General features: G+C 40.3%; 39 protein-coding genes, 1 pseudogene and 3 riboswitches (1 of these 43 running past the window's edge). Of the genes and pseudogenes, 31 read left to right on the top strand and 9 right to left on the bottom strand.

Annotated features, from left to right (window positions below; all coding sequences use genetic code 11):
* On the top strand, positions 1-1,276 hold the 3' portion of the coding sequence (gene groL, locus ACFX4I_RS20100; RefSeq protein ID WP_192207543.1) for a chaperonin GroEL. It extends 362 nt beyond the left edge of the window; 1,276 of the gene's 1,638 nt are visible here — the last part of the coding sequence; its start codon lies beyond the left edge, outside the window; its stop codon occupies positions 1,274-1,276.
* 346 nt (positions 1,277-1,622) lie between these two features.
* Here the strand turns inward: groL and ACFX4I_RS20095 are convergent.
* Positions 1,623-1,747, bottom strand: a pseudogene (locus tag ACFX4I_RS20095) (IS6 family transposase); the annotation flags it as partial.
* Between the two features lie 190 nt (positions 1,748-1,937).
* On the opposite strand from ACFX4I_RS20095, the gene ACFX4I_RS20090 reads away from it, so the two are divergent.
* The 5 genes from ACFX4I_RS20090 (at position 1,938) to ACFX4I_RS20070 (ending at position 7,669) form a co-directional block, all read left to right on the top strand.
* Positions 1,938-3,278 carry a sensor histidine kinase gene (locus tag ACFX4I_RS20090; protein WP_377422612.1) on the top strand — a complete coding sequence of 447 codons (1,341 nt, stop codon included), beginning with the start codon at positions 1,938-1,940 and terminating at the stop codon, positions 3,276-3,278.
* Positions 3,275-3,910: a response regulator gene (locus tag ACFX4I_RS20085; protein ID WP_230301814.1), complete on the top strand. Its 636-nt coding sequence runs from the start codon at positions 3,275-3,277 to the stop codon at positions 3,908-3,910. The genes ACFX4I_RS20090 and ACFX4I_RS20085 overlap by 4 nt, the downstream gene beginning before the upstream one ends.
* A gap of 436 nt (positions 3,911-4,346) precedes the next feature.
* On the top strand, positions 4,347-5,678 hold the full coding sequence (locus ACFX4I_RS20080; RefSeq protein WP_377422610.1) for a peptide MFS transporter: 1,332 nt from the start codon (positions 4,347-4,349) through the stop codon (positions 5,676-5,678).
* Positions 5,679-6,178: 500 nt separating this feature from the next.
* On the top strand, positions 6,179-6,886 hold the full coding sequence (locus tag ACFX4I_RS20075; RefSeq protein ID WP_377422608.1) for an SH3 domain-containing protein: 708 nt from the start codon (positions 6,179-6,181) through the stop codon (positions 6,884-6,886).
* Positions 6,887-7,294: 408 nt separating this feature from the next.
* Complete coding sequence (locus ACFX4I_RS20070) at positions 7,295-7,669, top strand: hypothetical protein (RefSeq protein ID WP_377422606.1); 375 nt, start codon at positions 7,295-7,297, stop codon at positions 7,667-7,669.
* A 966-nt stretch (positions 7,670-8,635) separates the two neighbouring features.
* Here ACFX4I_RS20070 and ACFX4I_RS20065 read toward each other — a convergent pair.
* Positions 8,636-8,887, bottom strand: coding sequence for a hypothetical protein (locus ACFX4I_RS20065; RefSeq protein WP_377422604.1), 252 nt, complete (start codon positions 8,885-8,887; stop codon positions 8,636-8,638).
* 673 nt (positions 8,888-9,560) lie between these two features.
* Here ACFX4I_RS20065 and ACFX4I_RS20060 point away from each other — a divergent pair.
* The 4 genes from ACFX4I_RS20060 (at position 9,561) to gnd (ending at position 14,675) form a co-directional block, all read left to right on the top strand.
* Positions 9,561-10,292, top strand: coding sequence for a GntR family transcriptional regulator (locus ACFX4I_RS20060; protein WP_230301819.1), 732 nt, complete (start codon positions 9,561-9,563; stop codon positions 10,290-10,292).
* On the top strand, positions 10,285-11,829 hold the full coding sequence (gene gntK / locus ACFX4I_RS20055; protein WP_377422602.1) for a gluconokinase: 1,545 nt from the start codon (positions 10,285-10,287) through the stop codon (positions 11,827-11,829). The genes ACFX4I_RS20060 and gntK overlap by 8 nt, the downstream gene beginning before the upstream one ends.
* Positions 11,830-11,847: 18 nt before the next feature.
* On the top strand, positions 11,848-13,194 hold the full coding sequence (locus ACFX4I_RS20050; protein WP_377422600.1) for a GntP family permease: 1,347 nt from the start codon (positions 11,848-11,850) through the stop codon (positions 13,192-13,194).
* 77 nt (positions 13,195-13,271) lie between these two features.
* Positions 13,272-14,675 carry a decarboxylating NADP(+)-dependent phosphogluconate dehydrogenase gene (gene gnd, locus ACFX4I_RS20045; RefSeq protein ID WP_377422598.1) on the top strand — a complete coding sequence of 468 codons (1,404 nt, stop codon included), beginning with the start codon at positions 13,272-13,274 and terminating at the stop codon, positions 14,673-14,675.
* A gap of 229 nt (positions 14,676-14,904) precedes the next feature.
* On the opposite strand, the gene ACFX4I_RS20040 is transcribed toward gnd, so the two are convergent.
* Positions 14,905-15,252, bottom strand: coding sequence for a hypothetical protein (locus ACFX4I_RS20040; protein ID WP_377422596.1), 348 nt, complete (start codon positions 15,250-15,252; stop codon positions 14,905-14,907).
* A gap of 1,742 nt (positions 15,253-16,994) precedes the next feature.
* Between ACFX4I_RS20040 and ACFX4I_RS20035 the strand changes: the two genes are divergently transcribed.
* Positions 16,995-17,300 carry a hypothetical protein gene (locus ACFX4I_RS20035; protein ID WP_377422594.1) on the top strand — a complete coding sequence of 102 codons (306 nt, stop codon included), beginning with the start codon at positions 16,995-16,997 and terminating at the stop codon, positions 17,298-17,300.
* Between the two features lie 274 nt (positions 17,301-17,574).
* On the opposite strand, the gene ACFX4I_RS20030 is transcribed toward ACFX4I_RS20035, so the two are convergent.
* From ACFX4I_RS20030 to ACFX4I_RS20020, 3 genes are read right to left on the bottom strand one after another with little or no spacing between them, the layout of a single operon-like run.
* Positions 17,575-18,789, bottom strand: coding sequence for a Ger(x)C family spore germination protein (locus ACFX4I_RS20030; protein ID WP_377422592.1), 1,215 nt, complete (start codon positions 18,787-18,789; stop codon positions 17,575-17,577).
* Entirely contained in the window at positions 18,773-19,876 is a 1,104-nt protein-coding gene (locus ACFX4I_RS20025; protein WP_377422590.1) for a spore germination protein, read from the bottom strand. The genes ACFX4I_RS20030 and ACFX4I_RS20025 overlap by 17 nt, the downstream gene beginning before the upstream one ends.
* Positions 19,877-19,902: 26 nt before the next feature.
* Positions 19,903-21,471, bottom strand: coding sequence for a spore germination protein (locus tag ACFX4I_RS20020; RefSeq protein WP_377422623.1), 1,569 nt, complete (start codon positions 21,469-21,471; stop codon positions 19,903-19,905).
* Between the two features lie 809 nt (positions 21,472-22,280).
* Here ACFX4I_RS20020 and pbp4b point away from each other — a divergent pair.
* From pbp4b to ACFX4I_RS19990, 6 genes are all read left to right on the top strand, one after another.
* Entirely contained in the window at positions 22,281-23,636 is a 1,356-nt protein-coding gene (gene pbp4b, locus ACFX4I_RS20015; RefSeq protein ID WP_377422621.1) for a penicillin binding protein PBP4B, read from the top strand.
* A gap of 413 nt (positions 23,637-24,049) precedes the next feature.
* Positions 24,050-24,499: a histidine utilization transcription antiterminator HutP gene (gene hutP / locus ACFX4I_RS20010; protein ID WP_377422589.1), complete on the top strand. Its 450-nt coding sequence runs from the start codon at positions 24,050-24,052 to the stop codon at positions 24,497-24,499.
* 116 nt (positions 24,500-24,615) lie between these two features.
* Positions 24,616-26,133, top strand: a complete 1,518-nt coding sequence (gene hutH, locus ACFX4I_RS20005) for a histidine ammonia-lyase (RefSeq protein WP_230301830.1) — start codon at positions 24,616-24,618, stop codon at positions 26,131-26,133.
* Positions 26,134-26,457: 324 nt separating this feature from the next.
* On the top strand, positions 26,458-27,855 hold the full coding sequence (locus ACFX4I_RS20000) for an amino acid permease (RefSeq protein ID WP_377422619.1): 1,398 nt from the start codon (positions 26,458-26,460) through the stop codon (positions 27,853-27,855).
* Between the two features lie 1,024 nt (positions 27,856-28,879).
* Positions 28,880-30,085, top strand: coding sequence for a quaternary amine ABC transporter ATP-binding protein (locus ACFX4I_RS19995; RefSeq protein ID WP_230301831.1), 1,206 nt, complete (start codon positions 28,880-28,882; stop codon positions 30,083-30,085).
* 4 nt (positions 30,086-30,089) lie between these two features.
* Positions 30,090-31,817, top strand: a complete 1,728-nt coding sequence (locus tag ACFX4I_RS19990; RefSeq protein WP_290369670.1) for a glycine betaine ABC transporter substrate-binding protein — start codon at positions 30,090-30,092, stop codon at positions 31,815-31,817.
* 79 nt (positions 31,818-31,896) lie between these two features.
* Here ACFX4I_RS19990 and ACFX4I_RS19985 read toward each other — a convergent pair whose 3' ends face one another.
* Positions 31,897-32,079 (bottom strand): hypothetical protein, encoded by a 183-nt coding sequence (locus tag ACFX4I_RS19985; RefSeq protein WP_230301832.1) that lies wholly within the window; start codon positions 32,077-32,079, stop codon positions 31,897-31,899.
* A gap of 361 nt (positions 32,080-32,440) precedes the next feature.
* Between ACFX4I_RS19985 and ACFX4I_RS19980 the strand changes: the two genes are divergently transcribed.
* From ACFX4I_RS19980 to essA, 7 genes are all read left to right on the top strand, one after another.
* Entirely contained in the window at positions 32,441-33,355 is a 915-nt protein-coding gene (locus ACFX4I_RS19980) for a nucleoside hydrolase (protein WP_377422586.1), read from the top strand.
* Between the two features lie 399 nt (positions 33,356-33,754).
* Entirely contained in the window at positions 33,755-34,045 is a 291-nt protein-coding gene (locus ACFX4I_RS19975; protein WP_034306171.1) for a WXG100 family type VII secretion target, read from the top strand.
* Positions 34,046-34,141: 96 nt separating this feature from the next.
* The gene (gene yukD, locus ACFX4I_RS19970) at positions 34,142-34,381 is read left to right on the top strand and encodes an ESX secretion system protein YukD (RefSeq protein WP_053537134.1); all 240 of its coding nucleotides are present in this window, start codon (positions 34,142-34,144) and stop codon (positions 34,379-34,381) included.
* Positions 34,382-34,452: 71 nt separating this feature from the next.
* Positions 34,453-35,802 (top strand): type VII secretion protein EssB, encoded by a 1,350-nt coding sequence (gene essB / locus ACFX4I_RS19965; protein ID WP_377422584.1) that lies wholly within the window; start codon positions 34,453-34,455, stop codon positions 35,800-35,802.
* 30 nt (positions 35,803-35,832) lie between these two features.
* Positions 35,833-40,314 carry a type VII secretion protein EssC gene (gene essC, locus ACFX4I_RS19960; RefSeq protein WP_377422582.1) on the top strand — a complete coding sequence of 1,494 codons (4,482 nt, stop codon included), beginning with the start codon at positions 35,833-35,835 and terminating at the stop codon, positions 40,312-40,314.
* The gene (esaA, locus tag ACFX4I_RS19955) at positions 40,307-43,234 is read left to right on the top strand and encodes a type VII secretion protein EsaA (protein WP_377422580.1); all 2,928 of its coding nucleotides are present in this window, start codon (positions 40,307-40,309) and stop codon (positions 43,232-43,234) included. The genes essC and esaA overlap by 8 nt, the downstream gene beginning before the upstream one ends.
* Positions 43,221-43,703 carry a type VII secretion protein EssA gene (gene essA, locus ACFX4I_RS19950; protein WP_377422578.1) on the top strand — a complete coding sequence of 161 codons (483 nt, stop codon included), beginning with the start codon at positions 43,221-43,223 and terminating at the stop codon, positions 43,701-43,703. Before esaA ends, essA begins: the two co-directional genes overlap by 14 nt.
* Positions 43,704-43,997: 294 nt before the next feature.
* Here the strand turns inward: essA and ACFX4I_RS19945 are convergent, their stop codons facing one another.
* Positions 43,998-44,948: an ABC transporter substrate-binding protein gene (locus ACFX4I_RS19945; RefSeq protein WP_377422576.1), complete on the bottom strand. Its 951-nt coding sequence runs from the start codon at positions 44,946-44,948 to the stop codon at positions 43,998-44,000.
* A 3-nt stretch (positions 44,949-44,951) separates the two neighbouring features.
* The gene (locus ACFX4I_RS19940; RefSeq protein ID WP_377422574.1) at positions 44,952-45,329 is read right to left on the bottom strand and encodes a hypothetical protein; all 378 of its coding nucleotides are present in this window, start codon (positions 45,327-45,329) and stop codon (positions 44,952-44,954) included.
* A 327-nt stretch (positions 45,330-45,656) separates the two neighbouring features.
* A riboswitch (cobalamin riboswitch) is annotated at positions 45,657-45,875 on the bottom strand.
* A 199-nt stretch (positions 45,876-46,074) separates the two neighbouring features.
* Here ACFX4I_RS19940 and ACFX4I_RS19935 point away from each other — a divergent pair.
* The 7 genes from ACFX4I_RS19935 to ptsG all read left to right on the top strand — a co-directional run bounded on the left by ACFX4I_RS19935 (position 46,075) and on the right by ptsG (position 57,303).
* Positions 46,075-47,031, top strand: coding sequence for an AAA family ATPase (locus ACFX4I_RS19935; RefSeq protein ID WP_377422572.1), 957 nt, complete (start codon positions 46,075-46,077; stop codon positions 47,029-47,031).
* A 32-nt stretch (positions 47,032-47,063) separates the two neighbouring features.
* Complete coding sequence (locus ACFX4I_RS19930) at positions 47,064-48,224, top strand: DUF58 domain-containing protein (protein WP_377422570.1); 1,161 nt, start codon at positions 47,064-47,066, stop codon at positions 48,222-48,224.
* Complete coding sequence (locus ACFX4I_RS19925; protein WP_377422568.1) at positions 48,221-50,419, top strand: DUF4129 domain-containing transglutaminase family protein; 2,199 nt, start codon at positions 48,221-48,223, stop codon at positions 50,417-50,419. Before ACFX4I_RS19930 ends, ACFX4I_RS19925 begins: the two co-directional genes overlap by 4 nt.
* A gap of 36 nt (positions 50,420-50,455) precedes the next feature.
* Positions 50,456-50,557: riboswitch (purine riboswitch) on the top strand.
* Between the two features lie 142 nt (positions 50,558-50,699).
* The gene (gene guaA, locus ACFX4I_RS19920; RefSeq protein ID WP_377422566.1) at positions 50,700-52,256 is read left to right on the top strand and encodes a glutamine-hydrolyzing GMP synthase; all 1,557 of its coding nucleotides are present in this window, start codon (positions 50,700-50,702) and stop codon (positions 52,254-52,256) included.
* A gap of 227 nt (positions 52,257-52,483) precedes the next feature.
* Positions 52,484-52,585, top strand: a riboswitch (purine riboswitch).
* 106 nt (positions 52,586-52,691) lie between these two features.
* Entirely contained in the window at positions 52,692-54,023 is a 1,332-nt protein-coding gene (locus tag ACFX4I_RS19915) for an NCS2 family permease (protein WP_230301842.1), read from the top strand.
* 153 nt (positions 54,024-54,176) lie between these two features.
* Complete coding sequence (gene glcT / locus ACFX4I_RS19910) at positions 54,177-55,019, top strand: glucose PTS transporter transcription antiterminator GlcT (RefSeq protein WP_283932491.1); 843 nt, start codon at positions 54,177-54,179, stop codon at positions 55,017-55,019.
* Between the two features lie 214 nt (positions 55,020-55,233).
* Entirely contained in the window at positions 55,234-57,303 is a 2,070-nt protein-coding gene (gene ptsG / locus ACFX4I_RS19905; RefSeq protein ID WP_309519547.1) for a glucose-specific PTS transporter subunit IIBC, read from the top strand.
* Positions 57,304-57,671 lie beyond the last annotated feature (368 nt).

Raw genomic sequence — 57,671 nt, 5'->3', positions numbered from 1 at the left:
AGCGGTCAATACTGCAATCGCAGAATTGAAAGCCATTTCCCAACCTGTTGAAAACAAAGAATCAATCGCACAAGTTGCTGCCATCTCTTCAGCTGATGAAGAAGTGGGCCAACTGATTGCAGAAGCAATGGAGCGCGTTGGTAACGACGGCGTCATCACAATCGAAGAGTCTAAAGGTTTCACAACTGAATTGGACGTAGTAGAAGGTATGCAGTTCGATCGTGGATATGCATCTCCATACATGGTTACTGATTCAGATAAAATGGAAGCTGTCCTTGAGAATCCATATATCTTGATCACAGATAAAAAAATCACGAATATCCAAGAAATCCTTCCTGTTCTTGAGCAAGTTGTTCAACAAGGAAAACCGCTATTATTGATTGCTGAAGATGTAGAAGGCGAAGCGCTTGCAACTCTTGTTGTGAACAAACTTCGTGGAACATTCAACGCTGTTGCGGTTAAAGCTCCTGGATTCGGTGACCGTCGTAAAGCAATGCTTGAAGACATCGCAGCTCTTACAGGCGGCGAAGTGATCACTGAAGAAATCGGACTTGATCTTAAATCTGCAACAATCGATTCATTAGGCCGTGCGTCTAAAGTGGTTGTTACAAAAGAAAATACAACGATCGTTGAAGGATCTGGAGATACAGCTCAAATCCAAGCTCGTGTAAACCAAATCCGTGTTCAATTAGAAGAAACAACTTCTGAATTCGACCGTGAAAAATTACAAGAACGCCTTGCTAAATTAGCTGGTGGTGTAGCGGTAATCAAAGTTGGTGCAGCTACTGAAACAGAATTGAAAGAACGTAAACTTCGTATTGAAGATGCATTGAACTCCACTCGTGCCGCTGTTGAAGAAGGTATCGTAGCTGGTGGTGGTACAGCACTTCTTAACGTATATAATAAAATCGCTGAAATCCAAGCGGAAGGCGACGTAGCAACAGGCGTGAAAATCGTTCTTCGTGCCATCGAAGAGCCTGTTCGTCAAATCGCTCACAATGCTGGACTTGAAGGCTCTGTAATCGTAGAGCGCCTTAAAGGCGAAGCAGTAGGCACTGGCTTCAACGCAGCTACTGGACAATGGGTGAACATGATCGAATCAGGTATCGTCGATCCTACTAAAGTAACTCGTTCAGCTCTACAAAACGCTGGTTCTGTAGCAGCTATGTTCTTAACTACAGAAGCTGTCGTTGCTGACAAACCAGAACCGGCAGGCAGCGGCGGCATGGGCATGCCTGACATGGGCGGCATGGGCGGAATGGGCGGCATGATGTAATCATCGCTTAAATCCCTTAATATAGGGGTTTTACGAGGATTCAGAATGAATGCTCACCAAACATGTGAATATCTTTAAAGTTGAAGGCCTCCCACAGTTTACTGTGGGAGGCCCTTTCTTTGATATTTGAATTCGTTATGTCCTAATCATTGTTGGATTTTAATTCCTGTACCTGCTTGATAAGTAACGATGTATGCGTATGCCTGAATGGATGCAACGTAAATTTCTTGTTATGCGGTGGCTTCTTAAGAAGACGTTGTAAACGTATTGCAGGCAGTTTTTACACTAATAGAGCCCTGCCATAGAACGGACTCACTTTCCGGACTCCCTTATCCAACTAAGAAACATATTGATGGACCCAACACATAATGGTTGTGTGAGCTATGGATAAGCCTCGTTCCTCCAATATTTCCATAAAATCACGAAAACGCAAGTTGTACGTAGGCACCACCTTACTGTGAGAATAATAATTTTTAGAGGTTGCTTGCAAGATGTTCAAGCATTAGAATCCGTTTTTTAATAATTTTCATAATGACGATGAATTACGTATAATGAGATTATGGAATATGGAAGGGAATACATAACATTAAATAAATACGAAATAAAAGAATGGTTATCATTCTATTCTATAAGCAAATAATCTATTAAAGGTGAAATGATTATGATGGCTGGTCTTATGAAGTCTTGGACAATATGGTTGAAAATTGGAGTAATGTTATTCGGGGTATTCTTACTATCGTGGTTGGGTCCTGATGAAATTGGTCTTACTGATTTGCTTATTTCATTAAGAGAAGGTGAAGAAACAGGAAATAAGTTAATGCTTGCCGTTTTTTTGTTAATTTCTTTAAATACAGTTTTAGCTTTGTTTCATTATATTGGTGCACTGCTGTTGGGGGACGAAATCGGTGCTCGTTTAAACCGTCCATGGTTAAAAATTGTCATTCCTCTTATTGTTATTCCTCTCGACTATATCGTGATAAATGCTTATTATTCTTTAACATACTCATTTAGCGCATATGCGTTGTTATTGTTGTTAGCAATCTTATTATTGCAAGCCTTTGAAAAGGATAGGCTAAAGCCAATTATTAAAACGATTATTTGTTCTCAATTAATCTTTGGGATTGAATGGCTGAATGAGATTCCTTCTTTATCCCAATATGGATTTGGCCAAGGGTCGATTTCAAAGGAATTAAAAGATATAGCGGTTCAAATTGGATTTGAGCAATCTTTAACATTGTACAGTTTAACTTTGTGTTTAATTTTTGTTATTAATGCTGTTATTTTAGCTGTGTATTTTTCATTAGCTGAACAAAAGTGGCGGATAAAGCAAGAGCTTCATTATGCGCAGTTAGAGGCAATGCAGTCAAGATCAGGACGAGAAGCACTATATCTTGTCCATGATTTAAAAACTCCTCTCACAGCAATTGAGGGGCTAAATTCTTTAATTAGTTTGAAAGTGGACGATTCTAAAATTAAAGAATATTGTCAAAGGATTTCATCATCGATTCATTCCGTTAGCGACATGATTTCCGAGATTTTATATGATGATAAAAAACATTGGTGCCGTATAAAAGATTTAATTGAATACGTCGAAGCAAGCAGACCGAGCGGGACAAATCTTAATCTGAAGGTAGACTTTCAAACAGATCCTGAAATTAAAATCTTAATTAATAAAATCCGAATGACAAGGGCATTAGTGAATTTAATTGACAATGCTTACGATGCAGTGAATGGAATAGAAGATGGCAAGGTTTTGCTTAAGGTAAAAACCTATGAAAATGAACTTTGGTTGGGCGTATCAGATAATGGGGAAGGGATTTCACCTAAAGAGCAGGTGAAAATATGGAAAGCTGGGTTTAGTACGAAATCTCATCCAGGGATGGGATTAGCTTTCGTACGACAAGTTGCTAAAGGACATGGTGCATCTTTAGAAATTGACAGCAAGCTTGGGCACGGGACAATAATTTGGATTAAACTAGCTGAGGGGAGTGTGTCAAGATGAACATATTAGTCATTGATGATGATGCATCAATTCAATATATGCTAAGTGAAATTTGTGAATTTGCCGGCTGGAATGTAGATACGGCTAACAACGGAAAAGAAGGGTTAAATGTGTTTGCAGAAAAAGGAGCAGATGTTGTTTTAGTTGATTATCATATGCCGGAAATGGACGGAATAAAAACAGTGGGTGAGCTTCGTAAACTTAATGCTGATGTTCCGATTCTTGTATTAACAGTCGATGAACGACAGGAAATTGCTGACCGCTTTCTTGAAGCAGGCGCAACAGATTTTGCATTAAAGCCTGTAAAAGCCCCTGATTTGATTTCAAGAATTCAACTGCATGCTCGCCTTGCAAAATTAACTCAATCAGCTCCGCAGCAAAAATCCAGTGAAGAAAAGGATGTATTTGTAACAAAGGGAATTAGTAAGAGAACACTTTGCCACGTTAGTGATTTTCTACATTCTAATCGTGAACCTTGTTCTGTTGATACAATTTCTAAAGAAGTTGGATTAGCTTATCCGACCGTCTATCGCTATATTATGCATTTACTTGATGAAGGAAAAGTGGAAACTATTGTAAGTTATCAAAAAATAGGAAGACCGAAAAATTTATATCAATGGATTGTTGACTAAGAAACTGCCTTAATACAAGGCAGTTTTTTTATTATGATGGGGACCTCTGTTGCTGCACAGACCATTAATGCAATAAGACTTTTTTTCTTTTTTTTCTGTATTTTTATATTTTCTGATAATATAAAATTATTTTACAACACTAAAGATTCTTTAAAATTCTAATGTCTTCATTGAACGTCTTCGAATAAAATGAGTGAATTTATTAGTTAATGTTCATTTAGATTTTGCTATCTGATTCCTTTTGCACCAGAGTCAAGATTAAAAAATGTAAACGCTTACTAATAATGATTGGATGGCATGCGTCGCCATCATCGTATTAGGCGTAGGTGGAAGAATCAATAATTTGTCTATTAAAATAAAAACCATGCAATTATTTTGTGAATGTAAACGATTGGTGAAAGGTTTAATATTTAACCATATTTAGGGGGACTTTATTATGCAAGCACTATTAAAAGAAGAAGTTCAGCAGCCAGACCAGTCCAGGAAAAAGCATCCTCTAGGACTGTATATGCTGTTCGCTACTGAGGCGTGGGAGCGCTTCAGCTATTACGGAATGAGAGCAATTCTTGTTCTTTACTTAACAGCAACTGTTGTAAACGGCGGGCTTGGAGTCGACAAATCTACGGCTATGGGCATATACGGATTCTTTACTGGTGCCGTTTATATTACGCCAATGATTGGCGGATACTTGACTGACCGTTTCATAGGCAGAAGATTGGCGATCACGATTGGCGGTATTTTAATGGCGCTTGGTAACTTTTCGCTATTCGCAAGTCAGAGTTTGACAGCGCTTTACATTGGTCTTGGTTTATTGATTATCGGTAATGGTTTCTTCAAGCCAAACATCTCGACAATTGTTGGTGATCTTTATGAAGACAACGATCCGCGTCGTGATGGAGCTTTCACCATCTTCTATATGGGTATTAACGTTGGGGCTTTCTTCGCACCATTAGTAGTTGGACTTATGAGCTATAAATATGGGTTCTTGACAGCAGCAATTGGCATGATTGTAGGGCAGTTAGTTTTCAACTTATTAGGAAATCGCTATTTAGGTGATATCGGTAAAGAACCTACTGGCAAACCGGAAGTTACAGCTGGTCAAAAATCAGCTGCACCGTTAACGAAAAGAGAACAAAAACGTACAGCGGCTATCGTTATTTTGGCAGTATTCGTTATTGCGTTCTGGGCCGCTTTCGAGCAGGCAGGAAGTTCATTGACATTGTATGCTAATGACCAAATTGATCGGAATGTATTTGGGTTTGAGGTTCCAACTGCTTGGTTCCAATCGTTGAACCCATTATTCATCGTGATTTTAGCGCCAATTATGTCTGCTTTATGGTACAAGCTTGGCAGCTCGAAACGCGGTGATTTAAAAACTCCAACGAAGATGGCTCTTGGTTTAGTCACTGTTGGTTTAGGTTTCTTAGTACTGCTTCCTGCTGTTATGTATACAGGAAACGATACAGCGCTGAAAGTAAACATCCTGTTCATGATTGTAACGTATTTTCTTCATACATTAGCCGAATTAATGATTTCACCAGTTGGTTTATCAATGGTGAGTAAAATTGCTCCAATCAAGCTTGCCTCTCTTCTTATGGGAGTATGGCTGGCAAGTTCCGCGGTAGCTAATATGGTAGCCGGCCAACTAGCTGCATATACGCAGTCTTTAGGTTACCTGGAAATCTTCAGTGTAATTGGTTTTGTAACAATTGGTTTAGGTATTGTTTTATTGCTTCTTTCGAAGCCAGTAGCAAAGCTGATGAAATAATGAGAAAAGGAGCTGACTCAAAAGGCATATAATGTGCCATTTGGGTCAGCCCTTTTTTAGTGTAAAAAAATAATAGAATCGGTCCAAACTGGTATAAGAGGAGTCTCCACAACGACACAAACCAGAAAGGAACGATTCTCTGAAGTTTTATTTCTGTTTGCTTAATCTTATTGTGTTTCAGCATTTTCACGAGTCTTTCATCAATTTGAATGACGGAATGCTAATATAAGTAAAAAAAACAAATCAATGGGAAGTTCTTATAGAACAAGTTAAAGCTATATTAGATGAGAAACAATAATAAACACTTAGGTGGAATAATGGACTTGGTTTGAGAAGAAAGGTAAGCGAATAGATGATCTAATCATATATGGAAACAGAGGAAGCAAAAGGAAACCTCATCGCTATCCCTAACGACTTCTGGATAGGCTATACTTATCTAGACAGAAAATTTAAGGTCAGGTAGACTACAGATACAACTAGTTATAGAAAAGAGGTCCGATATGCGACGTGATATACAATTGAATGAAAGAGCTTTCTCTTCCAAGGAAGTGGCAGAAGAAGTGGGGATTGCAACTCCCACTGTTCGAAAGTATGGTCAAATCTTAGAGCGGAATGGATATGAGTTTTTGAAAGATGGAGATCGACGTATCTTTGTTAAATCTGACATCGGAGCGCTTATAGCGCTACGCGATACGGACAAGCCCTTAGACGATACAGCTAAAGACCTTGTATATCAACAAAAAGAGAGATTAGAAGGATCCAATGAAACAGAGATAGCGATACCCGATACATATGAAAATTTACCCCACGACCCCAATCAATTAAACGAGGTCTTAATGTTTTTAGTCAATGAACTCGCAGCCACACGTGAAATGAATGTCCAACTGACAAACGATATGTCACAGCTTAAAACAAAGGTTTCACGGCTTCAGCAAGATCATCATGTTATAAGTTCTAGTATTGGAAATTCAGCGCAAAGAACTAATTCTAAAATTGAACAATTAACTGAACAACAAAATACCCATTACGAAACATTGCTGGAACAAGAAAAACAAAAAAGTGAACTCTTACAAAAAGAAATACAAAATATGCGGGACGAACAGAAAAAAGAATGGAGTTCACAAAATGAATTTAATAAACGTTTAGAAGAGGCTATACAAAAACGTTCCGAAAAATGGCGGGGGCTTTTGTCCATATTCAGAAAATAAGGTGACTGTTAAGGTTTTTTGCCTAGCTGAAAAACAGAATTAAAAAAGAATATTTCAACTTTACAGGATTTGGTACCTGTTATGTAAGAGCTCGGCGATACCAATGTATCGGACGTTCTACCAAAGGCGAGCGATGGCTCAATTGAAATTCATTGGAGATTTGTTTAAGCGATATGCATCTAAAAAAAAATACACAATTTGAAGCAAGCAAAAAAGGCATGTTTGATAAAAAGGGAGTTGAGGAGGTTGAAAACTTGCATTCAAAAACAAGAGTCATCCTTACTAGAAGTGCTCCAGACAGGGATTGATCGGCTCCTTTTTTGTGTGTTTCGTATCGCTGGGCGATATAACTTGCAAATAAATTCGAACCTTTAGGTTTAATAGAAAAGCGGCGTTTGATATTGAAACATGATATACATCCGAATGAACGAGTATTCTTTTCTAAGGAAGTGGAAGAAGAAGTGGGGATGCACACCCACTGTTCAAAAGTATGGTCAAAACTTAGAACGAAACGGATATGAGTTTTTAAGATGGTGGTTGCCAATCTTTATTCAAACTGACATCGAATCGCACATAGCGTTACGCGATACGGACAAGTACCTAGAGTGTACAGATAAAGACCTTCTGTATCTACAAAAAGATAGATTAGAAGGAACCACTGAAAGAGAGATAGCGATACCCGATATATATGACAACTTAACCCATAATTCCAAACAAATAAATGAGATTTTAATTGTTTTAACCAATGAACTCGCAGCTACGCTTGAAATGAACGTCCACTGACAAATGATATGTCTCAGCTTAAACCAACGGTTTCCCAGCTCCAGCAAGATCTATGTCCTCAATAGTGTTCCTCAAAAAAGGGGCTTATCGGTTCTTTTTTGTGTATCGTATCGCTGGGCGATATAACAGAAAATAAATCCACAGAACCTTCATCTTTAATAGAAAGGAAGGTCCGATATGCGACAGAATTTACATCCTAATGAATGAGCATCCTCTTCCAAGGGAGTGGGAAAGAAGTGGAGATGCAATATCAATGTTCGAAAGTATGCTTAAAACTTAGAGCGAAACGGATAACTATTGTTGAAATATGTAAATGCGCATACCTTCGTTCAATCCGACATCGAAACGCTTAAAGTGTTACGCGATACGGGCAGCCGCCTAAACGATAGAGCTAAAGACCCTTGTATCAAGAAAAAGAAAGATTAGAAGGCACCAATGAAACAGAGATAGCGATACCCGATACATATGATAATGTAACCCATATTCTTACTCAATTAAAAGAGAGCTTAATTTTTTAACCAATGAACTCACAGCTACACGTTAAATGAACATCCAACTGACAAACGATATGTCACAGCTTAAAACTGAACAACAAAAAATCCATTACGAAACATTATGTTTCATTACCTTTATTTTAGTCTCCTTTACGATATTCAGGTGTTAATTTCCGTTAAAAACTATTTAAACCTAAGGCAATCAAATCAAAAGTAGAAATTCCCTTTGTTCCTACTATTCGGAATCACTATTTTTAAATTTCAACAATTTCCCGAGAAATATCTACAAATTCTGAGTAGATATCGACAAAATAATACTCCTTATCGGACTTTTGAAAAAAGCTTGTTTAAGCAATAATTACTGCATTTAGCTTCTATATTATTTAGCCTTACCAAGAGACAGGCCTCTAGAGTAGTAAGAAGTTTTCTTTCCTGCTCCTTTGTTGTTTGTAGATATTCTGCGCATTCATAATTAGCTCGATAACTTCTTACCATTCCGTAAATCAAAATCAGCAAAATCCTGCACCCTTTCGATTTTACCAACCAAGAAAATGTAGGACATTGCTCCTGCGAAGGTTATACAAGCAATAAGGGTAAGTGCAGGAGTAAAGTCACCGCCCTTGGCCAGGAAGCCAATCACAATCGGTATAATAATTGATGCTGTACCACCAATGAAATTGAATGTACCTCCAGCAATTCCAATCAGCCGTTTTGGGGCAAGCAATGAAACAAACACCCAGGTGATTGAAGCGAAACCTTTTCCAAAAAAGGCGATAATGAAAGCGTATGTGTTTGAGAAGAACACATCTTTCAGGACTAAAGAAATATACAGGGGTGAATGAGGGACAACCTACGATAGTACTGAAGTCAGCTAAATGCCGCGAGTAGCGACCTGTGCTCGCTCGAACATCACAACAAGACCTAGAAGCAAGTCAAAGAGAACAAGGCAAGGCCGAAGACAAAAGGAGGTCTCAAAGCCAGGGATACATGTCTCGTGGCGAAGACAAACCCAAGCAGGTTTATCAATGATAGCTTTTTTTATAGATGAATGAGGGCTATCTGGAAGGCAGCTAGATCCCCGCGAGTAGCAACCTATACTAGCCGACCAGTAACGTGCAATCTCTAATAGGGTACTTACCTCATCAACGGGCAAAGTCTGCCCAAAATGACGTTGGATTCATTCATAAGTTGTTCAGAGTAGCTGCTTAATTCCTTGGTTAACAGATATTACCACCCTGTGTTTCTTCATTATTTTTGTCCCAGAACCTTCTAAACTCCCAATAAACTTGACTATATTAACGAGAATCTAGTTACATTCAAAATGCTTGCATTATTCATTATCTTTATTATAAAATACTTGTATACAAGTGTACTTGAACTCTAATAGAGGTGAATATATGGCTGAATCAAAGGAATTTCTTTATCCTGTAAAATGGCTTTCAAAAGCTTCAGCTGGTGATCGTGTTACATCCGAGCTTAGAATGCGTATTATTTCGGGGATGATTGAAAGCGGTGCCATCCTATCTGAAAATAAATTAGCTGCTGATTTCGGTGTAAGCCGCTCACCAGTTCGGGAAGCGTTAAAAATATTGGCCTCTGAAAATATCATCCGATTGGAAAGAATGGGTGCGGTTGTCATTGGTTTAACAGAAAAAAAATATGCAGAAATTTATGATGTACGTATACTCATCGAAACGTTTGTATTTGAACGTCTAGTAAGGATGGAAACGAATGAATTAGTGATGGAACTTAGTAAAATACTGGAAATGATGAAAGTTTCCATAAAATACCGAGATGCTGATGAGTTTTCCTATCAGGATGTCCTATTCCACGAAACGATCATTCGGTCCATCGATCATTCCTACATCCTGATGATCTGGGATAATTTAAAACCTGTGATGGAAAGTTTGATTCTTCTATCCATGCGCAGTCGTTTTAAAGAAAAGTATGAAGACTTTACACGGATCATAAGTAATCATCAACTTTATATTGATGCGATCAGAACAAAAGATCGGGACCTCATGATTAAGTCGTTACATGAAAACTTTGATGATGTTCAAGGGAAAGTTGAAGACTTATGGATGGCCCAACAGATGCTTTCAAAAGGAGTCGAACAAGAAAATGACTAGTTATATGTTAGGTGTAGACATCGGTACAACAAGTACAAAAGCTGTATTATTCACGAATAAAGGCGATGTCATCCAGCAAGAGAATATTGGTTACCCTCTTTACACACCGGATATGACAACAGCGGAACAAGACCCTGAAGAGATTTTCCAGGCCGTTTTGAAAGCCTTTACAAATATAACGAAACAGCATTCAGATAAACAGATATCGTTTATTTCATTTAGCAGTGCGATGCATAGTGTTATAGCCATGGATGAAAATGACCAGCCGCTGACCCGTTGTATCACTTGGGCAGATAATCGCAGTGAAGCTTGGGCCCATAAAATAAAAGATGAATTAGATGGGCATGAAGTTTACAAACGGACCGGCACGCCGATACACCCGATGTCACCATTATCCAAAATCACCTGGATCGTGAATGATCACCCAGAGATCGCAACCAATGTTAAAAAGTATATCGGGATTAAAGAATATATCTTTAAAAAGTTCTTTGATCAATATGTTGTCGATTATTCCCTTGCTTCATCCATGGGCATGATGAATCTCAAAAATTTGGATTGGGATGAGGAAGCCCTAAGAATTGCCGGAATAACGCGTGGACAATTATCTGAACTCGTACCAACAACAAAGGTCTTTAACAACTGTGACCCGGATTTAGCCAAACAGATTGGGATTGATCCACAAACCCCTTTTGTCATTGGGGCAAGTGATGGTGTTCTTTCAAACCTAGGTGTAAACGCTATCCGGAAAGGCGAAATCGCTGTCACGATTGGGACAAGCGGTGCGATTCGGACGATTATTGATGAGCCGAAAACAGACGAAAAAGGAAGAATCTTTTGCTATGCCTTAACGGAAAAGCATTGGGTGATTGGCGGGCCGGTAAACAATGGCGGGATGGTCCTTCGCTGGATTCGCGATGAGTTTGCTTCTTCCGAGGTAGAAACGGCTAAAAGACTCGGAATCGACGCTTATGAAGTCTTGACCAAGATTGCCGAACGTGTAAGACCAGGCGCTGATGGATTGTTATTCCATCCATATCTTGCAGGTGAACGTGCACCATTATGGAATCCGGACGTAAGGGGTTCATTTTTCGGATTAACACTCTCGCATAAGAAAGAACATATGATTCGAGCGGCTCTAGAAGGAGTCATTTACAATTTATATACAGTATTTTTAGCCTTAACCGAATGTATGGACGGTCCCGTGACCCGAATTCAAGCTACGGGAGGCTTCGCAAGGTCGGCTGTTTGGCGGCAAATGATGTCCGATATTTTCGAATCGGAAGTCGTGGTTCCAGAAAGCTATGAAAGTTCGTGCCTGGGTGCTTGTATATTGGGGTTATATGCCACCGGGGAAATTGATTCATTCGAAGTCGTTTCTGAAATGATAGGCAATACCCACAAGCACACACCGAAAGATGATTCTGTAAAAGAATATAGGCAACTACTGCCGATTTTCATTAACCTATCAAGGGTATTGGAAAACGAATATACACAGATTGCGAATTATCAAAGAAACTTAATAAATGCTACAAAGTAAAGACATGGAGGAATTACAATGCCATTAGTTATTGTCGCTTTAGGAATTGTCGCTTTATTAGTTTTAATAATGGGCTTAAAATTAAACACCTTTATTTCCTTGATCATTGTATCGTTTGGAGTGGCTTTAGCGCTTGGGATGCCACTTGATGGAATTGTCAAGACCATTGAAGCTGGATTAGGCGGAACACTTGGTCATTTAGCGTTAATCTTTGGACTTGGAGCGATGTTGGGTAAGTTGATCGCAGATTCAGGCGGCGCGCAGCGCATTGCCATGACCCTTGTTAAAAAATTCGGTGAAAAGAATATTCAATGGGCTGTCGTGGCAGCATCATTTATTATCGGTGTCGCATTGTTTTTTGAAGTGGGATTAGTATTATTAATTCCAATCGTATTTGCAATTTCAAGGGAATTGAAAGTTTCGATATTGTATCTTGGTATTCCAATGGTAGCGGCATTATCGGTAACACACGGTTTCTTACCGCCGCATCCAGGGCCAACCGTTATCGCTGGTGAATATGGTGCAGACATTGGTCAGGTTTTACTTTACGGCTTCATTATTGCGGTGCCGACCGTTATTTTAGCTGGACCAATATTTACGAAGATAGCTAAAAGATTAGTACCTGAATCATTTACGAAAACAGGCAGCATTGCCTCTTTAGGAGAACAAAAATCATTTAAACTTGAAGAAACACCTGGATTTGGGATCAGTGTATTTACTGCTTTACTTCCGGTTATATTAATGTCAATTGCTACGATTATCACTTTGATGCAAAAAACAATGGGATTTGAAGATAATGGTCTACTAGCAGCTATCCGTTTTATTGGTGAGGCCGGTACTTCCATGTTGCTTTCCTTATTATTTGCGGTCTATTCGATGGGATTGGCAAGAAAGATTCCAATGAAAGATATTATGGAATCTTGTACATCAGCAATCTTGAATATCGGAATGATGCTTTTAATCATTGGGGGCGGAGGAGCCTTCAAGCAAGTATTGATCGACGGCGGTGTAGGTGACTATGTAGCTGAATTATTCAAAGGAACATCATTATCACCAATCTTGCTTGCCTGGATCATCGCGGCAATCCTGCGTATTTCCTTAGGATCTGCTACCGTTGCTGCCTTAACGACAGCTGGTTTAGTAATTCCGATGTTAGGTCAGACGGACGTTAACCTTGCTCTGGTTGTGCTTGCTACAGGAGCGGGAAGTTTAATCGCTTCACACGTTAACGATGCTGGTTTCTGGATGTTTAAAGAGTATTTTGGTTTAAGCATGAAAGAAACATTTGCAACGTGGACCTTGCTTGAGACGATCATTTCAGTAGCTGGATTAGGATTTATTCTATTACTAAGCTTATTTGTATAAGCCTTTCCCGGCAGTAAATCCCCCACTATGGCAGGGATTTACTGCCTATTATTCTTACATAGAAGGAGCAGAAATAAATGTACAATACAATTGGTGTCATTGGTTTAGGGGTAATGGGCAGTAATATCGCGTTAAATATGGCTAGTAAAGGGGAACAAGTAGCTGTCTATAACTACACAAGAGATTTAACGGATCAGCTTGTTGCTAAATTGGACAGTCAGTCGCTCCATCCGTATTACGAAATCCAAGACTTTGTTCAGTCTCTGGAAACTCCAAGAAAGATTTTTCTAATGGTGACTGCGGGTAAGCCGATCGACTCGGTGATCAATTCATTACTTCCTCATCTTGAATCAGGCGATATTATCATGGACGGCGGAAACTCCCATTACGAAGATACTGAACGCAGATATGATGAATTGCTATCTAAAGGAATCAGTTATTTGGGAATCGGTATTTCTGGTGGAGAAGTCGGGGCGTTAAAAGGACCTTCAATCATGCCGGGCGGAGATAAAAAAGCCTATGAAAAAGTCGCTCCGATTCTGACAAAAATCGCAGCACAAGTAAATGATGACCCTTGCTGTACCTATATCGGTCCAAAGGGAGCAGGTCATTTTGTCAAAATGGTTCATAACGGGATTGAGTATGCAGATATGCAATTAATCGCCGAAGCCTATACGTTTTTAAGAGAAAAGTTGCATTTGCAAGTTCATGAAATTGCTGACATCTTTGAAACATGGAATCAAGGTGAACTGAAAAGTTATTTAATCGAAATCACTGCTGAAATTCTAAGGAAAAAAGATGAAGTAACGGGTTTGCCCTTGATCGATGTGATTCTTGATAAAGCAGGACAAAAAGGCACAGGCAAATGGACCAGCATGCAAGCTATTGATAACGGAATACCAGCATCGATTATTACAGAGTCTTTGTTTGCTCGTTACATTTCAGCTTTAAAAGAAGAACGGGTTAATGCAGAAAATATTTTAACAGGCCCTGAGAACGATCAGCAAAAATTAGATAAAAATGAGTGGATTGACTATATTAGACAAGCATTGTATATGGGGAAAGTTTGTGCATACGCGCAAGGTTTTACTCAATATAAAATGACTTCCGAACTTTACGGCTGGGATTTGCCTTTAAAGGATATTGCGCTGATTTTCCGCGGTGGTTGCATCATTCGTGCAGAATTTTTAAACGTCATTAGCGAAGCCTATCAAGAGCAGCCGAATCTGGCTAATTTATTAATCTCACCATATTTTGCAAAAAAGGTTACAGATTATCAGGTAGGATTGCGAAGGGTTGTCTGTGAGGGAATAAACTCCGGTATCTCGTTTCCATGTTTAAGCGCTTCACTCACTTATTACGATAGTTATCGAAAAGGCATCTCTAATGCTAACCTTTTGCAAGCACAACGTGATTATTTTGGTGCACATACCTATGAACGACGTGATATGGCAGGTGTCTTTCACACAAACTGGCAGTGATGGAAAATGATAAAGACACAGTCATTTTTCAATAACCGTTCATGAATTTGAGACAGGTACTTTACATCAATAAGAGAGTTGCTTTGGCAGCTCTTTTTTGTATGTAACAAAAGTGGGTCTATCTGAATTTTAAAACAAAGTTATTGGAGGGGGTGTGCGAGACTCCTGCGGGAAAAGCGTGTCGAAGGGAGACCCCGCAGGCTGTAATTAAAGAGGCTGGAAATTTTAGTTATGGCATTTTAATTGGTGCATTCAATTGATAATAATCCCTATATGATCGATAAGATACCATTTTTTTATCCTGATAATGTACGTCCAACTGCAAAATTTTAGATTTATTGGTTTCTAAATAATAATTATACCCTTCTGTTTCTAAACTATAGAAGGCATAGGAAATGCCAAGCATTTGTTTCTTGGTGACTTTTGCATCAGGGTGACGTTGTATAAAATCGGCCAATTGTTGTACAGATGTTGATGGAATGTCTGCGATATTAAATAATGTTTCCTTAATATTAGTCTTTACTTTATTCAAAGTAGTTTTTGCTTTATGTTTGATTTTGTTGGAACGCCTTGTCATAAATATCACTCCTACTCTGATTATAGTTAAAAGATTTATTATGTTATTTCCAATCAGCAAACGGTGTAAACACAAATTTGAACCCTGGGAGAACTTCTACCAAAATAGAAAAATTCTCGGTGGAAAAGATAATGTTATTTGGGAGGTTTAAAACTCAGTTTAAGTGGTATATAAAGGATATAGTTTTATAGCAGTTTATACCCACTGCTGCCTTAATTATGTTAGGGTTTTTTACGAAATAGTATCGTTTCATGAATAATGTCGATAAGTACTTCTTTTGATTATTGCTGATTATTTCCAAATAATAAAGGAGTGATATATCATGAGGCAAATGTGTATTTACTGTTTTAAATGGGCAGACATAGATGCGATGACACCAATTTTTGAACAAGGTAGGGAGTTCGTCAATTATTATTGCGAAGATTGTGTTACTGCTGTTATGAATAATTTGTTTAAGCTCCCATACAAACATGGTCGTTCCTATTTCGATGTTTGCGAACAATCAAGAACCCACTAGCATCATGCAAAGCCTTTTAATAGTTAAGCGATTGCTCATAGGCCATCTCAAAAGAGAAGGGCTTTTTTTGTTAGGGTTTGTCCTCTTCCTAATAATATTGCATGTACTTACTTTATTTAAATATGAATGGGCGCATGGTGTATTCATCGCTCAAGTCCCTTAATATAGGGGGGGAGAAGGCCTCCAACAGTTTATTGATGGGTGGCCTTTTGTTGGATTTCTTTCAATCCTACTCCTACATTAAAGAACTGCTTGGGTGAAAAGAAATGTTACCGTCACTATTAAAAACAATGTAACTGCAAGTAATTATCTTCACCTAATTTGTATCCAGTAAGCAGGAGGTTTAACGAATTATTTTAACCCACTTAAACAATATGATCATACCGAATATTATTAAGTAGTACTTAAGAGGTAGTATATCGGAGTGAGGAAAAATTAAATTTGATGCATGATTTAATTAATGAATTTGTATTAGATATTAACAAATAGATTTTGTATACAACAGATGGGTAACTAAATAAAATTATAGTAATTTGTCTTTAGCTTTAACGATATTGCTCTTTATTTCTTGTGTATCGATTTTTATCAAAATAAAAACAGTTAAAGAAATTAAAGCATTTAAGGGGAAGATTAACCTGTTAAAGGAATTCCATGTTTGTTATACTCTTGACGCTGATGTTAAGTGGGAGAAAATAAAAAAAGGATTGAGTAGTAAAAAAGAGGATGTTTTACAAGAAGTCTTAAAAAAGATGGAACACTGTGAGTATTTTATTGTAAAAAGTGAAAGTAAGCATCATATTATCAATACATCCTTAATACGTTATATACGTATCTTTGATGGAAAAAAGTAATCTCACTACTGCTTTCTTATAATATAAGTTATGGTTGTATTCTCCTAACAGTCTATCTGTGAGGGGATTTTTCTATGGCCAAAAAAGGCAAACCTTTCAAACATATACAGAAGAATTAAATCGGAAAGTTACTAAAAGTGATGCGCGCAAATAGCGAATTGGGTAAAGAAAGTCCAAAATAATGAGCCATTAGAAGACCAGCGTGGTATATGGAACCGTAAGAATTTTACTATCTAAAGCACAGGTGGACTATTAGAAAAAGCGTAATCCATATCTACTTGTGCAAAGAAGGTATATTTGGTACGCCCAAAAACAGCAGAGCAAGCTTATGTAGCTATTCAGGGTTGGGTTAGCACTTTGAAAGGAGTGTAAAGATGAATAAAGAATTAGATGATGGTTTTATTGGGGCATTAATGGTTTCCCTTCAAGACGAAAGGGTTATTGAAAAGATAAAAGAACTAGCAGAAGCGGGCTCGTTTAGTCAATGGGGGGGACCTAATGAGCTGCTGAGAGAAAAAGAAAAAGAAATTGAAAAGCGCCAACAAGAGATTGATTCGAAAAAAGAGGGAATTATTGAGTACCAAATAATGATCCACCAACTAATGAGAAAATGGAATCCTATTTTAATGAATTGCAAAAGAGAAGAGCAGATTATCGGGAAGAAGAAGAACTTTACTTAGCTGTTCAACAATTATCCGAAACCACTAAAGGTTCTTTAAAAGGATTCTTCAAGGGAGGTTCGGTTCAGGAATTTATTGTCTGTGGTGAGTGAAAACAACTAACTTTAAAGTTGAAGACCTCCCACAATATACTGTGGAGGCCTTATTTCATGCTCATCGTATTTATATTCCCATGGTCACCGTTTAATCATCCCGTGGTACTTTATAATGTTTAAGAAAAAGTTTTCATTTTCAACATTTAATGCTAGAAGCTCTATGTGTTTATCCTGAGGGCTCACTTCTTTGATCCATCTGATGCTCCATAATCATTAATAGTTAGTTTTACATCGTAGTTGATCGGAGTTTCACTAAATGTTTGGTCCCAATCCTTTTTGACCTTCTTCCATACTTTTGGGTGCACAATTCTCAATTGATTTCCGAAGCCAGCAACGTCCACTTGGTATTCTTTTTGCATTTTTTCTAATACATTCCCCACCAAGCGTTTCACTTCTTTTTCAGATGATTTTTCTGCTTTTTTTAAAAATTCATTTTTAAAAGTATTTCCTGAAGTCACCCAATTTTCAGACAGTCTACCCACTGATTCAATGTTTACATCAAAAGAGATGTTGTCTCCTTTAACTCGAGGTACGATACTGCTTTTCATGGATTCTATCTCATACACAATCAGCTGACCGGTTTCTTTATCAAAGCTTTTCACTACACCGCCTTTCCCCTTACCTGTTATCCATGTGACGCCCTCCAGTTCTTCCTCATTCAAAAAACCAGTCATTTTGTGTGTCCTTCCATCGATCACGGCAGCACCCGCAAATTTGACTTGCCCATCCGCTGATAGAACTTTTTGGATTAGAAAACTAGATCCTGATTTGATCTTGCTTTCTACTTTAATATGCGACATGGGAGGTAAAATCCTCGTTGTTCGATAGGCATTTTCTACAATGCCAGCCAGACGAAACGCTGGAATTTCTCCATCTTTCTTTGTTTCCAGTGTCTTGCTTGCTCTTCCTTTACTGATGAGCACAAGACAGCTTGGTCTAACCTCACTTTCTCGAAAATTTTGATTAAGTAATTGTTCCAACTTATACGATTTTGCAAGATCTTCACCTATAACAACCACTTTCAGATGGTGAGCGGTTACGGGTTGTTCACTTCTCAATGATATTTCACGAACCATTTGGTGGAAGGAATCACCAGTTTCGGAAACGTTAAGATAAGATTTTTGTTCTGGTCCTGATTGTTTCGTTGTTGAACTTGCTACTTGTGGAGTGATAAATTGATAGGTTGCAGTAATCCGGTCCTTTTTTGAATAACCACCCCCTTGTTCGTTTAATTTTTTCTCGATGGAGGACGGCTTGGCTTTATCGAATGCCAAACCTATACCTAGACTTTGCTCTTCGATTTCATGACTGCTCCAACATCCTGTAAGGGATAAGAACAAAAGAACGGAGAGGGAAATGAAGAGGGGGCGTATATTGTTATGTGATTGTTTCATATTTTCCTCCCTTTATTCTTGAGATAATAAGCAGAAGAAGCGGAAGTAAACCAAATAAAAACAGTGCGATATTGCCGACGAAATCTCCTTGTTTAAATAGGTCATTCATATTTTTCGGAATCATGGCAATGATGTATAGAATCGGAAGCAAGCCAAACATAAATGGGTGAATGCTCTTTTTCGTAAGTTGAGCCAGCCCTAAAGCGGCTGCAAAGTAGGTGATGGTAAATGTAGCAAATATCTGCATGATCCAAACCACGAGCAATAAAGATTCAAACCGTTCAAAGATCAAACCGGAGATTTCAAAACTGCGTATAAGATCCAGAGTCGGCCATGTTCTCGTGACCACTCCATCAACAGATAATGCCCCGATAACCATTACGACCGTTATTACATAAAAAATCAATGGAATGGAAACTCCAACAAGCATGGCTTTTACTGCTTTTTTTGGCTGATTCATAAACGGAAGAAGCAGTAACATGATTTCAGGCCCTGAAAAAGCGAGAGCCGTTGTTTTTACTCCTTTTAGTACAGGAATGATTCCTTCTCCTAATACCGGACGCAGATTATCGATCTCAAATATTTTGATGCTCATAAAGGTAACTACCAAAAAAAGGATAACTGTCAAAGGTAATATAATTTCAAAAAGACGGGCTATCGGGTTAATGCCACCGATGATGAGATAAAGACCTACCCACATGAAAATCATAATAATTGCCCATGTAGGGGTACCCTCCAGAAGTAAATACCTTATAACTTCAGCCATTGAACGGAGCTGAAATCCGGAAGTCATAAGAAAATAACATATAATAACTAAACTAAGAAAACTCCCCACCCATTTTCCTACAATTTCATTGATGTACTGATAAAAGGTCTTATCGGGAAACTGTTGGCTTAATTTGACCATGATCACCCCTGCGATTATCGCGATAATCCCGCCTATTATAACGCTTATCCATACATCTGGTGTATGTACCTTCTCCGTCGATGATCTGGGTAGGGTGAGTAATCCTGTACCGAGTATGAAGTTTATGACAATGACAGCTGCTTGAGGAGTTGTAATTTTGTCTTTCGGACTGAGAATCATTCTTTAACCACCCTTTCACCGATAGGTTATCCTTTACGTATGGGGTCTTTAGTATGCAACATCTTTGGACGGCGTTTCATCATCATAAGTGGCATGCGAACCATCAGGTCTTTCCACTCACTTAAGCGATAAGGAACGGCTGGACTCAAATAAGGCACACCAAAGCTTTTTAATTTCACTAAATGGCTGGTCATTAAAAGAAAAAAGAGAATGACCCCGTACAATCCAAATGTGGCAGCACAAATCATAGCTGGAAAACGCAGAATCCGTAATGTAATCCCAATACTATAGTGCGGAATGGAAAATGATGAAATAGCAGTTAACGCTACTACAATGACCAAAACGGGGCTAACAATCCCTGCCTGTACAGCAGCTTCCCCTATGATTAAACCGCCGACAATTCCCATTGCGGGACCGATTGGCTTAGGCAATCGCAGTCCTGCTTCCCTCAAAATTTCGATGGATATTTCCATGAATAATGCTTCGATAAGTGCCGGAAAGGGTACCCCGGACCTGGTTCCTATAATGGAGATGGCCAGTTTGGTCGGAATCAACCCTGAATGAAATGAGATGAAAGCAATATACAAAGACGGTGTAAAAAGAGCCAGAATAGCTGCGAGGTAACGAAGCATACGGATGAATGTACCAGGAATCCACCTTTCATAATAATCTTCCGGTGATTGTAACATCATGCTTAAGGTAACCGGAACGATCAAAGCGAAGGGCGTCCCATCCAATAAGATGGCCACTCGACCTTCCATTAAAGCAGCGATCACGCGATCCGGACGCTCTGTATTCTGTACTTGCGGAAAAGGACTAAGGTAATTATCTTCGATAAGTTGCTCTACATAACCTGATTCCGGCACACTATCAATATCGATTTTCTTAATTCGGTTTTCTACCTCTTGAACTAATTCGGGCTCAACAATATCATTGATGTAAGCAACAACCAAGTCTTTTTTTGAACGCTTTCCTACTTGGAATTTTACTAATGATAAACTCTCAATTTCACCACTACCCCTTAAAAAAGAGGTATTATCACTCAATGATTCAGTGAAACCGACCCGTGGGCCTCTGACTAATGCCTCTGATACCGGTTCTTCGATCGTCCTTGTTTTAAGTTTTGTAGTTCCAAGGATCAGCGCATCCAATGATCCATCAATTAAAAGAGCGGTAGAACCTGTTAGTACTTTAGATGCTAATTCTTTAATGGATCGAACTTCTTCTATTCCACTAATGGATAACACTTCATTTTTTATGAATTCTTTTGAAATGCTCTCTTTGAGGTAGGGAAGGTTCTGTTTATATTCTGCTGAAAAATCAACCATCAATGATGGCATAATATGCATATCTATGAGGTCTTTATCCGAAAGTCCATCCACAAATATGATAACTGACCGTATACCGGTACGCCCTAGATTAAATTCCCGAAAATGGACATCCCAATTATGGCCAATTTCTTGCTTAACACATTCAAGGTTAAATTCAAAATCATCTGTAAACTGACGTGTTGTATCTTGGGAGGTATTTGCTTCTTGTTTGTCTTTATCGGTACCTTTTCCTTTTTTACCAATCTTAGATAGCCACTCCTTCATCATCATCACTCATCCTTTGGGGTGCGAAGCAAATTAAACAATTTGCTGATTAGATATGGAATAACAAACACAATAAAAGCTTGTATAAAAACCTGCCATTCTGGAAGGTAGGAAACAATCGTTTTCCACATTTTCATCACCCTATACTTGTCTCAGATAACAGCTAAAATTCCTTTATTTCTCAAATAGTATTAATATCTTCTGCGTTTCTTATGCAATGAAGTTAAAAGCAATTAGCCATATTTACATAATTTATACTTCGTATTAGCTATGTGAAAAAATTGATTTTGAATATATTGAAGGAGAGAAGGAGGAGAAATTGATTCTGGGACTTATCCGAATGATCATGGTGAGATTTAATGAACATGAATCGTGAACAATTTATTGGGATGTATTAGTGAAGTTTTTAGAAAGTAAAAAAGAGGGTGTTTTTTTATCGGTGCTTTTAATGGGTATTTTAATTAATGATTTTAATAATCGACTTTTCCTCTTTGAAATGGAGAAGACTAATGCTCAAAATTTGAAATGTAATTTTAAAAATATAAATATCAAATTGAAATGATGTTCAAATTCATATATACTGAAAATTGAGAATTATTGTTAAATATTAGCTTAATTTGGGAGATATCTGCATTTATCAACTTAAGAATAAGATACCCAATCGCTAACCGGAACGGAAAAGGATACACGATGATCGCTTTATAGGATTGTGATGCCTGGTGAAAAAATAGAACGGAATGAATGAGAAGATTATCTTTCGATATGGGTCAAAAGGCAAAGTTGTTCCTTATTTAAAGGGGTGGAAAATGATGAATATATGGACAAGCTGCACACTTAGTTCAATTCTGGCTCTTTCCTTACTATCACCATCCGTGTCTTTCGCTAATGAAAATTCAAATCAGGAAACTGCCAGCCAGTATCCCATGTTAAAGAAAGCAAAAAAACCTGAAGAAGCGGGCTTTTCGTCTGAAAAGCTGGAAAAGGTGGATCAGCTTATTGAAATGGAAGTGGCTGCCGGTTTCCCTGGTGCTGCCCTGATTGTCATAAAGGACGGAAAAATCGTTAAAAATGAAAGCTACGGGTACAAACAGAAATATAATGAACATACACCTCTTAAGAAGTTTCAGAAAATGGAAAATGACACGTTATTTGACCTTGCTTCAAACACGAAGATGTATGCAACCAATTTTGCCATTCAGAAATTGGTCAGCGAAGGCAAGCTAAATATCCAGGCAAGAGTCCGACAATACATTCCTGAATTCAAAGACACGGAGGAGGATGTGATCAAAGGAAAGGACAATCTGAGGATTATTGATGTTCTCCATCATACAGCAGGGTTTAGACCTGATCCGCAATATCATAATCCAAAGGTTTCTAAAGAACTCTACTCCCAGGAACGGGATAAAACCATCGAGTTCATTTCCAAAACACCGCTCACATATGTACCCGGAACACAGAATGTATACAGTGATGTCGATTATATGCTGCTTGGCGCCATTGTTGAAGAAATAACGGGTAAGCGGCTTGACACCTATGTTGAAAATGAATTGTACAAGCCACTTGGTTTGAAAAATACAAAGTTCAACCCTCTTCAAAAGGGCTCTAAGCCAATGGATTTTGCCGCAACTGAATTGCTTGGTAACACCCGGGACGGCGTGATGGATTTCCCTAACATTCGCACATACACACTTCAAGGGGAAGTACATGATGAAAAAGCCTTTTATTCGATGGGAGGCGTTTCAGGGCATGCAGGTCTTTTCTCCAATACGGAAGATATGGCCGTCCTCCTGCAGGTGATGCTGAATGGCGGGGGATACGGTAAACATTTGTTGTTTGATCAAAAAACCATCGATGAATTCGTCGCACCGTCCGCGATGAATCCTACATATGGACTTGGGTGGAGACGAAATGGCGATGCTAGCATGGAGTGGATGTTCAGCCCTTATGCGAGCGACAGTGCCTACGGTCATACTGGATGGACTGGGACGGTCACGATCATTGATCCGGAGATGGATTTAGGGATTGTGCTACTAACTAATAAAAAGCACTCTCCTCTCGTTAACCCTGTAGCCAATTCCAATCAGTTTTTTGGCGACCTCTTCAAAACAGGAAGCTATGGAAGTGTTGTAACTGCGATTTATGAAGCATTGGAAACGAATGAATGAATGTATGAATGTATATCTCCATAAAGTAAAAGGCCTCCGATTAAAGTCGGGAGGCCTTTTACGGAATCAACTTCGATTGCATCCTCGACATCATGGATATCCGGGAACATATCAACCAATTCCAGGTATCTTTTAAACCCTGCATATCCCTAGGGCAAGGTCTCCAAAATCGAGCTGATTTGTATGATTGGTGCTATGAAAATATTGGATAGCATGATGAATGCCGAGCTCCCCATAGGTCATTTTTCCATGGATGACATACCAAGCTCCGCAGCCTAACACGGTTAAGGGGAGTGAAGAATCATCCCCTAAAAGATTTATTTTAAAAAAATATATTGACTGAACAGCTTGTATCCGCTTACAATAATACTTAGTTATTAGTGTATTTAGAAAATTGTAAAAGAGGTACCTGCATGACAAAGGAATTCGACAAAAGAATCGGGCGCCATGCAATCATGTACGCGTTTGCGGACGAAGAGGAAGAAGTCATATTGACGAATGATCTAAAGCGGATGGATTGGCTTTATGGAAAAGGTAAAGTCGGTTCAATGGAGCTGCAGAAAATAGTTGCGGCCATTGAGACATCAGCGAAAAGACTTGGATTAGTCAATCCCGATATGTATCGTGAAATGCATGCGCTGTATCATGCGATCATCGAAGCACTCCAAGGAGTGACACGCGGCCAAGTCGAGCTTGGCGGCCTTTTGAGGACTGCGGGCCTTCGGTTTGCAATCGTTCGGGGCAGGCCGTTTAAAAACGGGGACGAAGGTGAATGGATTGCTGTCGCCGTGTATGGAACGATTGGAGCACCGGTTCGGGGATTTGAACATGAAGCCGTTGGCTTGGGAATTAACCACATTTAAATAATTAAAAGCCTATAGTTATTTTAGTGAAATAGGGGGCTGTATTGAAAGACTGGATAAGTCTGTCAATATGGCCTCCTTTTGTGTGTTTTAAAAAAAGAATAGGGGTGCAGGAAATGATTATGTTAACGGGTCAAACTTTAACGATTGAAGAAGCGAAAAAAGTATTGTATGAAGAGGCATTTGTCACTGCTTCTGCCGAGAGTGTTAAGAAAGTGGAAAAAAGCCGGGAAGCGGTTGAAAATATCGTGAAACAAAAGAAGGTCGTCTATGGCATCACAACAGGTTTTGGAAAGTTCAGCGATGTTTTGATTGATGCAGAGGACGCAGAGCAGCTACAGTGGAATTTGATTCACTCCCATGCGTGCGGAGTCGGCGAACCATTTCCAGAGGTGGTTTCGAGAGCTATGGTCCTTCTCCGTGCCAATGCGCTATTAAAAGGGTTTTCAGGCGTCCGTCCTGTCGTCATAGAACGTTTGATCGATCTTTTGAATGCTCATATCCACCCGGTCATCCCTCAGCAAGGTTCTCTTGGAGCAAGTGGGGACTTGGCGCCGCTTTCCCATTTAGCGCTAGTATTGATGGGAGAAGGGGAAGTGTTTTATAAAGGAGAGCGAATGGAGGCCATCGTAGCTTTATCGAAGGAAGGCATTCTTCCAGTGACACTTAAAGCAAAAGAAGGTCTTGCATTAATTAACGGAACACAGGCCATGACGGGGATGGGACTCGTCAATTACATTGAAGCTGAACAGCTGGCCCATCAAACTGAAGCGATTGCTTCACTGACTTTAGAGGGATTACGCGGCATTGAAGATGCCTTTGATCCGGATGTTCATCTAGCACGCGGTTACCGCCAGCAAACAGAGGTCGCGGAACGGATCCTTCGCATGATCAGCGGCAGCCAGCTCATCACCAAGCAAGGAGAACTGCGGGTACAGGATGCTTATTCGCTCCGCTGCATCCCGCAAGTGCATGGTGCATCATGGCAAACTCTTGATTATGTAAAAGAGAAATTGGAGATCGAAATGAATGCTGCGACGGATAATCCGCTTATTTTTGACGATGGGGAAAAGGTTATTTCAGGGGGGAACTTCCATGGCCAGCCGATAGCATTTGCGATGGACTTCATGAAAATCGCTGTTGCCGAGCTTGCGAACATTTCAGAGCGCCGCATTGAGCGACTCGTCAATCCTCAGCTGAATGATTTACCGCCATTCTTAAGTCCGTCACCTGGCTTGCAATCTGGAGCGATGATCATGCAATATTGTGCAGCTTCACTCGTCTCTGAGAATAAAACACTCGCACATCCTGCAAGTGTTGATTCCATTCCATCTTCAGCGAACCAGGAAGATCATGTAAGCATGGGAACGATTGGGTCCCGACACGCACATCAAATCATTCAAAATGTTCGCCGCGTTTTGGCGATAGAGCTCATTTGTGCCTTACAGGCGGTGGAATACCGTGGAATAGAAAAGATGGCTCCGTTTACAAAAGAGTTTTATACGGAAGCAAGAAAGCTCATTCCAAGCATTACGCAAGATCGTATCTTTTCAAAAGATATCGAAGCAACGGCAAGCTGGTTACATCAAATCGATTGGAATTCATTTATTAATAGGAGTTTACCTACAACATAATATGAAGTGCGGAATATCCGAATAAACGTTAGGCTTATAGCCCTTTGACTTGGGTTTTAAGCCTAACATCGTTATGTAAATGCAACATAGATCCCAAAAATCCAAAAAGGTCCCGGCATTAGAGAAAATGACCTTGAAATAGTAATAAATGCAGGAAATGACTATTGATGGAATGATCGGCTTTACCTATTCGTGCTAGATTAAATATGCATTTTTGGAGGGGAACCCAATTTGGAAAATAGGCAATTGCAGCCGTTTGTTAAAAATGAACAAAACCAGCCGTCAAATACTTTACAAAGAAAGCTAAAAGCGCGCCACCTTACGATGATTTCGTTGGGCGGTGCAATAGGGACAGGGCTTTTTCTCGGCAGCGGGCCGGCCATTCACTCTGCAGGACCTGGCGGGGCTTTGGTAGCTTATACCGTTATCGGTATCATGGTTTATTTTATTATGACAAGTCTCGGAGAACTTGCATCATTTATGCCAGTCAGCGGAGCTTTCAGTACCTATGCTACGCGTTTCATCGATCCGGCACTAGGGTTTGCACTTGGTTGGAACTATTGGTTCACCTGGGCGATGACGCTTGCAGCGGAACTATCTGCCGCAACGATGGTTATGAAGTTTTGGTTTCCTCACAGCCCGTCATTCTTATGGAGTTCTTTGTTTTTAGTTTTGATATTCTTATTGAATTACGTATCTGTTAAAGGATATGGAGAAGGGGAATATTGGTTTTCGCTCATTAAAGTGGCGACCATCATCATTTTTATCGTTGTCGGAATATTGATGATATTCGGGATCATGAACGGAGAAGCGATTGGTTTTAAAAACTTCACAGTTGGTGACGCCCCGTTTGCCGGTGGCTTTTTGGCAACATTGGGTATTTTCATTGCTGCTGGTTTTTCTTTTCAAGGGACAGAAATAGTCGGTGTGGCAGCCGGTGAAAGTGAAGACCCGGCAAAAAATGTACCTCGTGCAGTTCGCAGCATCTTTTGGAGGATCTTCCTTTTTTACATCCTAGCGATACTTGTTATTGGACTGATCGTTCCTTATACGAATGGCAGCCTGCAGGGACACACGATCATGGTTAGCCCGTTTACGATGGTGTTTGAAAAAGTGGGACTGGCATTTGCTGCTTCCGTGATGAATGCCATCATTTTGACAGCCGTATTATCTGCTGGTAATTCAAGTCTTTACGTGACAAGCCGAATGTTGTACTCAATGGCAAACGAAGGGCTGGCACCGCGTATTTTTGGGAAGCTCAACAAGAGCGGCGTTCCCATTTGGGGACTGATTGTGACCTCGCTTGTTGGGATGCTGGCATTTTTCGCTTCCATTTTCGGTGATGGAGTTATCTATATTTGGCTGATGAATGCAGTTGGGGTCACTGGATTTATATTCTGGCTGGGTATAGCGGCGAGCCATTACCGGTTTAGAAAAGCATACATTGCTCAAGGGTATTCACTGGACGATCTTCCCTATCTATCAAAATGGTTTCCTTTCGGACCGATATTTTCCTTTGCCCTTTGTTTTTTCGTTTTAATGGCGCAAAACTATCAAGCCTTTCTTGGAGATACCATTAATTGGGCAAGTGTGATTGCTACCTATATTGGCATCCCATTTTTTCTGGTAATGTGGCTTGGGTATAAGTTCATTAAGAAAACAAAAGTAATTCCGCTAGAGGAATGCCAGATTGATTTTGATGAACATAGGAATGCCAATTAGTATGTATTGATAATATGCATTAACCTTGAAATGAAATTGTTGTTTCAAGGTTTTTTTCTGTATATTTGACACATTCCCATGTGTGTCTGCATTAAAATATAACCTATAAAAAAAGTATTAAATTCCAATCTTGCCAGATCCGGAACCGCTTAAATTTGCCCGTGATTTGTGACTGAAAATCGCTTTTTCCGTTTTTTGGATCATTTTAGATTTTAAAAAAACTGAAAAAATTTGTGGTGGATGATGGGCGTTTATGATTATAGGAAGCCAAAGTGTTGGTATATCAAGGTTTTTAGAGTCTTTCGGAACCTTTAGAATCGATGTCGTAAATGGGCTTTTTAGGCAAGAATTCCGTCCCGCATCATTTGAACTTATATTCATTTTTTGTTAAGGTAATGAAGTACTTTAGGGTTACAGGTTCATTCCGTGTGCTGGGACTGAACAAAACTCTAAAATAAAAATCCATTAAATTTCAGTTGGTATATGCTGTGCCTGTTAGTTTCCTCAGTTGTATTGCACCTCTTTTCCCTGCAAAGCTCAAATTAGACACATTGGGAATCCCATAATCATATTTCTATGCGTTTTGGTGTTATACTGCACTGCAAGTACCATTCCATCTGGTTAAGGAAATGAAGTACTTTAGAGGGTAGTCGTAAGTCCATCATCCGGACCTAACTCTAAGTGGAAATCGTTTATATTACAGTTGGTATATGTTGTGCCTGCTAGTTTCCTCAGTTGTGATTGCACCTCTTTTTTCCTACTTGAAATGCTCAATTTATCACACATAATATAATCCAAGTAAAGAATTATTTCTTGGGAATAATAAATTTAGATTATTTTTTTATCCACTTTATGCCCTGTGTCACTTAATAAGTGTCACTTCCGCTTTTTCGAAGAAAAAGTAATGGGGTGGAATTTCGGTAATTTGAAGGTACTTGTGCATTAATAATCATCACTCGCATAAACCGGGGGAATTCAGCAAAACTGAATATCATATGGGCAACTATTAGAATGAGGTGACTTGATGAAGCCGTATGTAGAAGTCAGAAATGTTTCGAAAATTTTTGGCAAATCTCCAAAAGCAGCAACAGACTTATTGAAGCAAGGCAAATCGAAAAAAGAAATCTTGAAGGAAACGGGACAAACGGTCGGAGTGAATAATGTTAATTTCGAGATTTATCCCGGCGAGATTTTTGTCATCATGGGCCTATCAGGAAGCGGGAAATCCACTTTGATTCGCATGTTCAATCGTTTGATCGATCCCACTTTGGGTGAAATCTTAATTGATAATGAAGATATCGTGAAGATGAACGCTGCCCGCCTAAGGGAAGTCAGACAAAAGAAAATAAGCATGGTCTTTCAGAACTTTGCTTTATTTCCGCATAAAACGATATTGGAAAACGCTGAATTTGGGCTCGAAATTCAAAAAGTGGATCCAGCAAAACGTCATGAAAATGCGATGAAGGCACTCGAGGCCGTTGGTTTGAAAGGCTACGAAAATCAGCTGCCATCACAGCTTAGCGGCGGTATGCAGCAAAGGGTTGGGCTAGCCCGGGCACTCGCAAGTGATACGGATATCCTATTGATGGATGAAGCCTTTAGTGCCCTTGATCCATTGATTCGTAAGGATATGCAGGATGAACTGATTCAAATCCAAGATCAGTACAAAAAAACGATCATTTTCATTACCCATGATCTTGATGAAGCATTAAGAATCGGGGATAGAATTGCCCTCATGAAAGATGGAAGTGTAATTCAATTGGGAACCCCTGAACAAATCATGATGAATCCAGCCAATGAATTCGTCGAGAAGTTTGTGGAAGATGTTGATCTATCAAAAGTATTGACAGCATCTCATGTGATGATACGCCCAGAGAAGATCGCGGTGGACAGAGGTCCGAGGGTTGCCTTGGAAATCATGCGCAAACAAGGGTATTCCAGTATTTTTGTTGTGGATAGAAAGCAGACGTTATTGGGGGCCGTGACAGCTGAACAGGCTCGTCAGGCAATGAGCAATAACCAATCGATCTCTGAAGTGATGACAACCGATATCCCAACTGTAAAAGAGGATGAATTACTTGGAAACCTCATGGATGTGATGGCGACTTCAAGCTTGCCAATCTCAGTCATCGATGATCAGAAAAGAATTAAAGGAATTCTGCTTCGTGGTGCCGTTATCGGTGCTTTGGCCGGAAATAAAGATTCCTTGAATGAAATGGAGAGTGAATAATTCAATGAATATGCCGAAAATCCCACTAGGAGCTTGGGTCGATTCTTTAGTGGATTGGATAACTATTGTATTTGCTGGATTATTTACACTTATTACGAATGGGATCGAAGGACTACTGGATATCCTGGTCGATGTAATGAGTGCTGGACCTTCCATCGTGTTAATTATAGTGCTAACCCTTCTGGTTACCTATACAAGCAGATGGCCCTTAGGGATATTTACATTCATCAGCTTACTATTGATCGATAATCTTGGTTATTGGGAATCAAGCATCCAAACACTGGCAATCGTTATATTGTCAGGAGTCTTAACGATAGTGATCGGGATACCGATCGGAATATGGTGTGCCCAAAATAACACGGTGCGTAAGATCGTTACCCCGATCTTGGATTTCATGCAAACGATGCCTGCATTCGTTTATTTGATTCCTTCGATTTTATTCTTTGGAATAGGCGTAGTACCGGGGATCATTGCGTCATTCATTTTCGCAATCGCACCGACAATCCGTATGACTAATCTTGGGATTCAAGAAGTGCCTAATGATCTGATCGAAGCATCGGATGCTTTTGGTTCAACCAGCAGCCAAAAGTTATTCAAGGTACAAATACCATTGGCTACTCCAACGATTATGGCAGGAGTCAACCAAAGCATCATGCTGGCACTATCCATGGTTGTTACAGCCTCATTAGTTGGAGCACCCGGACTTGGGGCGGATGTCTACAGGGCTGTCAGCCAAATAAATGTTGGACAAGGATTTGAAGCAGGATTATCCATCGTAATCATTGCAATCATTCTCGATCGTATCACGCAAAACCTTCGTAAACCAGCTTACGAACATATCGTTAGCAGGAAAATCATTTTTACAATACTGGCCTTACTAGTTGTGGGTACTGCACTATTCAGTGCTTTTACAAAAGATACGGCTGTGAACGGGGATAAAAATAGTTTTGCTGCCAAAACCAATTATGAAATCATCGGAATTGAACCTGGAGCAGGATTGATGAAGTTGACTAAAACGGCTATAGATGATTATAAGCTGGATGATTGGAAGTTGGTTGAAGGGTCTTCGGCGGCAATGGTTGCTGAATTGAAAAAAGCGATTGATAAAAAAGAACCAATCGTCGTTACAGGATGGTCACCGCATTGGATGTTCTCGAAATATGACTTGAAATATCTCGAAGATCCGAATGAATCCTTTGGCGGGGCGGAAAATATCAATTCGATTGCCAGAAAAGGCCTCGAGCAAGATGCCCCCGGCGCTTATAAAATTCTTGATCAATTCTTCTGGGATACTAAAGATATGGAAGATGTAATGGTCAAAGTTACTGATGGTATGTCTCCTTCAGAAGCAGCAGAAAAATGGATAAAGGAAAATCAGGACAAAGTATCCGAATGGACCAAAGGTGCTGAATCAGGAAATGGTGAAAAAATCAAACTGGTTTATGTTGCATGGGACACTGAAATTGCCAGCACAAATGTGATTGGCAAGGTTCTGGAGCAGAATGGCTATGACGTAACATTAAGTCAAGTTGAAGTTGGACCAATGTTTGCCGGCGTTGCAAACGGAAGTGCGGACGCAATGGTGGCTGCATGGCTCCCGGGAACACATCTTGAATACTATAATAAGTATAAAGATGATATGGTTAATCTTGGACCAAACTTAAAAGGAACAAAGAATGGTCTGGTCGTACCGGATTACGTCGATATTGATTCAATTGAAGACTTGAAATAAGAAAACGCGGGAATTTCAGAAATGAAATTCCTGCGTTTTTTTAGTTTAAATGGGCCACTGGGGTTTTGAATACTGAAGATCAATGGATGGAAACGAATTTACTCCTCAATTCCTCTTCCGTTACTTCGATCTTTCCTTTCAAATCTTCAGCCAGTAATACATAACTTTTCACGCCAATGAATTCTGAATGTGATATTAAAAAGAATTTTGTTCCTTTTTTATACGCAGTAGGAACATCTTCAATCAACTTAAACATTTTCATCCTTTTTCCACCTTGGATATCATAAATTCGTAACGGGTGTATTCATAACTGCTTTTGTAGTAGACGTAATAGCATGGAACAAGTTGATAAGGAATTAGTCACTACTAAGATACAACTTCTTCTTTTCACTTTTTATATCATTGATATTTATGAGCGGTCAACTATTATTACTGGTAGATACAAGAAGCATCTGGCATTATCATTTGTTTGCAAATTATGAGTATTCCTAACTTTCTGTGGAACTGCCTATCCGTTGAATGTTAAAATTCAGTTGGAGAACAGTGTTTCTTGATACATAAGGAAAAGAAAAGAGAGGTATTGAAAGTGCTCTCAAAAAGTGATTTTGAAGGGTGTGGAAATATTGAAACCAATCATATTTGATGTTGATACTGGGATTGATGATGCCATGGCGATGGCGTATGCTTTAAATTCCCCGGAATTGGAAGTGCTCGGATTCACCACTTGCTTTGGTAACGTGCCCGTTGTTGAATCGACCCGTAACACACTTGCCGTTTTGGAGAAATTAAATAGGCGCATTCCGGTTTTTGAAGGTGCTGACCAAACTTTGGTGCGCGGAAGGAAGAAGAAATATCCGAAGCATGTTCATGGGGAAGACGGGTTAGGAAATACTCTTCAGTTTGAACCAACCATCAAAGCATCACAAGGAAATGCAGCAGATTTCATTATCGATCAAGTGAAAAGCCGACCGCATGAAATTACGATTGTTGCAGTTGGACCACTGACTAACATCGCATTGGCGATTAAAAAAGCCCCAACGATCATGTCCTTGGTAAAAGAGGTAGTTATTATGGGCGGTGCCGTAAACGTACCAGGAAATGTAACGCCCTATGCTGAAGCGAACATAATATCAGATCCTGAAGCAGCTGATCAGGTATTTGCTTCAGGACTGCCAATCACCCTAGTGGGGCTTGATGTGACACTCCAAACATATCTGTTGAAATCGAAGCTTGATGATTGGCGTGCCACTGGTAAGGAAAGCGCCAAATTTTTAGCGGAAATGACCGATTATTATATGAAAGCATATGAAAACTCCCATCCAGGTTTGGGCGGTTGCGCACTTCACGATCCGCTTGCTGTCGGGGTTGCGATTGATTCAAGTTTTGTGAATACAGAATGGATGAACGTCAAGGTGGTTACCGAGGGTGAAGAAACAGGCAGGACAATTGGTCAAAAGGATGGCGAACCTAGAATCCGCGTCTGTACGAATGTGGAAAGTGATCGGTTTTTGAAACATTTTTTGGAACGGGTTATATGACTAAACAACGTAATTGAATGATTTGGGATTGAATCAATTATAAAGGGCGAACAGTATGGAAACGTTTGATTTTCAGGTTTAATCAAACGTTTGATTAATTTCCTAAAAAGAAAGTCTAAAGTCACTATTATTATGGTGTAAACCATATTATTGGATAATGGTTCAGAAATATTGGGTATAAGGAACTTTTTTTACCATAAAAAAGTAAAAAGTGAAAAATTAATTAAAAAATAGGTTTAAAGATTTGGAAAAACAGGTACATAGGCTTTTATAATGCCATATTTAGGTTTTTTTGCATAATCATAATTTACCATTTTTCGACTTTGCGCTTATTTATATGGCAGAAAATGTATGGTTCTATTAAAATGTACTATATAAGATAAAAGGAGGATTTTTTATATGTCACAAATTCGTGTAACACCTTCAGAACTGAAAGATGTAGCTAGACAATATGATAATGAGAGCCAACAAGTAACGGATATGATTGGTCGTTTAGATAGAATGAGAGATCATTTAACTGGTATTTGGGAAGGTTCTTCCAGTGAGGCTTTCGTAGGTCAGTACGAAGAATTAAAGCCTTCATTCATGGATATGGCCCGTTTGTTGAATGAAGTTTCTCAACAATTGAATAAATCAGCTCAAATCCTTGAAGATACAGATAATCAGATTGCTAGTCAAATTCGCGGATAATCATTAGGTCAATGAGATAAAGAATTTTCTAGGAAAAAGCGCCGCGACTCTTTATGAAGATCGTGGTGTTTTTTTGCTTTAAAAGAGGTGGTTTCCATATATATTCAACTGACGATCGATTTAAACAGGTATACAGGGGAAGTGTTTGATTTGCAAGTGTCGAATTACCGCTCCATCAAGAAGGTTGTGGAAATAATATGGCAGGTAAAGGATATTGCCAGTGCACCTAAAGAAGGCTATTGGGTGCGGGTCCAGAATAAAGAGTTCGTATGTTCAGGTTATGAAACCCTGCTTGATAGCGGAATTACGACGGGGGACCGCCTTGAAATCCTCTAATGGATTAAGTGTGGACTCTTTATAGGAAAAAAGTCTAAAGCCCTTTAGCAGGGGTAAAGGAGTTACATAAAATGGATGAGAAAAAATCCTCATATCTGGAGAAAAAAACAGAAGCTGCAATGATGAAGGATGATAAGGGGCATTCGTTCGTTTTCCAACGGGCAAAACTATCGATGCAAGACCCACTGGAATTACAGCTTATTCATGAAGCGGATGATGCTCTCCAGAAACATATAGAAGTGACAGAGGACGAGGTGCAGATCAGAGTAAATCCACCAGCCTCTTTTTTTGTTTTTTCCAAAGCTAAAGATAAAAATCCATTGAGCAGATGGTTATCGTCTTATCAAATCTTGAAGAAAATCAGGAATCATGAATTGAGCCGCCTGCAACTAGTCGTCTGTCCAGAAAATATCGTTTTTGATTCAAGCTTGGCCCCATATTTCCTGCATTATGGCGTAAAAGAGAGTTTGCCTCCTTATGAGCATGATCAAGATGAGCTATTTAAAGAAACGAAGGCAACGATTTCGGCGCTTGTGGATGGGCAGTATACATTCGAAGAGTACCTGCTTTACCATAAAACGCTAAAACTATCGAACGAATCACAAAGTATATTGGCATCGGGGACTTGGGATGAACTTTCCACGGTCATTCAAAATCGGATAGATGCTTTAGAGAAGGAAGAAAAAGCATTTGTGCATATCCCTGAAAAGAAATGGAAAACGGGCCGTTATACACTTTGGGGTACGGTGATCGTTCTAGTGCCACTGCTGTTGTTTACGATTTACACGCTATTCTTCTCCCAACCTAGGCAGGAGGCATATGTAGAAAGCGGTGAAAGCTTCTTAAAACAAAAGTATAGTGAAGTCATTGACCGTTTGGAAAACTACGATCCAAAAAATATGCCGTATGTCGTTCAATATGAACTGGCTATGGCCTATGTCACTTATGAGCCGTTAGATGATGTCAGGAAGAAGAATGTAGAAAATGCAATTACTTTGCAAACGGATAGTCAGTATCTCCTATATTGGATTTATATAGGCAGGGGCATGAACGAGGACGCGATCGATTTGGCGAGAATCATGGAGGATCGCGAATTGATTATGTATGGGCTGGTAAACCAGAAAGAACAGATTAAGCTAGACGATAACCTTTCAGGGGAAGAAAAGGAAACGCAAATTAAAGAAATCGATACAGAGTTGTCCCAATATGAAAAGGAAATAAAGGAATTGCAAAAGCAAATGGAGGAACAGCAAGATCAGAACCAGCCTGCAACAGAATCGAATATAGAGGATAAAGGCGCAGCGGAAGCAAAACCTGCTATAAAAGAAGAAGCGGAAAAGGAACCTGCTTCTGAGGGGAAAGAAGAAAGTAAGGATTCCTCCAAAAAATCATCTGAAGAAAAAGAGAAAAGCAAAGAGTGAGCAATGGGCCTTTTGCGGAGGTGAGATTTAATGAGTTTATTATGGATTTATTCTAAGGAGACCTACCAATCCTATACGATCAAGGATGATCATAACGGTCCAATTACGATTGGTCCATCAAAACAGGATACGATCACGGTTTATTCCATTCCCTTTGAACATGGTCCCATCAAGCTGAAAAAACATGAAGGACTTGATGGATATGAGGTGTTTAGAGAGGACAGGAAGCTTGGCGATGTAAAGCCATTCCAAAGCTTCACCTTTCATGAAGGAGAAGAAACGGTCGAGATTTTTTATACAGCAGGGGAATTGGAAGAAAGCCTCTATTATATAGGCAATTTGAAAGAAATCACTTTATCGGCCAAGGTGGGAGCGACTATCCGTAAAGAAGGACCAGTTTCCGGCAATGGATTTTCCTTTTTGCTTCATAAAGGGCAGTGGCTTCTCATGCCAAAGGAAAATAGCACGATATTCCTGAATGGTGAAAGGGTGACGAAGGCTGTTCCCATTCAAAATGGTGATCTGATTTGCTGGCCGAATATGGCGCTGAGGTTGGTTGAAAGCGACTTATTGATGATTCACTGTGCCGAGAGTTATGAAACTTCTTTATCTAAAATGAAGAAGCCAATCTCTGAAATGAAAAAAAACTATCCACAATATCGCAGGACACCAAGGATGATCTACGAATTGCCGGATGAGAAAGTGACAATATCTTTTCCGAGCCAGGAGTCGGAAGATAATAATAGAGGGTTATGGCTAATCCTTATGCCGCCTTTAATGATGTTAATCGTCATGGGGGTCATCACGGTCATTCAGCCTCGGGGCATTTTCATCATCATATCGATTGTGATGTTCACAACGACTTTAGTTACCTCGACGGTACAATACTTTAAAGACAAAAAGAAGCAAAAATCCAGAGAAGAAAAACGTCAACGTGTATATACCAGGTATCTAGAGCAGAAGAGGGAAGAGCTGCAAGAGCTGTCTGAAAAACAAATGAATGTGCTGTTCTATCATTACCCTTCCTTTGAAAGGATGAAGCTTCTAACTGATAGTATCAGCGACCGTATATGGGAGCGAACTTTGGAAAGTGAAGATGCCCTGCACTTTAAGATCGGAACGGCGACCATACCCTCAAGTTATGAAGTATCGGTAAATAGTAGCGATATGTCCAATCGGGATATAGATGATTTACTTGAACAGTCGCAAGAACTTGTGGATGTATACAAAAACCTGGATGATCTTCCGTTATCCATCGATTTATCAAGCGGATCGATGGGCCTGGTCGGAAAGGAATCGATTGTTAAACGGGAGTTGCAACAATTGATTGGGCAACTGGCCTTTTTTCATAGTTATCATGATGTTCGATTTGTGGCCATTTTTCCGGAAAAGGATTACCAAGAATGGGAATGGATGAAATGGCTCCCTCATTTTCAATTGCCGCATGCCTATGCAAAAGGCTTTATATATAATGAGCAATCACGTGACCAGCTACTGACCTCGATTTATCAGCTATTGAGGGAAAGAGATTTGGATGAGAACAAAGGGAAAGTGAGATTTACTCCCCATTTTGTCTTTATTGTCACGGATCGTAATTTAATTGCGGAGCATGTCATATTGGAATATTTAGAAGGTAAAACAGACGATTTAGGTATCTCGACTATTTTTGCAGCGGATGCAAAAGAAAGTTTGACTGAAAATGTCCATACGCTTGTGAAATATATAAATGATCTTGAAGGTGAAATTCTCATCCAGCAAACGAAGGCCGTTCATACTCCTTTTAAACTTGATGCCCATTCAAAAGAAGGGAATGAGCGTTATGCACGTACGCTGCGTTCACTAGATCATCAAAAAGGCATGAACAATTCCATACCGGAAACGGTATCATTTCTGGAATTATTGAAAGTTCGTGAAGTGGAAGATCTGCCCATTAGCCAAAACTGGCGGACCAATCAGTCTTCCAAATCCTTGGCAGTTCCCATAGGATTGAAAGGGAAAACGGATAGGGTTGAATTGAACTTGCATGAAAAGGCGCATGGCCCCCATGGATTGGTTGCTGGAACGACAGGGTCGGGGAAGAGTGAATTACTGCAAACCTACATCCTATCATTAGCCGTTCATTATCATCCACATGAAGTTGCCTTTTTGCTCATTGATTATAAAGGTGGGGGAATGGCACAGCCATTCAGGCAGATTCCGCATCTGCTCGGAGTCATTACGAATATTGAGGGAAGCAAGAACTTCAGTGCCAGGGCACTAGCCTCCATCAATAGCGAATTGAAGAAACGCCAGCGCTTGTTCGATCGATACGAAGTTAATCATATCAACGATTACACGGACTTATACAAAGAAGGCAAAGCGGATGAACCGTTACCGCATTTATTTTTGATATCAGATGAGTTTGCGGAACTTAAAAACGAAGAACCCGATTTCATCCGCGAATTAGTAAGTACGGCGCGTATTGGACGGAGCCTGGGAGTTCATTTAATTCTCGCTACACAAAAGCCGGGCGGTGTAATTGATAACCAGATTTGGAGCAATGCCCGTTTTAAAATTTCCTTGAAAGTGCAGGATGCCAATGATAGTAAGGAAATTCTTAAAAATAGCGATGCGGCAAATATTACTGTCACCGGACGGGGATATTTGCAGGTAGGAAATAACGAGGTTTATGAATTGTTCCAGTCTGCGTGGAGCGGTGCACCATATTTAGAGGATACGGTTGGATCTGAGGATGAAGTGGCACTTGTCACGGACCTCGGCCTTGTTCAAATCTCAAATGTATCGGAACAGATCACTAATAAGAGGAAAGAAAAGATTAGTGAAATTGAAGCCGTGGCGGATCGAATTGTGGCGGCACAGGAAGAAATGGAGATTAAGAAGTTGGCAAGCCCATGGCTGCCTCCTCTTTCAGATCGTTTATCGAGAAACACTGAAAGAAGCTTGACGAGCAATCAATTCCACCTGGGAATGAAGGATGAGCCCGAATTGCAGAGCCAGACAAATTATGTATATAACTGGATTGAAGATGGGAATGTTGGGGTTTTTGGTTCTTCCGGATACGGCAAGTCAACCACCGTTTTGACACTACTATTTAGTTTTGCAGATCAATTCAGTCCAAAAGAGCTGCATTATTATATTTTCGATTTCGGGAATAGCGCTTTACTGCCAATGCGCCAGCTGCCTCATACTGGGGAATACTTTAGGTTCGATGAGCTAAGGAAAATCGAAAAATTCATGTTATTCATGAAGGCGGAAATGGAAAGACGTAAGCAGCTTTTTTCTGAAAATGAGCTTAGTAACATAAAGCTTTATAATGCATTAGTGGAAGATAAATTGCCGATTATTTATATCGTGGTCGATAATTTTGACTTAGTGAAGGATGAGATGCAGGACCAGGAAGCGCAATTCGTTCAGTTTGCACGTGATGGACAATCACTTGGAATATTCATGATTTTAACGGCAACGAGAATCAATGCGATTCGCCAGCCGTTAATGAATAGTCTTAAGACGAAGGTCGTCCATTACTTAATGGACAGTTCGGAACAATATTCGGTTTTGGGGAGAACCCCTTATGAAAATGAACCTGTTCCGGGTAGGGCGTTGGTGAAAAAGGACCAAACCTATCTCACGCAGGTTTATCTACCAGCCGATGGTGCGGATGATATAGCCGTTTTGGAAGAAATGAAACAAGCCGTGGCAGAACATAAGGTTAAATATAAGGAAACAGCCAAACCGCCGGCGATTCCGATGTTACCGGCACGTCTTGATTCCAGCAGCTTCAAGAGTTACTGCTCACAAGCCATTAAGAAGGATTCCATTCCAATCGGGCTTTCAGAGGAAAGTGTTGCACCTGTTTTCGTGGAGTTGAATTCCAATCCATTCCTACTTGTCGTAGGACAGTCACGTAAAGGGAAAACGAATGTCATTAAAGTGCTCTTGGAATCGTTGTTTACACAGGCAATTGGGGAAATTGGTTTATTTGACGGAGTTGACCGTGGCCTATCTTCTTATGCTTTAGAGGAGAAGGTGAGCTATGTGGAAACAAAAGATCAGATAACCGAATGGCTCGATCATATCACTGAAATATTTGAAGAACGTGAACGAAGTTATCTAGCGGCATTGGAAATGAAACCGATGAAGCAACTGGAATTCCCACGGATCATGTTTGTCATAGATAGCATTTCAAGGATCCAGCAAACGATAGACGGCAGGATTCAGGATAGGATCAGCGGTTTGATGAAACAGTACAGCCATCTCGGCTTTAGTCTGATTGTCGCTGGAAATGCCAACGACTTCACGAAGGGGTACGATTCGTTGACAACCGAACTGAAACAAGTCAGACAGGCTATTTTGCTTCTTAAAAAATCGGACCAAAGCTTGTATACCCTCTCCTATTCCAGAAAAGAAGAAGAGATACAGCCGGGTTACGGATACTTTGTGCTGAATGGCCAGGAGAGTAAGATCCAAATACCACTAAGTGAAGAAAGAAGGAGAGTGCAAGAGAGTGTCTGAAAAAGTAAAACCGATGCTATTAATCGGTAAAATACTGGTGATCTTAGCGCTGCCAATCTTGTTTTTTTCTTATATTGGCCAAAATCCAATGAAAAAGACAGAAACGGCTTCACGTGAAATCGCCATTGTAAATGAAGATAATGGCACTGAATTTAATAATAATCCTATTTTCGTGGCCTCAGAGCTTGTTACTACATTGGACAAGGATTCTGAATATGAGTGGTTTGTGGTTAATAGAAGTACGGCGGAAAGTGGACTTGCAAATGAAAAGTATGATGCAGTTATATATTTTCCATCCGATTTTTCAGAGAATATTTATACGTTCGATGATGAACAGCCTGTCAAGGCGGGGATAAAGTACAAGGTACAACCTAGTTTGAATGCAGAGAACATGGAAAAGGTACAAAAAGAATTAGAGAAGACAAAGAGTAAAATGAATAAGCATATTTCAACACAGTATTGGAGCTATGTTTCCCAATCGGTCGAGGACATCCGTAAGAAGTTCGATAATGTCCTTGCTAAAGAAATCGCTTTTCAAAACACGATGTATGAGTTTTATACTCCAAGCTCGGAAAGCCTTGCCGGCGAAATCAAGCAGCATAAGGACATGCTTGAAGGAGTCTTTGCCCAAACGAAGGATGCTGGCAAAACGAGTAATGAAACAATGGATGAAATAGGGAATACCAAGACTCAAATGGCTTCCTTTGTAGAAGATGTAGTTTCTTTTGAGGAATATCAAAAAGCTCAAAGTATCCTTTTTGAGAAGACTTCGGCTCAAAATCAGCAACTTGTCAACGAGAGTGTTCAATCATATGGCAAGGTGCTGAATGAGGGGAACCAGTCGATACCGGAGATTCAGCAAGGGATGAATACGAAATACAGCCTTAATGATCAAGGCATTAGTGAGAATGTTGGAATCATGCAGCAGAAGCTCGATTCCAGCAGTAATGAATTGGAACAATTTTCAACAAGCATGAAAGACAAGCAAGTAGAACAAATTACGAAAATCACCCAAGATCAACAAAGCTCGATTGATCAATTGAAACAATCGGAAGAGGCGGGTCTTGATAACCTTCAGTCTACCTTGCTTGTTCAAAGAGGAAATCTTGCAAGCAGCTCTGGGGATGGGGAGGATATTGGTGAAGGAACGCCGCCTATAGAAGATATTGAAACGGAAGCGGGAAAAGGTGAATCGGTTGCTGCACCTGAAAAGAAGGACCCGATTGATGAACTGTCGCTACAAGTATTGCTGGATCGAATCAATGGGATCAACACGGCACTTGAAAGTTTGGTGCCGGCAGAAGGAAGTGAAGGAGCTGCTGAACAAATCAACATTCTTACAGCAGAACTCCAAACGGAAATCGATAATCTCAGCGGAACGGTAAACGGCAGGACAGGGAATTATAACCAAGTGATAACTGAGTTTAATACACTGGTAGATTCATATAATGATCTGCTGGCGCAGTTTACGCAATTACAAGCTGATTATAATGAACTCGGCACGAATTATAAGGATTTAGGTGACCAATGGAAAAAGTCACAGGAAGATATTCAAAAATTACAGGACATCCAGAGTATGACAATCGATGAGGCCATCGCTGAAATCAAGACTCTCGAACAGTCACTTCTTGAAAAAGTGGGGGGAGAAAGGCGAGCGGTGCTGGTGAGGGCCTTTGAGAATCCTATCACCAATCGGGATTCAACTACCCTCCTTGCCTATTACGGTTCACTCTCATCTTATGGTGAATTGGCTGAAAGAGTCACGGAAGCAAATGTAGATAAGGTATTTGCAGCCAATATAAAAGAATTGGAAAACTTGAAAAATGGGGTTTCCGGAAACGTAGATGAAGAAGCGAAACTCGTTAAAGCGAGTTTAGCGGGAGTCAATGAGAACTTCGGGATGTTCTCAGATTCGATTATGGATTATATGAAAGAATATGATGCTAACGTTGAAACGGGGCAGAAAGCCACTTTAGCCGAATTAGCGGCAATTACCGGGAAGGCTCAAGAAGTGTCTGCCAATTTGTCAGATCATATGGAAGTTCCTGAAATGGAGGACGAACCTCCAGTTAATCTTGATGGAGAAATGTTTGTCTCACTTCAAGACAATACGGCAACAACTGTCGGCTTCATTTCCGAACTTGTCAATTCTGTAGCGGAACGACAGGACACGGTCACGAAGGATACAGCGGACCTGCAAGCGAAAGTGGGTTCAGTACAGGAGAGGGCCGATCAGCTTAATGATAATTGGTCCCAAAATGTAGACTCAACCGAAAGAATCAAGACGGACGTATATAGTGTCTTGAACAACACTCTAGTCGATGATCAGCAGAACGGGTATGTGTACGAATATTTAGCGAATCCTGTACAAATCAGCGGGGAAGTCCTTCATCAGGAAAAGGTTAATATCCCGCCGATCGTCATGTTGGTAATCATACTCATTTCTGGGTTATTGATCGGTTTCTTCCTGCATCATTATGAAACCATTCCAATGATGGTCCATGCGGCCTTATTTACCTTATTGAATCTGATTGTAGGTTTAATCATCAGCATGTATGGTTTGAAGATCTATCCGCTGGGAGATATGCAGGAGATTAAATGGACCATTTTCACCGTCCTGCTTTTATTCTTCTGTTCAGCGTTTACCCGACTTGCCTTCTCGATAGGGCCGTTTGTCGGTGCTATCCTGGTGATTGGTTTGATCAGTTTCTTTACCATTCCATTATTGGATTTAATCATGCCTAATTTCAATGTAGACCACCCGGTTGCAGACGTATACATGTCCATTCAATTCGGTAATCAGTCGGCATTCATTCCGGCTAGCATCATCTTGATTGTGCTGACGCTTATTGCAACGATCACTCCATATATAGTGAAGCGTCTTACAGAAAGAAGAGCAATGGCCCATGAAGTGGAATAAATACGTAATGCCTGTCTTGCTCATCCTGTTTTTTAGCCATGCACCTCATGGCGGGGCTGAAGAGGAACCCATGGTGGAGCCCAATGAATATCAAGAAAAGGATATTGATATTCAAACGGAGTATTTCCATGAAGAAGGATTGTTGGAACAGAAGAAGAAACTGCCTGAAGAACAAAAGGACCTCACTTTTGAAAGAGGGAAATATGATGTCGTTGACTCGGTGAAGGAATCACTGTTTCTGTCTCCGGTAACGGAGAATCAAAATAATACCATCGCTTCAAAATCAGAACAGCTTGGATTATTCTCGGAAATCGCCATTCGAACGAGAAGCGAAGAAGAAACAGAGCCTTCCCTTAATTTTGACCTGACGATATTGCTCGGCATCGTTTTGGCACTTTTGGTCGTTTGTTTGTTTTTTATCCTTATCCCGAAAATGGGAAAGCTGAATGGAGATGTTAAACGAAAATGAAAACAGCCCGATTCCTAAAAGATCAGGAATCGGGCTGTTTTGCTACATATCCATAACGGTTTTAATAAGCCCTAAAAGAAGGGCGGCTGCGAAGATCAAAATGAAGAATTTTTTATACATGATCAGTACCTCTTATATCTTATGAGTGGATTGCATTCATCTTAGCATAAACAAGAAATAAAGGAAGTTTCCTTAAAATGTACAGATCGGTGGGCGTGGCTTCATTGCCCTGATGATCGGTGCGGGATGAGGAAAAGGATGCGCCAATTAATTTTGGCGCATCCTCCTATCGTTTTATTTGAACAAGTCAGGGTAAACAGTCTTTGCTGCAAGTTCAACAGCTTCCCCGATCCTTGGTCCAGGACGTGACATGACATTTTCATCAAGCAAATGGACGTCATCGTTCTTCACTGCATCGATATCTTCCCAGCCTTTACGCGATTTAATTTCACCAACGGCATCATCTGCATACGTGGCCGTGGTGATGATGGATTTAGGGTTCCTTTTGACGATTTCTTCATCGGATACCTTAACCCAGCCTTTTTGGTCATCAAAGATGTTTTTTATGCCGGCAGTGTCCAGGATTTCATTTTGGAAGGTCTCCGATCCTGCTGTATAGATTTCCGGAGCAGGGCTAATTTCAAAGTATGTTTGTTCCTTTTCATCTAAAGTTTTCACTTTTTCTTCAACACTTGTAATTTGGGATTTGATATCTTTCACTAATTCATCCCCTTTTTCGGCAACACCCATCACTTTAGCAATCTGCCCGATATCACCATATACATCATCGAAATTTGCCGCAGATTTAATGATGAATACAGGGATGCCGGCATCTTCGAGTGGTTTCAGTGCCGTTTCATCACTAATGGTATAAGCTATGATGGCATCAGGTTTCAAGGCAATGATTTTTTCTGTATTGATATTAACAGAGTCTGAAACATGTTCGATATCCTTCGCTTCCTCTGGATAATTATCGAAGTCTGTCACACCAACGACTTTATCACCCTGTTCAAGGGCAAATAAAATTTCCGTATTGCTTGGCTGTAGTGAAACGACCTTTTCCGGGATTTTCTCGAATTTTATTTTCTTACCAGTATCATCCGTAACGGTATAATCCTTGACTTCTTCGCCCTTTTTAGTCTCTTTATTATCCTTTGAGGATTGATCATCGTTCACTCCGCATCCGGTAAGGAAAAGCGTAAGCATCAGCATGGAAATCCAACTGAATCGTAGGGTTCTCTTCATTATTTATTCCTCCGTTTTCTTTTTCATGGGTTTGGTTGGGTATGATTTACTTATAAAAGGAATCTCCTCGATCCCCTGTTGCTTATTGACGTAGACTGCCATCACGAATAATACATTTGCAAGCAAGTGAGCGTAATCAAAAAGTATTCCTGGAATTTCCTTTTCCAGACTTAACTTGTGTAAAGCTCGCACGGACTTTTTGGCTTCACTGCGGCAAGTATGCAAAGTACATGCTGCAGTTGATCCTTGTGGAAGGACGAATGTTTCAATTCGATCCTTCACTTCAGCGACATACCGGTCGTAGATTGCACTTAAACGGTCGAGATCATCGCTGGTAATGGCTAATTTCCCACGGACTGAACCATTTAAATGGTAAGCCATGGGCAACAATTCCATTAAGTCACGGTATACATCGGGGACATCCTCAGTTAGCGAGGCGGCCAAGCCGATTTATGTCGTCAATGAGTCTGTGCGGATTTCAAAATCGACGGTCGATACGGACTCACGCGTGTATGGGTAGCATAAAAAAACGAAAGTCCTTCTTTTCCATAAATCTCCCTCCTTTTACGTATTGGGTGAATGACCTCCGTATTGCTTTTCCCAGCAAAACAAATAGCCGACCAAGAGTTTTGGTCGGCTTCAGGCATCTATGTATCTGTAGTAGAAAAAAGATGGGAGAGCCGTAAAATCTCCTATCTTCCGAAGAGCATAATACGAAGAAAAAAGGCAGGTCTCCTGGCTTGTGCGTCATTTTACTCTAAGAACCTTCCCATTTGGGTTAAATGGCCGGTAATCGGCGTACGATTACATCCTCAAATAGTGGTATGCATCTTATTTCATTAGCACTTACAGTTGCGGAAACAGCTTCGGTTTTAAACCGAATTCCCTATTAAGCTGACAATGCAGCACTCTTTTCTGCTAGGTTCATATTCACTTAGCAACAGTTTACCATACCTTTTTCAATAGACCGCATTAATATTTTTTAGTCAAATTCGTTTATGGTTTACCGAATATCTAGTAAACTTACAATGTAAGGTTTAATTGGAGCTTAATGTAAAATCTTTGATATAGAAAAGGGATTAAATAATAGTGATAATGTGAATCTGTGAATCCCGGGAGGTAGAGAATGATTTATAAGCAGGTCAATCAAAAACTGGAAATGGTTCTGAGGAATATCGAAAAGGTGATTATCGGAAAACGGGATATAGCAGAACTAAGTATCGTGGCACTCCTTTCCGGTGGACATGTCTTATTGGAGGATGTTCCGGGCGTGGGGAAGACAGTCATGGTAAGGGCACTGGCAAAATCTATAGGTGCAAGCTTTAAGCGAATTCAATTCACACCTGATTTACTACCTTCTGATGTTACTGGTGTTTCGATCTTCAATCCTAAGGAACAAGAATTCATTTTTAGGCCAGGTCCGATAATGGGACATATTATTTTAGCCGATGAAATTAACCGGACCTCGCCGAAAACTCAGTCTGCATTGCTTGAAGCCATGGAAGAGGCAAGTGTGACGATTGATGGTGTCACAAGGGGATTGGAGAAGCCGTTCTTCGTAATGGCGACACAAAATCCGATTGAGTACGAGGGAACATATCCGCTTCCGGAGGCTCAATTGGATAGATTCCTATTAAAAATGAAAATGGGCTATCCAGGTGTGGAAGAAGAGATAGAGGTTCTTCATAGAGCTCAATACACGGTACCGCTTGAGGAGCTGGAATCCGTCATAACCTTGAATGAATTGATAGAATTACAGGCTGAGGTAAAAGCTGTGATAGTGGACGACACAATAAAACGATATATTGTTGAATTGGCGAATCGAACACGTACGCATGAAGGGGTCTATTTAGGTGTAAGCCCGCGTGGATCGATAGCATTGATGAAGGCAGCCCAGGCTTACGCGCTGATCCAGGGCAGGGACTATGTTCTGCCGGACGATGTTCAATATTTAGTTCCATTCGTATTTTCCCACCGGCTTATTTTGAAACCTGAAGCGAATTATGATGGCTTCGATGCTGGAATGGTGATACATGAAGTTGTGGCGACAACACAAGTGCCTGTGAAGCGGGCTATGACCTAATGCGCAAATTCATCAACATTTTAAGGGGAAATATGAGTGTGGTCGGACTTGTATTACTCATGACCGTTTCCTTTTGCTATGCAATGTTTCAAGGCGGTTTTGTCAGTTGGTTCATTTTTTATTCATTTTTGCCGTTTTCTGTGTACGCTTCGATTCTGCTGTTTTATCCGCTGCATGATTTGACCGTTGAGAGAAAGGTCAATAAAAGGGAATGCCAGGCCGGCGAATCTGTTGAAATAGCATTGACGTTTACCCGTAAAAACCGGCTGCCCCTATTATTTATGGTGGTAGAGGAGGAATTGCCTCAGCAGCTGGAAGATAGGGGATTACAAAGGAAAATAATTATCTTTCCGGGATTCAGGCGTACCTTCAGCATGTCATATACCTTGGAAAACTTGGAGCGTGGAGAGCATTCGTTTCAATCGATCCGCTTTTGGATTGGGGACTTTTTCGGGTTAGTTGAAAAGGAAGCGATATATAGTTCACCTCTGAAAATTACTGTTTTTCCTCGTTATCATGAGCTTGCCTACAGTGATCTTGATCGAGTGTTCAATCAGGGGGCAGTGGTTTCAACAAAGAAAACACAACGGGAACATTCAGTGGTATCCGGAGTAAGGGAATATCAGCCAGGCGATCAGTTGTCATGGATTAACTGGAAGGCGACGGCCAGAACGAGTGAAATCATGACGAAGGAATTCGAAGTGCAGAAAAACCGGGATGTATTCATCATGCTTGATGAAAAGCCGTCGGATTTATTCGAAGAATCCATTGTAATGGCGGCTTCCGTTGCACACGCCATGTTAAAGAAAGGCATGGAAATTGGGTATGTGAGTATGGGATCGAGGACGATCATACCGGCAGCAGCAGGCAATAACCAGAAACGAAAGATTTTTTACAGTCTTGTAAAAGAAGAGCCGAGTGTTGAAAACGCATTGAACGAAAATGTCAGGAAGGGAATTCTTCCGGCAAACGCTGCAGTGATATTCATCGTTTCAGACTTAACCTTAGAAAAGGTGGACAATTTTAGTGCTTTCCGGCCTAATCAGGGATTAATGTTATGTGTGAAGAAACAGGCAGATCTTACTGATGAGGAAAGGTTGTCAAGTTCTACAGCTGTTTCGAGGGGGATAAAGGTTAGCTTTTTTGAACATGGCCAACTAAAGTTTGATAGATCGGAGGTGATGGCAAAATGAATGTCACTACCGAAAAGTTGGAAAAGTTCATGCATGTCCTAATGTATGTATTTGGTCTGGTGTTGATTACTGAATGGTTAAGACCTGTCGATAAACTCACCGATACAGGTAATATCATCATTTTTATCTTGTTTTTGCTCTATTCCCTGCTACTGCATTATTTCCGCATACATTGGTCAATCCGATTTATTCTCATTAGTGCTTATATAATGATTTCATTACATTTCCTCCATTTAAAAGACGCTTTATTTCAATTGTCATGGCTGAAAGGATTTCTAGCGGATTTTAAGGGCAATCTTGGTTTTATATATGATGGGAATTGGGAGTTGATCACAAATCCATTTCGAACGTTTCTATTTTTTGTCCTTCTTTGGCTTGTAACATATTTGATCCATTACTGGGTGATGGTGAGGCAAAGCATCTTTTTCTTTTTTATGTTAACGGTGATTTTTATATCTGTGCTTGACACATTCACTCCTTATGTGGGGGATATGGCAATGATTAGAATAATCATCATCGGGTTCTTGATGCTAGGCCTGCTGTCCCTGCTGCGACTAACGATACAGGAGAGGATTAAGTTTCCGATGGCTTCCATCAATAAGTGGATTTTGATGCTGACCGGCATGATATTGGTAAGTGTCCTTGTTGGTTTCGCTGCCCCGAAGCTCTCACCGCAGTGGCCGGACCCGGTGCCCTATATTACTTCTTATTCTGATAAAGCGGGGAAAGAAGAAGGCGGTTCGAAGCGTAAAAGTGTCGGATATGATGAAGACGATTCGGAACTTGGGGGTTCGATAGAGCCGGATAGTTCCATCGTTTTTTATAATAATGCTCCTGCAGGACATTACTGGAAAGTCGAGAACAAGGAGATTTATACCGGTAAAGGGTGGGTTTCCATAATGGAAACGGACTTTCACACTTTTTCCAACGGACAGGATATGGCATCATTAGATATTTCCGACGTTCCTGAAGTGGTGAGGACAGAAGAAATGACGGCAAATGTGTCCATGGCGGAATCCTATTCCCATATCCTTCATCCGCAGTCCGGGTATTTAAAAAAGATTGAGGCCAAAAATGGGATGGATTTCAAATATTATCAGGGTATGGACAAAGTTATTTCCGAACAGGATAATGGCGAACGGCTGTCCCTGAAAGAGTATGAGCTTATCTATGATATGCCGAGTTTTGATATAGCTGAGTTAAGGAAGGTAACGGATCCCGACGGATCGATGGATTTAATAATGGAAAAAAACTCTCAGCTTCCAGAGGGATTGCCAAACCGGATATATGAATTGGCATCCCGGCTTACAAGGAATGAAACGAATTGGTACGATAAAGCAAAAGCCATTGAGGATTATTTTGACGGACCTGAATTCATTTATTCAAAGGACGATATTCCGTATCCGGAGAGCAATCAAGATTATGTCGATCAATTTTTATTCGAGACACAGATAGGGTATTGCGATAATTTTTCAAGTGCAATGGTCGTTTTACTAAGAGCCGCCAATATACCTGCAAGGTGGGTAAAGGGTTATACGGAAGGGGAAAAATCAATCCTTGATGGCGAATCCGTTTATAAGGTGACCAATAATAATGCACATTCCTGGGTCGAGGTTTATTTTGCAGAGATAGGCTGGGTTCCCTTCGAGCCGACAAAGGGTTTTGATGGGGAAGTTGAATTTTACGATTCGGAATTGAAACAGGAAGTGATGAAGCCTGAAGAACCCCCAACTATTGAAGAGCAAACAAAGAAAGGGACCAGGGAACGCCAGGATACACCCGATAGGGAAACTCGATCACCCGTGAAAACTGGTATTGTGAATATGGAATGGTTCTTAAAATGGACTGCCATCACACTGTCAGGTGTATTGATACTCGCTTCCATCGGTTATTTCTTCAGAAGGAAGTGGATTCCTCATCTGCAGATTCTTCGTTATAGAAAGAAAACCGGTGCTCATTTCTCGACAGCCTATTTAATATTATTGAAACAATTAAAACGAGCTGGTTTGGTTCGTCCGGAGGGGCAAACTTTAAGGGAGTACGCCGCCTATGTGGATGCAGTGTACGATACGGATGAGATGAGTGAATTGACGGCTAAATATGAGTTAATGATATATCGTGGAGACGTGGAAGATGGCGAATGGAAACACTTTCAAAAGGGTTGGGAAAGTTTAATGAGAAAAACTAGCTCTTGACCAGGTTTTTATTATATTGATACAATAACAAAAACTAACTTAAACTAATATATCCTTCATATATCCTCGATAATATGGATCGAAAGTTTCTACCGAATCACCGTAAATGATTTGACTATGAAGGCGGATTTTAACAGGAAAGCTGAAAATCTGCCTTCGTCTATACTTTTTCTGTATTTTTGAGGGTGGATTTTTAGTTTTTCTTTTTTTATGATAATATTTTTTATAAGAAATTATCACTCGATTTTATGAGTGAATTACATTGATAGAGGTGACGTTTGTGCCGGGGAAAACAGAATTGCAAAAAAACCAGGAAATGATCGTAGTACTTGATTTCGGAAGCCAATATAATCAATTGATCACTCGTCGTATCCGCGAATTTGGTGTGTACAGTGAGCTTCATCCTCATACAATTACTGTAGAAGAAATCGAGAAAATGAACCCAACGGGAATTATTTTCTCAGGGGGTCCGAACAGTGTTTATGATGCAAATGCATTTGGTTGTGATGAACGCATATTCGAAATGGGCCTTCCGATTTTCGGTATTTGTTATGGCATGCAGCTTATGACTAAACATTTTGGCGGTAAGGTGGAGCCAGCGAAAAACCGTGAATACGGAAAAGCGACACTTTCCATTCAAAATGAGTCTAAGTTATTCAGCGACCTGCCGAAAGAACAAATCGTCTGGATGAGCCATGGTGATTTAGTGGTGGAAACGCCTGAAGGTTTCAAAGTTGATGGGACGAACCCGTCTTGCCCAATTTCGGCTATGAGTGACGAGTCACGTAAATTGTATGCCGTGCAATTCCATCCTGAAGTCCGTCATTCGGTATACGGTAATGACATTTTGAAAAATTTCGTATTCGGCGTTTGTGGCTGTAAAGGTGACTGGTCAATGGAGAACTTCATTGAAATAGAGATGGAGAAAATCCGCCAAACGGTCGGGGATAAAAAAGTGTTATGCGCATTGAGCGGCGGTGTGGATTCATCCGTGGTTGCTGTTTTGATCCATAAAGCAATTGGCGATCAGCTGACATGTATTTTCGTTGATCATGGATTACTTCGTAAAGGGGAAGCCGAAGGTGTAATGGAAACATTCAGTGAAGGCTTCAATATGAACGTAATCAAGGTCGATGCAAAAGAACGTTTCCTATCGAAACTTGCTGGCGTTTCAGATCCGGAACAAAAACGGAAAATCATCGGTAACGAGTTCATCTACGTATTCGATGACGAAGCAACGAAGCTCCAAGGAATTGATTTCCTTGCACAGGGTACACTTTACACAGATATTATCGAGAGTGGTACGGCCACTGCACAAACAATTAAATCGCATCACAACGTTGGCGGTCTGCCGGAAGATATGCAATTTAAATTGATTGAGCCTTTGAATACTCTATTCAAGGATGAAGTGCGTGCGCTTGGAAGTGAAATGGGCATTCCGGATGAAATCGTTTGGCGTCAACCATTCCCGGGCCCAGGTTTAGGTATTCGTGTATTAGGCGAAATTTCAGATGAAAAACTTGAAATCGTTCGTGAATCTGACCATATCTTACGTGAAGAAATTAAAAAGAATGGTTTGGAACGTGAAATTTGGCAGTACTTTACGGTGCTTCCTAACATACGAAGCGTTGGGGTAATGGGCGACGCGCGTACGTATGATTACACAATCGGGATCCGTGCGGTTACATCCATTGACGGAATGACATCCGATTGGGCGAGAATCCCATGGGATGTACTCGAAATCATCTCAACGAGAATCGTTAATGAAGTAAACCATGTAAACCGCGTCGTGTATGACATTACGTCTAAGCCGCCTGCAACGATCGAGTGGGAATAGAAGATAAAAATCATCCAATCAGTGAAGGAATTAACCTTCACTGATTTTTTTTTGGTTAAAATAATTTTTGAATTTGTAGATTACTTACATTTCCCGTATGTTGGCGAATATATAGCCATAATAAGTAAGGAATATATAGCGAAAAGCGAACATTGCCTAAAATTACATAAAAAATATTCGTTTGGTATATTGACGATTATTTTAGTGATTGGTACACTATACCTATAATAATAAAAAAACATAATTGTCGTATAATATTGGGGATATGGCCCAAAAGTTTCTACCAAGCTGCCGTGAACGGCTTGACTACGATGTGTATGGATTGGCGAGTATGGATACACCGCCACTTCTTTACATGACCGCAGTCAAGCCCCGTTCGAAAGTGAATGGGGCATTTTCTGTTGGCTTATGATTTTACGATAGGGGAGACTCATAATGAAAAATTATTTTCGGTTTAACGAGCTGGGAACTAATTATCGCCGTGAAATACTTGGCGGACTAACTACATTCCTTTCAATGGCATATATCCTGGTTGTTAACCCCGTGATGCTGACTTTACAAAGCATCGAGGACTATCCGGATGAATTGAGAATGGACTACGGAGCGGTTTTTGCAGCTACCGCCTTAGCAGCCGCGATTGGCTCGATATTGATGGGACTTATAGCCAGGTATCCGATCTCTCTTGCCCCGGGCATGGGATTGAATGCTTTCTTCGCTTTTACCGTTGTACTTGGTTTTGGGATTCCTTGGCAGACGGCTTTATCAGGGGTATTGATTTCAGGTATAATCTTCGTTTTGCTTTCATTATCGGGAATACGTGAGAAAATCATTAATGCAATTCCGGTCGAATTGAAATACGCAGTTGGAGCCGGTATCGGTTTGTTCATTACCTTTGTAGGGTTTCAGAATGCTGGAATCATCACGAATGATGACAGCGTACTTGTCGGACTGGGCGACTTGACATCAGGAAATACTTTATTGGCTGTCTTCGGGATTGTCGTAACCGTCATTTTGATGACGAGAGGCGTTAAAAGCGGCGTGTTCATAGGAATGGTCATTACGGCCATTGCAGGAATGATCTTTGGACAAGTTCCGGTGCCGGAGAAAATAATCGGTGCCGTTCCTAGTATAGCGCCAACATTCGGAGTTGCGTTCGATGCCTTCGGAAATCCCGGTGATCTCTTCACTGGTCAAATGTTAATCGTGATTTTGACCTTCTTGTTCGTAGCCTTCTTTGATACAGCCGGTACGTTAGTGGCTGTTGCGCAACAAGCTGGACTGATGAAGGATAATGTTCTTCCTAGAGTGGGAAAAGGATTACTTGCTGATTCATTATCCATCGTTTCAGGTGCAATTCTTGGTACATCCACCACGACATCTTATGTAGAGTCTACATCAGGTGTTGCTGCTGGTGCTCGAAGCGGTTTTGCGGCTGTAGTGACAGGGTTGCTGTTTGTCCTATCCCTTTTCTTCTTCCCGCTTCTTTCAGTTGTGACATCTGCGGTGACTGCGCCGGCATTGGTTATAGTCGGAGTGTTAATGGCATCATCACTTAAAAATATTGACTGGCAGAAGTTCGAAATTGCGGTTCCGGCCTTCTTTACGGTCATCATGATGCCTATGACATATTCAATTGCGACAGGTATAGCTTGCGGATTCATTTTCTATCCGGTCACCATGTCGATGAAAGGAAGAGCTAAAGAGGTTCACCCGATCATGTGGGGTCTTGGAGTCGTCTTCCTGCTATATTTCATTTTCTTGAAGTAATAATGCTAGTAAGTAAGGAGAGTCCCGATTTCGGGGCTCTTCTTTCATGTTGTAAGAGAAAGCTCATATCGTGTATAGTAAAAGGACTAAGTACTAAGTACTTTATCCTGTTTGGGGCATAGGGATGACTTTGAGAAAAAAAGAGGGAGAAAAATGAATGGCTTTATCGTTGAAAAGGTTTTGAACAATAACGTGGTGATTGCCACGCATCCGTCGTATGGAGAAGTCGTTTCTATTGGAAAGGGCTTGGGCTTCAACCGAAAGAAGGGCGAAGAGTTAAGTCCGGAACTTGCGGAGAAAACGTTTGTCCTGAAAAATGTTAAGGAACAGGAAAGTTACAAAAAACTTTTGCCGCAGATCGATCAAAATCTTCAAGCTGCCATTATAGAATCCATTCATCTCATTAACGACCGAGTAACTGGAAAACTCAATGAACATATACATGTTGGTTTAACTGATCATTTATTGTTCGCCCTTCAGCGTGTTTCACAAGGAATGACTATCAAAAACCCATTCTTGAAAGAAACGATAACCCTTTATCCTTTTGAACATGATATTGCTGTTGATGTAATCGAATTAATTCAAGATAAGACAGGTATAGGCCTGCCCCAAGGGGAAATTGGTTTTATTACGCTTCATATTCATAGTGCAATATCAAATAAAGACTTATCGGAAGTCAATCAGCATTCGCAGTTAATCTATCATCTTATCCAAGTCGTTGAAGAGCAGCTCGACGTACAAATTAATAAGGATAGCATAGACTATTCACGTTTGGTCCGTCATTTAAGATTCATGATAGACAGGGTGTTGGCTGGGGAAAAAGTAGAGGAACCTGAAAAAATAGCAATGCTATTGAAAGAAGAATATCCTCTGTGTTACAATATCTCTTGGAAGCTAATAAAAATTATGCAGCAGAAATTAGGCAGACCGGTTTGTGATGCGGAAGCTGTCTATCTAACGATGCATATCCAACGATTACAAAAGAAAATTAAATAAACATACATTAACTTACGTGTTACTGATTCGATCAGGCATAAGTGAGGAGAATGATTGTTATGAAAGAGGGTATTATATACCTGAATTTTCATTTCAATCCTATCTTTGCTTATGCCTTTTTTGTATTTGAATTCTGATGCGTGGGAAGATGAATACCATCGTTAGATGTAACCGTTTTATTAGCATGGAAAAACAGTAAAGAGGAGGAAAACCTATGTTTAAGAAGTTGTTTGGTGTTTTGCAAAAAATCGGAAAAGCTTTGATGCTTCCTGTAGCCATTTTACCGGCGGCCGGAATTTTGCTTGCGTTTGGTAATGCATTGCAAAACGAAACTTTGTTGGATATCGCCCCGTTTCTTGCGAGTGGCGGAGTGGAAATGGTTGCATCGGTAATGGAGAATGCCGGAAATATTATTTTTGGGAATCTTCCCTTGTTGTTTGCTGTGGGGGTCGCGATTGGGTTAGCTGGCGGAGATGGTGTTGCCGGCCTGGCTGCGATTATCGGGTTCTTGATTATGAATGTAACGATGGGAACTGTTCTTGGGATTGACGCTGCCGACATTGAGAGCAATGGTGCGGTGTATAGTAATGTTCTGGGAATCCCGACGTTGGGGACGGGCGTGTTCGGCGGTATTATTGTCGGTGTCATGGCTGCTGTTATGTATAATAAATTTTATGAAATTGAACTGCCTTCTTATTTAGGATTCTTTGCAGGTAAACGTTTTGTGCCAATTGTAACAGCCGCAAGCGCAGTTATTCTTGGGTTGTTGATGATTTTGGTTTGGCCGACGATTCAATCGGGGTTAAACTCATTTTCCGAAAATATGTTAGGTGCTAATCTGACTCTGGGAGCTTTCGTGTTTGGGGTTGTAGAACGTGCGCTGATTCCTTTTGGATTGCATCATATCTTCTATTCGCCATTCTGGTTCGAATTTGGCAGCTATATCCCTCAAGGCGGGGGAACGCCAGTCAGAGGAGACCAAGCCATCTTCATGGCACAAATTAAAGATGGCGTACAGAATTTAACTGCAGGTACTTTCATGACTGGTAAATATCCATTTATGATGTTCGGTTTACCAGCTGCGGCTTTGGCCATTTATCATGAAGCAAGACCGGAAAGAAAGAAAATAGTCGGGGGCTTGATGGCTTCTGCGGCACTTACATCTTTCTTGACGGGGATTACTGAGCCACTTGAATTTGCCTTCTTATTTGTTGCACCGGTACTTTTCGGGATTCACTGTCTGTTTGCAGGTCTATCATTCATGACCATGCATTTACTGGACGTGAAAATCGGGATGACGTTCTCGGGTGGGTTGATCGATTACGTTCTGTTTGGTTTAATTAATCCTCAAACCAATGCTTGGATTGTTATTCCGGTTGGTTTGGTCTTTGCGCTTATCTATTACTTTGGATTCCGATTTGCGATAAGAACGTTTAACCTAAAAACTCCTGGTCGTGAAGTAGAAGAGGACGAGGAAGCGGAAGGATCTGCAAGTACAGCTGGAAGTCTTCCTGGCGATATCTTGGATGCTATGGGTGGAAAAGAAAATATTTCTCACTTAGATGCTTGCATTACCCGTCTTCGTGTATCAGTCAATGACATCGGTAACGTTGATAAAAATAGGCTCAAAAAACTTGGTGCCGCTGGAGTTCTGGAAGTGGGCAATAACATCCAGGCAATCTTCGGTCCGCGTTCAGAAACGATTAAGGGGCAAATGAAAGATATCATCGATGGAAAAAGGCCTCGTAAAGTAGAAGCCTCTCCTGAAGAGGGCGTGGAAAAACAAATCGAGGATATCGTCCCGAAACCTTTGCGGACGGATGAAGTTTCCGAGCGTTTTGTTTCTCCTATTAAAGGGGAATTAAAACCGATTACGGAAGTACCTGATGCAGTTTTTGCTGAAAAAATGATGGGTGATGGATTTGCCATTGTACCGGAGGAAGGATTGGTTGTTTCTCCTGTAGACGGCACGATCGTCAACCTATTCCCGACTAAACATGCAATAGGTATTGTTTCCGAAGCTGGACGTGAAATCTTGATACATGTCGGGATCGATACAGTTAAGTTAGAAGGCAAAGGTTTCGAAGCACTTGTCGCTCAAGGAGATAAAGTGACAAGCGGACAGCCATTGCTTAAAGTTGATATAGAGTATGTCAAAAACAATGCCAGCTCTATCATTACGCCAATCGTCTTTACTAACCTTTCCGAAGGTGAAAGTGTGAAGATTGAAAAGGCCGGAAATGTAGATAGGGAAGAAGCGGACGTAATTTCCTTCAATAAATAATCATTAATAACAGGAGGGTGGCTATAATCAGCTGCCCTCCTGTTTTTGATGATTCATTAGCAGGGTCCGGCTTCTATAGAAAGAAAGTAGTGTATATATAGAAGAAGGTGGTTCATGAAAAAAAATGAAGGGAATTTTAAAAGATTAAATTGACTTATCTATATGCAAGTGCTAATATATTAAATACACCGCTTGAGACAAAAAAGATAAACAAGTAAATGATAACTTGTTGTTGACTTTATGTTTGAAAGGTGTTAGACTAATAAAGTCGCTAAAGAAGCGATGGGGAATATTGCTCTTTGAAAACTGAACAAAACAAAGCGCCAACGTTAAATTTTAAGTGAGCACACACTATTAAAAAAGCAAAT

Source organism: Peribacillus sp. YIM B13472, from assembly GCF_042788005.1.
Classification (GTDB): Bacteria; Bacillota; Bacilli; order Bacillales; family DSM-1321; genus Peribacillus; species Peribacillus simplex_E.
This window is presented reverse-complemented; position numbering and strand designations above follow the sequence as displayed.

Coding starts and splice junctions, on each gene's coding strand:
- ACFX4I_RS20090 (WP_377422612.1), top strand. CDS start 1,938: ATGATGGCTGGTCTTATGAAGTCTTGGACAATATGGTTGAAAATTGGA.
- ACFX4I_RS20085 (WP_230301814.1), top strand. CDS start 3,275: ATGAACATATTAGTCATTGATGATGATGCATCAATTCAATATATGCTA.
- ACFX4I_RS20080 (WP_377422610.1), top strand. CDS start 4,347: ATGCAAGCACTATTAAAAGAAGAAGTTCAGCAGCCAGACCAGTCCAGG.
- ACFX4I_RS20075 (WP_377422608.1), top strand. CDS start 6,179: ATGCGACGTGATATACAATTGAATGAAAGAGCTTTCTCTTCCAAGGAA.
- ACFX4I_RS20070 (WP_377422606.1), top strand. CDS start 7,295: ATGATATACATCCGAATGAACGAGTATTCTTTTCTAAGGAAGTGGAAG.
- ACFX4I_RS20060 (WP_230301819.1), top strand. CDS start 9,561: ATGGCTGAATCAAAGGAATTTCTTTATCCTGTAAAATGGCTTTCAAAA.
- gntK (WP_377422602.1), top strand. CDS start 10,285: ATGACTAGTTATATGTTAGGTGTAGACATCGGTACAACAAGTACAAAA.
- ACFX4I_RS20050 (WP_377422600.1), top strand. CDS start 11,848: ATGCCATTAGTTATTGTCGCTTTAGGAATTGTCGCTTTATTAGTTTTA.
- gnd (WP_377422598.1), top strand. CDS start 13,272: ATGTACAATACAATTGGTGTCATTGGTTTAGGGGTAATGGGCAGTAAT.
- ACFX4I_RS20040 (WP_377422596.1), bottom strand. CDS start 15,252: ATGACAAGGCGTTCCAACAAAATCAAACATAAAGCAAAAACTACTTTG.
- ACFX4I_RS20035 (WP_377422594.1), top strand. CDS start 16,995: ATGAATAAAGAATTAGATGATGGTTTTATTGGGGCATTAATGGTTTCC.
- ACFX4I_RS20030 (WP_377422592.1), bottom strand. CDS start 18,789: ATGAAACAATCACATAACAATATACGCCCCCTCTTCATTTCCCTCTCC.
- ACFX4I_RS20025 (WP_377422590.1), bottom strand. CDS start 19,876: ATGATTCTCAGTCCGAAAGACAAAATTACAACTCCTCAAGCAGCTGTC.
- ACFX4I_RS20020 (WP_377422623.1), bottom strand. CDS start 21,471: ATGAAGGAGTGGCTATCTAAGATTGGTAAAAAAGGAAAAGGTACCGAT.
- pbp4b (WP_377422621.1), top strand. CDS start 22,281: ATGAATATATGGACAAGCTGCACACTTAGTTCAATTCTGGCTCTTTCC.
- hutP (WP_377422589.1), top strand. CDS start 24,050: ATGACAAAGGAATTCGACAAAAGAATCGGGCGCCATGCAATCATGTAC.
- hutH (WP_230301830.1), top strand. CDS start 24,616: ATGATTATGTTAACGGGTCAAACTTTAACGATTGAAGAAGCGAAAAAA.
- ACFX4I_RS20000 (WP_377422619.1), top strand. CDS start 26,458: ATGATTTCGTTGGGCGGTGCAATAGGGACAGGGCTTTTTCTCGGCAGC.
- ACFX4I_RS19995 (WP_230301831.1), top strand. CDS start 28,880: ATGAAGCCGTATGTAGAAGTCAGAAATGTTTCGAAAATTTTTGGCAAA.
- ACFX4I_RS19990 (WP_290369670.1), top strand. CDS start 30,090: ATGAATATGCCGAAAATCCCACTAGGAGCTTGGGTCGATTCTTTAGTG.
- ACFX4I_RS19985 (WP_230301832.1), bottom strand. CDS start 32,079: ATGAAAATGTTTAAGTTGATTGAAGATGTTCCTACTGCGTATAAAAAA.
- ACFX4I_RS19975 (WP_034306171.1), top strand. CDS start 33,755: ATGTCACAAATTCGTGTAACACCTTCAGAACTGAAAGATGTAGCTAGA.
- essB (WP_377422584.1), top strand. CDS start 34,453: ATGGATGAGAAAAAATCCTCATATCTGGAGAAAAAAACAGAAGCTGCA.
- essC (WP_377422582.1), top strand. CDS start 35,833: ATGAGTTTATTATGGATTTATTCTAAGGAGACCTACCAATCCTATACG.
- essA (WP_377422578.1), top strand. CDS start 43,221: ATGAAGTGGAATAAATACGTAATGCCTGTCTTGCTCATCCTGTTTTTT.
- ACFX4I_RS19945 (WP_377422576.1), bottom strand. CDS start 44,948: ATGAAGAGAACCCTACGATTCAGTTGGATTTCCATGCTGATGCTTACG.
- ACFX4I_RS19940 (WP_377422574.1), bottom strand. CDS start 45,329: ATGGCTTACCATTTAAATGGTTCAGTCCGTGGGAAATTAGCCATTACC.
- ACFX4I_RS19935 (WP_377422572.1), top strand. CDS start 46,075: ATGATTTATAAGCAGGTCAATCAAAAACTGGAAATGGTTCTGAGGAAT.
- ACFX4I_RS19930 (WP_377422570.1), top strand. CDS start 47,064: ATGAGTGTGGTCGGACTTGTATTACTCATGACCGTTTCCTTTTGCTAT.
- ACFX4I_RS19925 (WP_377422568.1), top strand. CDS start 48,221: ATGAATGTCACTACCGAAAAGTTGGAAAAGTTCATGCATGTCCTAATG.
- ACFX4I_RS19915 (WP_230301842.1), top strand. CDS start 52,692: ATGAAAAATTATTTTCGGTTTAACGAGCTGGGAACTAATTATCGCCGT.
- glcT (WP_283932491.1), top strand. CDS start 54,177: ATGAATGGCTTTATCGTTGAAAAGGTTTTGAACAATAACGTGGTGATT.
- ptsG (WP_309519547.1), top strand. CDS start 55,234: ATGTTTAAGAAGTTGTTTGGTGTTTTGCAAAAAATCGGAAAAGCTTTG.